General features: G+C 67.7%; 41 protein-coding genes. 21 read left to right on the top strand and 20 right to left on the bottom strand.

Going from position 1 to position 47,863, the window contains the following annotated elements; genetic code table 11:
• Positions 1-126: 126 nt before the first annotated feature.
• Positions 127-291, bottom strand: coding sequence for a hypothetical protein (locus IAE56_RS07325; RefSeq protein WP_200752049.1), 165 nt, complete (start codon positions 289-291; stop codon positions 127-129).
• A 211-nt stretch (positions 292-502) separates the two neighbouring features.
• On the opposite strand from IAE56_RS07325, the gene IAE56_RS07320 reads away from it, so the two are divergent.
• Genes IAE56_RS07320 through cfa form a run of 3 tightly spaced genes read left to right on the top strand, consistent with a single transcriptional unit; the run spans position 503 to position 2,856 of the window.
• Positions 503-805 (top strand): GNAT family N-acetyltransferase, encoded by a 303-nt coding sequence (locus tag IAE56_RS07320; protein WP_079222461.1) that lies wholly within the window; start codon positions 503-505, stop codon positions 803-805.
• A 36-nt stretch (positions 806-841) separates the two neighbouring features.
• Positions 842-1,723 carry a DUF3298 and DUF4163 domain-containing protein gene (locus IAE56_RS07315; protein WP_200752048.1) on the top strand — a complete coding sequence of 294 codons (882 nt, stop codon included), beginning with the start codon at positions 842-844 and terminating at the stop codon, positions 1,721-1,723.
• Positions 1,724-1,740: 17 nt separating this feature from the next.
• Positions 1,741-2,856: a cyclopropane fatty acyl phospholipid synthase gene (cfa, locus tag IAE56_RS07310; RefSeq protein ID WP_200752047.1), complete on the top strand. Its 1,116-nt coding sequence runs from the start codon at positions 1,741-1,743 to the stop codon at positions 2,854-2,856.
• Between the two features lie 124 nt (positions 2,857-2,980).
• Here cfa and IAE56_RS07305 read toward each other — a convergent pair whose 3' ends face one another.
• Positions 2,981-5,149, bottom strand: a complete 2,169-nt coding sequence (locus IAE56_RS07305) for a M3 family metallopeptidase (RefSeq protein WP_200752046.1) — start codon at positions 5,147-5,149, stop codon at positions 2,981-2,983.
• A gap of 140 nt (positions 5,150-5,289) precedes the next feature.
• On the opposite strand from IAE56_RS07305, the gene IAE56_RS07300 reads away from it, so the two are divergent.
• Positions 5,290-5,769, top strand: a complete 480-nt coding sequence (locus tag IAE56_RS07300) for a glutathione peroxidase (protein WP_200752045.1) — start codon at positions 5,290-5,292, stop codon at positions 5,767-5,769.
• 160 nt (positions 5,770-5,929) lie between these two features.
• On the opposite strand, the gene IAE56_RS07295 is transcribed toward IAE56_RS07300, so the two are convergent.
• From IAE56_RS07295 to IAE56_RS07275, 5 genes are all read right to left on the bottom strand, one after another.
• On the bottom strand, positions 5,930-6,709 hold the full coding sequence (locus tag IAE56_RS07295; protein WP_049434844.1) for a ferredoxin--NADP reductase: 780 nt from the start codon (positions 6,707-6,709) through the stop codon (positions 5,930-5,932).
• Between the two features lie 93 nt (positions 6,710-6,802).
• Positions 6,803-8,674, bottom strand: coding sequence for an ABC transporter ATP-binding protein (locus tag IAE56_RS07290; RefSeq protein WP_200752044.1), 1,872 nt, complete (start codon positions 8,672-8,674; stop codon positions 6,803-6,805).
• Positions 8,675-8,723: 49 nt separating this feature from the next.
• On the bottom strand, positions 8,724-9,548 hold the full coding sequence (locus IAE56_RS07285; RefSeq protein WP_200752043.1) for a hypothetical protein: 825 nt from the start codon (positions 9,546-9,548) through the stop codon (positions 8,724-8,726).
• 74 nt (positions 9,549-9,622) lie between these two features.
• A complete protein-coding gene (locus IAE56_RS07280; protein ID WP_200752042.1) occupies positions 9,623-10,072 on the bottom strand; it encodes a carboxymuconolactone decarboxylase family protein in 450 nt (149 codons plus the stop codon).
• Positions 10,073-10,108: 36 nt separating this feature from the next.
• Positions 10,109-11,005, bottom strand: coding sequence for an RNA polymerase sigma-70 factor (locus IAE56_RS07275; RefSeq protein WP_200752041.1), 897 nt, complete (start codon positions 11,003-11,005; stop codon positions 10,109-10,111).
• Positions 11,006-11,159: 154 nt separating this feature from the next.
• Here IAE56_RS07275 and IAE56_RS07270 point away from each other — a divergent pair, with 154 nt between their 5' ends.
• From IAE56_RS07270 to IAE56_RS07260, 3 genes are all read left to right on the top strand, one after another.
• Positions 11,160-12,677, top strand: coding sequence for a fumarate hydratase (locus tag IAE56_RS07270; protein WP_200752040.1), 1,518 nt, complete (start codon positions 11,160-11,162; stop codon positions 12,675-12,677).
• A 118-nt stretch (positions 12,678-12,795) separates the two neighbouring features.
• Entirely contained in the window at positions 12,796-13,128 is a 333-nt protein-coding gene (locus IAE56_RS07265) for a hypothetical protein (protein WP_133249421.1), read from the top strand.
• Between the two features lie 45 nt (positions 13,129-13,173).
• The gene (locus IAE56_RS07260; protein ID WP_200752039.1) at positions 13,174-13,809 is read left to right on the top strand and encodes a glutathione S-transferase family protein; all 636 of its coding nucleotides are present in this window, start codon (positions 13,174-13,176) and stop codon (positions 13,807-13,809) included.
• A gap of 81 nt (positions 13,810-13,890) precedes the next feature.
• On the opposite strand, the gene arsC is transcribed toward IAE56_RS07260, so the two are convergent.
• The 3 genes from arsC to IAE56_RS07245 form a co-directional block, all read right to left on the bottom strand.
• A complete protein-coding gene (gene arsC, locus IAE56_RS07255; protein WP_200752038.1) occupies positions 13,891-14,232 on the bottom strand; it encodes an arsenate reductase (glutaredoxin) in 342 nt (113 codons plus the stop codon).
• Positions 14,232-15,398 (bottom strand): phospholipase A, encoded by a 1,167-nt coding sequence (locus IAE56_RS07250; protein WP_200752037.1) that lies wholly within the window; start codon positions 15,396-15,398, stop codon positions 14,232-14,234. The genes arsC and IAE56_RS07250 overlap by 1 nt, the downstream gene beginning before the upstream one ends.
• 122 nt (positions 15,399-15,520) lie before the next feature.
• Entirely contained in the window at positions 15,521-16,006 is a 486-nt protein-coding gene (locus IAE56_RS07245) for a DUF456 domain-containing protein (protein WP_200752036.1), read from the bottom strand.
• Between the two features lie 234 nt (positions 16,007-16,240).
• Here IAE56_RS07245 and IAE56_RS07240 point away from each other — a divergent pair, with 234 nt between their 5' ends.
• Positions 16,241-16,450, top strand: coding sequence for a cold-shock protein (locus IAE56_RS07240; RefSeq protein WP_108769314.1), 210 nt, complete (start codon positions 16,241-16,243; stop codon positions 16,448-16,450).
• A 76-nt stretch (positions 16,451-16,526) separates the two neighbouring features.
• On the opposite strand, the gene IAE56_RS07235 is transcribed toward IAE56_RS07240, so the two are convergent.
• Positions 16,527-17,024: a glycine zipper 2TM domain-containing protein gene (locus tag IAE56_RS07235; RefSeq protein WP_116864069.1), complete on the bottom strand. Its 498-nt coding sequence runs from the start codon at positions 17,022-17,024 to the stop codon at positions 16,527-16,529.
• Positions 17,025-17,153: 129 nt separating this feature from the next.
• Complete coding sequence (locus IAE56_RS07230; RefSeq protein WP_164073957.1) at positions 17,154-17,588, bottom strand: cytochrome c; 435 nt, start codon at positions 17,586-17,588, stop codon at positions 17,154-17,156.
• 93 nt (positions 17,589-17,681) lie between these two features.
• Between IAE56_RS07230 and IAE56_RS07225 the strand changes: the two genes are divergently transcribed.
• Positions 17,682-18,497 (top strand): tRNA threonylcarbamoyladenosine dehydratase, encoded by an 816-nt coding sequence (locus IAE56_RS07225; RefSeq protein ID WP_108769311.1) that lies wholly within the window; start codon positions 17,682-17,684, stop codon positions 18,495-18,497.
• A gap of 35 nt (positions 18,498-18,532) precedes the next feature.
• Here IAE56_RS07225 and IAE56_RS07220 read toward each other — a convergent pair whose 3' ends face one another.
• Both IAE56_RS07220 and IAE56_RS07215 read right to left on the bottom strand, forming a co-directional pair.
• Positions 18,533-19,306, bottom strand: coding sequence for a TatD family hydrolase (locus tag IAE56_RS07220; protein ID WP_200752050.1), 774 nt, complete (start codon positions 19,304-19,306; stop codon positions 18,533-18,535).
• Positions 19,303-19,518 (bottom strand): DUF6116 family protein, encoded by a 216-nt coding sequence (locus IAE56_RS07215; RefSeq protein WP_108770711.1) that lies wholly within the window; start codon positions 19,516-19,518, stop codon positions 19,303-19,305. The genes IAE56_RS07220 and IAE56_RS07215 overlap by 4 nt, the downstream gene beginning before the upstream one ends.
• A 163-nt stretch (positions 19,519-19,681) precedes the next feature.
• Between IAE56_RS07215 and IAE56_RS07210 the strand changes: the two genes are divergently transcribed.
• The 12 genes from IAE56_RS07210 (at position 19,682) to IAE56_RS07155 (ending at position 39,005) form a co-directional block, all read left to right on the top strand.
• Positions 19,682-20,521, top strand: coding sequence for a glycine zipper 2TM domain-containing protein (locus IAE56_RS07210; protein WP_108769310.1), 840 nt, complete (start codon positions 19,682-19,684; stop codon positions 20,519-20,521).
• Between the two features lie 119 nt (positions 20,522-20,640).
• A complete protein-coding gene (locus IAE56_RS07205; RefSeq protein WP_200752035.1) occupies positions 20,641-21,183 on the top strand; it encodes a GNAT family N-acetyltransferase in 543 nt (180 codons plus the stop codon).
• Positions 21,184-21,267: 84 nt separating this feature from the next.
• Entirely contained in the window at positions 21,268-21,927 is a 660-nt protein-coding gene (locus IAE56_RS07200) for a glutathione S-transferase family protein (protein WP_200752034.1), read from the top strand.
• Positions 21,928-22,033: 106 nt separating this feature from the next.
• Entirely contained in the window at positions 22,034-24,313 is a 2,280-nt protein-coding gene (locus tag IAE56_RS07195; protein WP_200752033.1) for a transketolase C-terminal domain-containing protein, read from the top strand.
• 3 nt (positions 24,314-24,316) lie between these two features.
• Positions 24,317-26,260, top strand: a complete 1,944-nt coding sequence (gene asnB / locus IAE56_RS07190) for an asparagine synthase (glutamine-hydrolyzing) (protein WP_200752032.1) — start codon at positions 24,317-24,319, stop codon at positions 26,258-26,260.
• A 65-nt stretch (positions 26,261-26,325) separates the two neighbouring features.
• Entirely contained in the window at positions 26,326-26,886 is a 561-nt protein-coding gene (locus tag IAE56_RS07185; protein ID WP_200752031.1) for an NADPH-dependent FMN reductase, read from the top strand.
• 250 nt (positions 26,887-27,136) lie between these two features.
• Positions 27,137-28,567: a replicative DNA helicase gene (locus IAE56_RS07180; protein WP_108758252.1), complete on the top strand. Its 1,431-nt coding sequence runs from the start codon at positions 27,137-27,139 to the stop codon at positions 28,565-28,567.
• 201 nt (positions 28,568-28,768) lie between these two features.
• Positions 28,769-31,012 carry a TonB-dependent receptor gene (locus IAE56_RS07175; RefSeq protein WP_200752030.1) on the top strand — a complete coding sequence of 748 codons (2,244 nt, stop codon included), beginning with the start codon at positions 28,769-28,771 and terminating at the stop codon, positions 31,010-31,012.
• A complete protein-coding gene (locus tag IAE56_RS07170; RefSeq protein ID WP_200752029.1) occupies positions 31,012-32,601 on the top strand; it encodes an alkaline phosphatase D family protein in 1,590 nt (529 codons plus the stop codon). Before IAE56_RS07175 ends, IAE56_RS07170 begins: the two co-directional genes overlap by 1 nt.
• 199 nt (positions 32,602-32,800) lie before the next feature.
• Positions 32,801-38,353, top strand: a complete 5,553-nt coding sequence (locus IAE56_RS07165) for an autotransporter domain-containing protein (RefSeq protein ID WP_200752028.1) — start codon at positions 32,801-32,803, stop codon at positions 38,351-38,353.
• Between the two features lie 167 nt (positions 38,354-38,520).
• Positions 38,521-38,733 carry a hypothetical protein gene (locus IAE56_RS07160; RefSeq protein ID WP_200752027.1) on the top strand — a complete coding sequence of 71 codons (213 nt, stop codon included), beginning with the start codon at positions 38,521-38,523 and terminating at the stop codon, positions 38,731-38,733.
• Complete coding sequence (locus IAE56_RS07155) at positions 38,730-39,005, top strand: hypothetical protein (RefSeq protein ID WP_164073967.1); 276 nt, start codon at positions 38,730-38,732, stop codon at positions 39,003-39,005. The genes IAE56_RS07160 and IAE56_RS07155 overlap by 4 nt, the downstream gene beginning before the upstream one ends.
• A 130-nt stretch (positions 39,006-39,135) precedes the next feature.
• Here IAE56_RS07155 and IAE56_RS07150 read toward each other — a convergent pair whose 3' ends face one another.
• The 6 genes from IAE56_RS07150 to IAE56_RS07125 form a co-directional block, all read right to left on the bottom strand.
• A complete protein-coding gene (locus IAE56_RS07150; protein WP_200752026.1) occupies positions 39,136-39,564 on the bottom strand; it encodes a hypothetical protein in 429 nt (142 codons plus the stop codon).
• A 160-nt stretch (positions 39,565-39,724) separates the two neighbouring features.
• Positions 39,725-41,161: a dihydrolipoyl dehydrogenase gene (gene lpdA / locus IAE56_RS07145; RefSeq protein ID WP_079222428.1), complete on the bottom strand. Its 1,437-nt coding sequence runs from the start codon at positions 41,159-41,161 to the stop codon at positions 39,725-39,727.
• 63 nt (positions 41,162-41,224) lie between these two features.
• Positions 41,225-42,427 (bottom strand): dihydrolipoyllysine-residue succinyltransferase, encoded by a 1,203-nt coding sequence (gene sucB / locus IAE56_RS07140; RefSeq protein WP_108769296.1) that lies wholly within the window; start codon positions 42,425-42,427, stop codon positions 41,225-41,227.
• A 41-nt stretch (positions 42,428-42,468) separates the two neighbouring features.
• Entirely contained in the window at positions 42,469-45,300 is a 2,832-nt protein-coding gene (locus IAE56_RS07135) for a 2-oxoglutarate dehydrogenase E1 component (protein WP_200752025.1), read from the bottom strand.
• Positions 45,301-45,486: 186 nt separating this feature from the next.
• Positions 45,487-46,389 carry a GNAT family N-acetyltransferase gene (locus tag IAE56_RS07130; RefSeq protein ID WP_108769294.1) on the bottom strand — a complete coding sequence of 301 codons (903 nt, stop codon included), beginning with the start codon at positions 46,387-46,389 and terminating at the stop codon, positions 45,487-45,489.
• A gap of 3 nt (positions 46,390-46,392) precedes the next feature.
• Positions 46,393-47,802 carry a cupin domain-containing protein gene (locus tag IAE56_RS07125; RefSeq protein WP_200752024.1) on the bottom strand — a complete coding sequence of 470 codons (1,410 nt, stop codon included), beginning with the start codon at positions 47,800-47,802 and terminating at the stop codon, positions 46,393-46,395.
• Between the last annotated feature and the right edge of the window lie 61 nt (positions 47,803-47,863).

The raw sequence follows: 47,863 nt of genomic DNA, 5'->3' as shown, positions 1-47,863 counted from the left end.
GGCATCACCGACTGGCTGTGATTGCCCGCGTCATGGCGGGGTAGTGGGGGGGGGGGGGGGGGGGGGGGGGGGGCGGGGGGTGGGGGGGGGGGGGCGCCCCCCCGGGCCCCCCCCCCGCCTGGCGGCTCAGGCCGCCCGGATGGTCTGGCCGTAGGTGTCGAGCAGGCGCGAGTACACCTCCTCGCCGATCCGCTGGAAGTCCTGGTCGTCGGTCTGACCTTCCACTGCCAGCTGCAGCAGGCCCTCCAGCAGGGCGTGGTCCGTATCGGTGTGGGAATCGCTGGGGTGCATGGCGGGCCTCCAAAGGCATGACACAGGGGCAACAATCGCAAGGGGCGTGCCAATCGGGCCGTATCCCTCCAGAGGGGGTAGCGGCCGCCATCGCTGCAGCTTGAGGGTCCGGATCTGACGCAGACCGTCCAGACCTGCCCCTGTTCAGGCTTCACACGGTCATGGCGCCCGGCTGCGCACCATGCGCGCAGTCGTCGCAGGAGACAGTCCCATGGCTTCGGTCACGCCCCCCGGTCTGGCCTATGAGGTCGAGCACGACCAGGCCAACCACCGTTTCATCGCCCATGTGCGTGGACAGCGGGCGCTGCTGGACTACCAGATCAAGCGGCGGCGCATGGTCATCACCCATACCGAGGTGCCCGAGCCGATCGCCGGCCGCGGCATCGCCGGTGAGCTGACCCGGGTCGCGCTGCGCTTCGCCCGCGAGCACAAGTACAAGGTGGTGCCGGCCTGCGCCTATGCCGAGGCGTTCCTGCAGCGCCACGAGGAGTTTCACGACCTGCTGGTAGGCTGAATGCAGCGGGCCACGCTTCAGCCATCGCAGGCGATGATGTACGAACATGAACAGGGGATCCCGATGAAGACTGGAAACAACCGGCTGCTGCGCGTGAGCGCGCTGGCCGGCGCAATGGGCGTGCTGCTGCTGGCCGGCTGTCAGCGTGGTGAAGAGGCGGCTCCGGCCCCCGACGCGGCACCGGCGGCAGAAGCTGCCGCGACCGGGCCGACGCCTGCCACCGAAGCGCCGCTGGACCTGCGCGACGTGGTGGAGAACAACGAGCGCGAAGTGGTCGGCATCAGCTACCCGGCTGGCATCGACCGCTACCCGGGCCTGGCGCGCGCCCTGCAGGACTACGCGACCACCGCCCGCGGCGACCTGCAGCAGGCGCTGGACGGGCTGGGCAACGACAAGCCGACCATGCCGTACGAGCTGTCGCTGAGCTTCGAGAAGGTGCTGGAGACCCCGCAGCTGGTGGTGGTCAGTGCCGATGGCAGCCGTTACACCGGTGGCGCCCATGGCGAGCCGCTGGTGGCGCGTTTCGTGTGGCTGCCACAACAGCAGCAGATGCTCAGCGCCGGCACGCTGGTGGCCGATGACAAGGGCTGGAAGGCGATCAGTGATTTCGTCGCCGACCAGTTGCGCGAGCGCGTGGCCACCCGCCTCAGCAGTGAGGACATGCAGCCAGCCGACCTGCAGGAATCGCTGCGCAATGCCTCGCGGATGATCGCCGAGGGCACCGGTCCGCAGGCCGAGAACTTCAGCCAGTTCCAGCCGCTGACCGACGACAAGGGCCAGATCACGGCGCTGCGTTTCGTGTTCCCGCCCTACCAGGTGGGCCCGTATTCGGACGGCACGCAGACGGCCGATGTGCCGGCCGCGGTGCTGCTGCCGCACGTGGCCAAGGATTACGTGGCGCTGTTCGCACGCGGGTAACCGCAGACGGAGGACGCGTGGACACAGGGTTGCAGGAGCGGGTTGCCGGCCTGCTCCAGGAAGCCGGGGTCCGCATCGGCGGCACCCAGCCGCAGGACATCCAGGTGCATGACCCGCGTTTCTTCGCGCGGGTCATCGCCCACGGCTCGCTCGGCCTGGGCGAGAGCTACATGGACGGCTGGTGGGATGCCAACGTCCTGGATGAATTCCTGGTCCACCTGATGATGGCGCACCTGGACGAACGCGTGCATGGCTGGCGCGAGCTGGCCGATGCGCTGAAGGCGCGGCTGTTCAACCTGCAGGCCGGGCAGGGCAGCTATGAAGTCGGCCGCCGCCATTACGACCTCGGCAACGACCTGTACCAGGCCATGCTCGGCCAGCGTCTGGTCTACAGCTGCGGCTACTGGCGCAACGCCGTCGATCTGGACGCCGCGCAGGAGGCCAAGCTCGACCTGGTCTGCCGCAAGCTTGGCCTGCGCCCGGGCCAGCGCGTGCTGGACATCGGCTGTGGCTGGGGCGAGGCACTGAAGTATGCCGCCGAGCGTCATGGCGTCAGCGGCGTTGGCGTGACCATCTCGCAGGAGCAGGCGGCCTACGCGCGCGAGCTGTGCGCCGGCCTGCCCATCGAGATCCGCCTGCAGGATTACCGCGAACTGGACGAGCCGTTCGACGCGGTGTTTTCCATCGGCATGTTCGAGCACGTGGGCGACAAGAACTACGACCGCTTCTTCGAGGTGGCGCGGCGCTGCCTGTCACCGCGCGGGCTGCTGTTGTTGCACAGCATCGGCAGCAACGTGTCCCGCCACCGCACCGATCCATGGATCGCGCGCTACATCTTCCCCAATTCGATGCTGCCCTCGGCCGCGCAGATCACCCGCGCTTTCGAGGGGCGCTTCGTGCTGGAGGACTGGCACAACTTCGGCACCGACTACGACCTGACCCTGCAGGCGTGGCGGCGCAACGTGGAGGCGGCGTGGCCGCAGCTGGACGCGCGCTACGACGAGCATTTCCGCCGCATGTGGCGGTTCTACCTGGCCGGGTCGATGGCCACGTTCCGCTGCCGGCATGCGCAGCTGTGGCAGCTGGTGCTGTCGCCGGAAGGCGTGCGCGGCGGGTACGTGGCACCGCGGTGAGGGTGTGGCTGGGGTCAGAGCCCTTTCCGTTGGAAAGGGATCCGACCCCGGGCTCTGACCCCATCCCAACAAAAAACCGCCCGGTTTCCCGGGCGGTTTTCATTTCACGCTATCGCGCGGGCGATCAGTTGCCGGCGCCGGTCAGGCCACGCTTTTCCAGCAGCGGTTCGATCTGCGGCTCGTGGCCGGCGAAATCGCGGAACAGCTGCATGGCATCCACGCTGCCGCCCTTGGACAGCAGGGTGGCGCGGAAGTGGTCGCCGTTCTTGCGGCTCAGGCCACCGTTGTCCTTGAACCACTTCTGGGTGTTGGCGTCCAGCACTTCCGACCAGATGTAGGCGTAGTAACCGGCCGAGTAGCCGCCCATGATGTGGCTGAAGTACGGGGTCTTGTAGCGCGGCGGCACCGGCGCGTAGTAGATGCCGTCCTTCTCCAGCGCGGCGCGCTCGAAGGCCATCACGTCCTTGGCCTCCGGCACCTTGTCGGCGGCCAGCTGGTGCCAGTTCTGGTCCAGCATCGCGGCACCCAGGTACTCGGTGGTGGCGAAGCCCTGGTTGAACTTGGCCGCGGCCAGCACCTTGTCCAGCAGCGCCTGCGGCATCGCCGAACCGTTCTGGTAGTGCTTGGCGTAGTTCTTCAGGATGGCCGGGTTGTCGGCCCACATTTCGTTGACCTGCGAGGGGAACTCGACGAAGTCGCGCGGCACGGCGGTGCCCGAGAAGTACGGATACTTCACGTTGGAGAACATGCCGTGCAGGGCATGGCCGAATTCGTGGAAGGTCGTGCTCACATCATCCCAGGTCAGCAGGGTCGGCTGGCCGGCCGGCGGCTTGGGGATGTTGAGGTGGTTGGCGACCACCGGCTTGAAGCCGGTCAGCTTGGACTGCGAGACGTAGGAGTTCATCCAGGCGCCACCGCGCTTGGACGCACGCGCGTACGGGTCGAAGATGAAGATCGCCAGCTGGCTGCCGTCGGCATCGAACACGTCATAGACGGTGACGTCGTCGTGGTACACCGGCAGGTCGGTGCGCTGCTTGAAGGTCAGGCCGAATTCCTGGTTGGCGGCGAAGAACACGCCGTTCTCCAGCACGTTCTTCATTTCGAAGTACGGCTTGAGCTGGGATTCGTCGAAGTTGTACTTGGCCTGGCGCACCTTCTCGCTGTAGAACGCCCAGTCCCACGGCTCCAGGGCGAAGGCCTTCTTGCCGGCGGCCTTCTGTTCCTTGTCGATCATCGCCTGCAGGTCGGCGGCTTCGCGCTTGGCGTTGGCGACGGCGGCCGGGGCCAGCTTGCCCAGCATCGCGTTGACGGCTTCGGGGTTCTTCGCGGTCTGGTTGGTCAGGTTGTAGGCGGCGAAGTTCGGGAAGCCCATCAGCTTCGCCTTGTCGGCGCGCAGCTGCATGATGCGCGAGACCAGGGCGGTGTTGTCGAACTCACCACCGCGGCTGCCACGGGTGATCGAGGCTTCGTAGATTTTCTGGCGCAGCGCGCGGTTGGCCAGGTTGGTCAGCGGCGGCTGGCCGGTGGTGTTGAGCAGGGTGATCACGTACTTGCCGTCCAGGCCGCGGGCCTTGGCGGCTTCGGCGGCAGCGGCGATCTGTTCCTGGGACAGGCCGTCGAGCTGCTTGACGTCGTCGACGGTGATCGCCGAGGCGTTCACTTCCGACTGCACGTTCTGGCTGAACTTGGTGCCCAGGTTGGCCAGCTCGGCGTTCATGGTCTTCAGCGTGGCCTTGTCGGCCTCGGACAGCTTGGCGCCGGAGCGCACGTAGTTGTCGTAGTACTTCTCGACCAGGCGCACGCCTTCGGCGTCCAGGCCCAGCTGGCTGCGGGTGTCATACAGCGCCTGGATGCGGGCGAACAGCTTGCCGTTCAGCGCGATCGCATCGCTGTGCGCGGCGAACTTCGCCGAGTAGTCGGCCTGCAGCTTCTTGCGTGCATCGTTGGTGTCGGCGCCGACCAGACTGAAGAACACGGTGGTCGCACGGTCCAGCACGTCACCGCTCTTTTCCAGGGCGATGATGGTGTTGTCGAAGGTCGGCTTGGCCTTGGTGTTGGCGATCGCCTCCACTTCCTTCAGCTGCTGCGCCATGCCGGCGTCGAAGGCCGGGGCGAAGTCGCTGTCCTTGATCTTGTCGAACTGCGGGAAGTGCAGCGGCAGCGGGCTGTCGGCGAAGAACGGGTTGGCCTGCTGGGCGTTGGCGGCAGCGGCCGGGGCGGCGGCGCTGGCCGAATAGGCGGGCAGGGCAAGGCCGAGGGTCATGGCCACGGCAAGGGCAAGGCGGGTGGTCAAGGCGGTACTCCGGTAAGACAGACAAGTGCCCGAGGTTAACCCGCCCGGCCCGCGCGCCACTTGTGTCAAAAGGCATGCCCGGCGGCGCAAACCGGCGCGGCCTGCGATTACCATGGGGCTCCCCCTCCGGACGGTACGCCATGCCCAACGCCTTCGACTTCGGTTTCGTGGACCTGGATGGCCAGCCGCAGGCATTGGCGCAGTACCAGGGCCGGCCGCTGCTGCTGGTCAACGTCGCCAGCCGCTGTGGCTTCACCCCGCAGTACACCGGCCTGGAACAGCTGTGGCAGGACTACCGCGACCGTGGCCTGGTGGTGGTCGGCTTCCCCTGCAACCAGTTCGGTGCGCAGGAGCCTGGCGACGCGGCGCAGATCCGCCAGTTCTGTTCGCTCGATTACCCGGTCAGCTTCCCGCTCTCGCAGAAGATCGAGGTCAATGGCGAGGGCGCCGATCCGCTGTGGCACTGGCTGTCGCACGAGAAGCGCGGCCTGCTGGGCATCGCCCGCATCAAATGGAACTTCAGCAAGTTCCTGGTCGATGGCCGGGGCAGGGTGGTGGCGCGCTATGCGCCGACCACCAAGCCGGAACAGCTGCGCAGCGCGATCGAAGCGCTGCTCTGAATGAGGGTAGTGCCGGCCGCTGGCCGGCATTCCCGTAGAGCCGAGCCCACGCTCGGCTGCTATTTGGCGAACGATGCAGGCGTGCTGCGCGCGCAAGCCGAGCGTAGGCTCGGCTCTACCGACTCATCCGCCGGCCAGCGGCCGGCGCTACCGTTGCAGATTATTTTTCGACGAAGGCGCGTTCGAACACGTAGTGGCCGGGCTGGCCGATACGCGGCGATACCTGGAAGCCACGCGCGTCGAGCACGGTGCGCAGGTCGGCCAGCATCTGCGGGCTGCCGCAGATCATCGCGCGGTCGTTCTCCGGGCTCAGTTCCGGCAGGCCCAGGGTGCGCTGCATCTCGCCGCTTTCCATCAGCTGGGTCAGGCGGCCCTGGTTGGCGAACGGCTCGCGGGTGACGGCCGGGTAGTACAGCAGCTTGTCGCCGATCATCTCGCCGAGGAACTCGTGCTCACGCAGTTCCTTCTCGAAGTAATCGCGGTAGGCCAGGTCTTTCTCGTAGCGCACGCCGTGGCAGAGGATCACCTTCTCGAAGCGCTCGTAGGTTTCCGGGTCCTTGATGACCGACAGCCACGGCGCCATGCCGGTGCCGGTACCCAGCAGGTACAGGTTCTTGCCCGGGTGCAGGTCGCTGATCAGCAGGGTGCCGGTGGGCTTCTTGCCGACCAGCACCTTGTCGCCCGGTTTGATGTGCTGCAGGCGCGAGGTCAGCGGGCCGTCCTGCACCTTGATGCTGAAGAACTCCAGGTGTTCTTCCCAGTTGGCGCTGGCGATGGAGTACGCGCGCAGCAGCGGCCGCGCCTCGGTCTCCAGGCCGATCATCACGAACTGGCCGTTCTCGAAACGGAAGCCGCTGTCGCGGGTGAGGGTGAAACTGAAGTAGGCATCGGTCCAGTGGCGGACCTCAAGCACCGTTTCGGCGCCGAAAGCGGAAGACATGGGGGCACATTCAGGCAATGGATTCGTCCCCGCCATTCTACCTCAAATGAGAGGGGTTCTCATTATCCGGAACGAGAGGCGTTCTCAGGGCCCTCAGCGATACCCGGCGGCCTGCAGTTCGAACAGCTCGGCGTAGCGCCCGCCCTGGGCCATCAGCTCCTCGTGGGTGCCGCTGGCCTCCAGCCGGCCCTCGGCCAGCACCAGGATGCGGTCGGCCATTCGCACCGAGGAAAACCGGTGCGAGATCAGCACGGCGGTGCGCTGGTCGGCCAGTTCGCGGAAGCGCTGGAACACCTCGAATTCGGCACGCGCATCGAGCGCGGCGGTCGGCTCGTCGAGGATCATCACCTGCGCATCGCGCATCCACGCGCGGGCGATGGCGATCTTCTGCCACTGCCCGCCGGACAGGTCCACGCCCTGCTTGAAGCGGCGGCCGATCAGCTGCTCGTAGCCGCCGGGCAGGGCATCGATCACCTCTTCGGCCATGCCCCGGCGCGCGGCATCGGCGATACGCGCCTGGTCGGCCATCGCCTCCACCTGGCCGACGCCGATGTTCTCGCCGGCGGTGAGGTTGTAGCGCACGAAGTCCTGGAAGATCACGCCCAGGTTGGCGCGCAGGTCGTCCAGATCGTAGTCGCGCAGGTCGCGGCCATCGAGCAGGATGCGGCCTTCGTCCGGTTCGTACAGGCGCGCCAGCAGCTTCACCAGGGTGGTCTTGCCGGCACCGTTCTCACCCACCAGCGCCAGCACCTCACCGGCCTGCAGCTGGAAATCGAGGTGGCGCACCGCCCACTGCTCGGCATCGGGGTAGCGGAAGCCGACGTTCTCGAACACAAAGCCCTGCTGGATCGGCCGCGGCACGGCCACCGCGCCCTCGCGCGAAAGAATTTCCGGTTCGATCTGGAAGAACGAATACAGGTCGTCCAGGTACAGCGCCTGGCTGGCCACCTGCGAGAAGCCGATCAGCAGGCCTTCCAGCAGCTGGCGCAGGCGCAGGAAACTGCCGGCGAGGAAGGTCAGGTCACCGATCGAGAAATCGCCGCGCACCGTGCGCCAGGCGATATAGGCATAGGCGGTGTAGTAACCGAGCGTGCCCAGAGCGGCCAGCACCGTGCCCCAGAACGCGCGCCGCCGCGCCAGCGCACGGTTGGCCAGGAACAGTGCCGCCGACAGCCGCCGGTAGCGCTCCACCAGGAAGCGGTGCAGGTTGAAGATCTTCACTTCCTTGGCCGTTTCCACGCTGGCGCCGAGCTGGCGCAGGTAGTCCAGCTGGCGCCGCTCGGGCGTCCACAGGAAGTTGAGGCTGTAGCCTGCAGCGTTGAAATGCGATTCGCCGATGAAGGCCGGCACCAGCGCCAGCGCCAGCAGCAGGATCAGCCACGGCGCATAGACCAGCAGGCCGACCGCCAGGCTGGCCACCGTGATCGCATCCTGCACCTGGCCGAACAGCTGGCTCATCAGGTTCATCCGGCCCATGGTCTGGCGGCGCGCGCGGTCCAGCTTGTCCTGCAGGTCGGGGTCTTCGAAGTCCTCCAGGTCCAGCGTGGCGGCGTGTTCCATCAGGCGCACGCTGGTGGCATTGGCGAACAGTTCCGACAGCAGCGCATCGGCATAGCTGACCAGCCGGCCGAGCAGGTCCGAGGCGATGGCCAGGCCGAATTCCAGCGCCAGCAGGCCCAGCAGCGGATTCAACAGGCCACTGGAAAGCGCCTCGCCCAGCGGTGGGAAGCCTGCCCCGTGCTGGCTCAGGTGCAGCGCGGTATCGATGATGAGCTTGCCCACGTACAGCATCGCCACCGGCAGCAGCGCGCGGATCAGGCGCAGGCCGAGGCTGGTGAGGGTCAGCGCAGGGCTGGTCTGCCACACCTGGCGCAGGAACGGCGGCAGGTTGCGCATCGCCTTGAAGCGCTGGCGCAGGCTGGGTTTGGTGGCAGTGACAGTGCCGACGGTGGAGGGAGCGGGCATACCCGTTATTGTGCGCAGCTGCGACGTGGCGGAGCGATGAACGGTGGGGTCAAGGCTCCAGCACCCCCATGACCTCGGGGTAGTCACCGAACCACTGTTTCAGGGCTGCCGCATCGACCCCGTGCCTGCCGGTCCAGAAATCCACCGGGTAGCTCCAGTCGGAGGAATGCGATCTGGATGGCACCAGCCCCACGTTGACAAAGCATTGTGCCAAACCTGGATGCTCGGGCGTCCGCAGCAGGCCGGCATGGCCCAGCACCTCGAGGAGGTGGCCGGCCTGCTCCACCGTCACCTTCAAACCTGGAACGCTGCGCACCCGCTTCAGCACGCGCGCGGGGGTGTCGCCCGGTGCCGCGTCGTGATGCAGCAGCCGCAGCAGCGCGACCAGCGTGCTGGTGGAGGCGGGACGCCGGTGCGCGGTGCGGTTCTGGTGCTCCAGCACGAAGGTGATGAGATCCATGCCGCCACCGATCACCGCCCCGGCTGTGTATGTCACCGCGCTCAGCCAGGTGGGGTCGAAGGTGTCATTGCTCTGGCGCCCGCACACCCGGCACGCATGCGAGGGATGCGGCGCTTCTTCGTGGCGCGGGAAGTGCTGCATGAACGAATATGCGGACAAGCCAGCGCGCAACTCGGGACGATTCTCCTCCACGCCCAGGATGAAGTTGTCCACCACGTGCGACTGGCTGGCCTGTGCGTAAGCGTTGAACATGCGCGCCTGCAGCGTAGCGTGATCGGGCGTCTCCACCGGCCACAACAGTCCCAGCTCCTCCAGCGTGGCCAGCAGGTCGGGGGTCGCGTCGTCCCGATCTGAATACTGCTGCAGGGCCCTCAGGGCCGCTTTGCTGATCGGGGCATCGGTTCCAGGCTGCATCGGCGGTTTCCATCCGCGGGCGGCCAGCAAAGGTGCCGGCCCCCTGTGATGTTGTCAATTCGCGTGTCAGCGGATCACGGCAGTGGCGGCAACAGCCCTGCACCCAGCCGGTTCCAGGCATTGATCACCGCGACGCCCATGCTCAGGTCACTGATGCCCTTGTCATCGAAGTGCGGCGCCAGTGCATCGAATGCCGCCTGCGACGGCGCGCCCTCGGTCAGCCGGGTCAGGGCCTCGGCCCAGCCCAGCGCGGCACGTTCGCGTGCATCGAAGAAACGGCTTTCGTGCCACGCCGGCAGCGTGTCCAGCTTGCGCGGCTCGATGCCGCCCTTGCGCAGCGCGGTGCCGTGCATGTCCATGCAGTAGCCGCAGCCGTTGAGCTGGGACACGCGCAGGAACAGCAGTTCCATCAGCGTCGGGTCGATCGAACTGTCATGCACTGCCTTGCTGGTGGCCAGCAGGCCCTTGAACGCATCGGCGGCCAGGCGGGTGTAGGGAACGCGGGGAGAGGCATGGTCGGACATTTTCAGCTCCATGACGGCCACGGTGGCCGTCTTTCACTACAAGGACGCCGGGCCGTCCGCGTTCGTGACACGGCCGCGCAGTTTTTCCGGATTGAGCACGCTGTACACGTTGGCGATGCGGCCCTCGGCCACTTCGATGGTGGTCACCGAGTGCAGCTGGTCGCCGTGGAAGCGCAGGATGGCCGGTTCGCCATTGACCCAGCCCAGCTGCGCGGTGTGGCCCAGGCCACGGCGCGCGATGGCCCAGAACAGGCGGCCGATGCGTTCGGCGCCCAGCAGCGGGCGCACCGCCGCGGTGACCACGCCGCCGCCATCGGACACCAGCCGTGCGTTGGCATGCAGCAGCGCCTGGATGGCCTCGCTGTCGCCACGCTGGGTGGCGTCCATGAAGCGCGCCAGCAGCTGCCGGTGCTGGCCGGTATCGGCGTTGAAGCGCGGCCGGCCGGCCTGCAGGCGCTGTTTCGCCCGGTGCACCAGCTGGCGGCAGTTGGCTTCGGTCAGGCCGAGCAGCGCGGCGATCTGCCGGTAGTCGTGGTCGAAGGCCTCCTTCAGCAGGAAGGCGGCGCGCTCCTCAGGGCCCAGCTGCTCCAGCAGGGTCAGGAAGGCCACCGATACCTCGTCGGCGCGGGCATGGGCCACGGCCGGGTCGCTGGCCGGTTCTGCCGCCAGGCTGATCTCCAGCGGTTCAGCCAGCCACGGGCCGACGTAGTGGACCCGCTCGCGCCGGGCCGCGCGCAGCCGGTCCAGCCCCAGCCGGGTGGTGGTGGTGACCAGCCAGGCCTCGGGGTCGCGCACGGCGGCCGGATCGGCGCCGGACCAGCGCAGCCAGGCATCCTGGACCACGTCCTCGGCATCGCTGCGGCTGCCCAGCAGGCGGTAGGCCAGCGCCATCAGGCGCGGGCGGTGGGTCTGGAAGGCGGATTCAGTGTTCATGTCGACCAGGACGCCGGGGAGGGGGCAAGCGTGACAGGTGGGTGGGGTCAGAGCCCCCTGCAGGGGATCCGACCCCATGATTGTGATCCTGCGGGCGGGGGAGGGGGTAAAATGGGGGATTACCCCCCGCCAGCCTCGAGCAAGCGAGCAAGCCGTGACATCGATCAAGCAGGAAGACCTCATCCAGTCCATCGCCGACGCGCTGCAGTACATCTCGTACTACCACCCGGTCGACTACATCAAGAACCTCGCCGCCGCCTACGAGCGCGAGGAGTCGCCGGCCGCGAAGGAAGCGATGGCCCAGATCCTGATCAATTCGCGGATGTGCGCCGAAGGCCACCGTCCGATCTGCCAGGACACCGGCATCGTCACCGTGTTCCTGGAAATCGGCATGGACGTGCGCTGGGACGACGCGACCATGGGCGTGGAAGACATGGCCAACGAAGGCGTGCGCCGCGCCTACCTGCACCCGGACAACAAGCTGCGCGCCTCGGTGCTGGCCGATCCGGCCGGCAAGCGCGTCAACACCAAGGACAACACCCCGGGCGTGGTCAACGTCAAGGTGGTGCCGGGCAACACCGTCGACGTCATCGTCGCCGCCAAGGGCGGTGGTTCGGAAGCCAAGACCAAGTTCGCCATGCTCAACCCGTCCGACTCGATCGTCGACTGGGTGCTGAAGACCGTGCCGACCATGGGCGCCGGCTGGTGCCCGCCGGGCATGCTCGGCATCGGCATCGGCGGTACCGCTGAAAAGGCGATGCTGCTGGCCAAGGAAGCGCTGATGGAGCCGATCGACATCACCGATCTGCAGGCCCGTGGTGCATCCAACCGCATCGAAGAGCTGCGCCTGGAGCTGTACGAGAAGGTCAACGCGCTGGGCATCGGCGCGCAGGGCCTGGGTGGCCTGACCACCGTGCTCGACATCAAGATCAACGATTACCCGACCCACGCGGCCAACCTGCCGGTGGCGATGATCCCGAACTGCGCGGCGACCCGCCATGCGCACTTCACCCTGGATGGCAGCGGCCCGGTGATGCTGGACCCGCCGTCGCTGGAAGACTGGCCGAAGCTGACCTACGACTCGTCCAAGGGCACCCGCGTGGACCTGGACACGATCACGCCGGAAGACGTGGCCAACTGGAAGCCGGGCCAGACCCTGCTGCTCAACGGCAAGCTGCTGACCGGCCGCGACGCCGGGCACAAGCGCATGGTCGACATGCTCAACAGGGGCGAGGAACTGCCCGTCGACCTGAAGGGTCGCTTCATCTACTACGTCGGCCCGGTCGATCCGGTGCGCGACGAAGTGGTGGGCCCGGCCGGTCCGACCACCGCCACCCGCATGGACAAGTTCACCGAGCAGGTGCTGGCTCAGACCGGCCTGCTGGGCATGGTCGGCAAGGCCGAGCGTGGCCCGGCCGCCATCGAGGCGATCAAGAAGCACAAGTCGGCCTACCTGATGGCTGTCGGTGGTTCGGCCTACCTGGTGTCCAAGGCGATCAAGGCGGCCAAGGTGGTCGGCTTCGCCGACCTGGGCATGGAAGCGATCTACGAGTTCACCGTGCAGGACATGCCGGTGACCGTGGCGGTCGATTCCACCGGCGAATCGGTGCACAAGACCGGTCCGCGCGAATGGCAGGCCCGCATCGGCAAGATTCCGGTGGTGGTGGAGTAAGCCCCACCGGTTGCAGGAAAACGGCGCCGCAGGGCGCCGTTTTTCGTTTGACGCCGCACGAAGGTCGGCACTGCTAGGCTTCGCTGGGTTTTCCGATGTATTGAACAGGGAGTGTCCAATGTCATTGTTTCGATGCCTTGCGCTGTTGTGTGTTGTTTCCCTCGCCGCCTGCAGCAGCAGCGGCGATCTGTACGACGGCGCACCCGGCAACAACGCCAGCGCGCAGTGCGTGATGGCATGCCAGCAGTACCGCAATGCCTGCCTGGCCCGCTCGGATTCGGACCGTCGTTCGACCTGCGATGCGCAGGCGGCGAGCAAGTGCGACCGGATCAAGGATGACGAGATGCGCCGCTCCTGCATGTCGCAGGCGCAGGCCTGCATGGACCAGTCGCCGTTGATCAGCTGCAGCCAGGACGCCGACAGCTGCATGGCCTCCTGCGGCGGTGGCTGAGCCGTTGGGCGCATAATCGGCGCTTCCCGCAACCGGAGTCGTCGCATGCGCACTACGCTGTATGGGTCTGTCAGCACCGCCTCGCTGGTGGTGCACTGGCTGCTGATCGAGCTGGGCATCGAGCATGAGTTGGTGCTGCTTGATTTCGACAAGCGCGAGCACAAGGCCGCGCCGTACCTGGCGCTGAACCCGGCTGGCGTGGTGCCGACGCTGATGATCGATGGCCAGGCGCTGACCGAAGCGGCCGCCATCGCCCTGTACCTGGCCGACCGCCATCCTGAAGCAGGCCTGCTGCCGGCACCGGGTACGCCAGCACGCGGCGAGGCGTATCGCTGGATGTTCTGGTGTGCCAACACCCTGCAGCCCGCCTACCGCGCGTGGTTCTACCCGCATGAAGCGGCCGGCGAAGCGAACGTCGCCGCTACCCAGGCGATGGCCCGGCAACGCCTGGAGGCCGCCTGGCAGCAGATGGCCGCACACCTGCAGACGCAGGGACCGTATGTGCTGGGCGAGGCGCCCAGCGTGGTCGATTTCATGCTGGTGATGCTGATGCGGTGGTCGCGCAACATGCCCACGCCCACCGACAGCCTGCCGGTGCTGAAGATCTACGCGCAGCGGATGAAGGCACGCCCATCGTTCGCAGAGACCTACCGCCGCGAAGGCATCACCGACTGGCTGTGATTGCCCGCGTCATGGCGGGGTAGAGTCGACCGTTGGTCGACTCCGCCCTGCGTGCGACAGTCGACCAACGGTCGACTCTACCTACAGCAGGTCGAGGACCTGCTCCGGCGGGCGGCACAGGCGCGTGCCCTTGGGGGTGCGCACGATCGGGCGGTTGATCAGGCGCGGGTGCTCGGCCATCGCAGCCAGCAGGGTGGCTTCATCGGCACCGGCCAGGCCCAGTTCGGCGAACTGCGGCTCCTTGCTGCGCACCAGGTCGGTGGCGGCAAGGCTGGATTCGGCCAGCACCTGGCGCAGCGTGGCCACGTCAGGCGGGGTGCCAAGGTAGTCGACCACCACCGGCTCGATTCCGGCTTCGCGGATCAGCGCCAGCGCGCCGCGCGAATTGCTGCAGGCCGGGTTGTGCCAGATCGTCACCGTCATCAGAACCACTCCAGCAGCGATACGCCCACGCCCACGTAGGTGGCCTTGTGGTTGTAGTCGATCATGCTCTCGCCGTAGCCGTCGAACACCTGGATGTGGCCGCGCAGCAGGTTGCTGATCGGGAAGCCGTAATCGAGCTGCAGCGCGCCGTGCGAGCGGTCGCCGGTGCGCAGCGAATGGCGCGCCATCAGCGCGATCTCATGGCCGTTGCGGTTCCAGATCAGGGTCGCGTCGCCGCGGCCCATGTAGTCCTCGATGTCCGGATTGTTGTCATCGCTGCGGGTCTCCGGGATGCGGTACCAGGGGCGCAGCACCAGCGCCCAGTTCTCGCGGTCCAGGCCGATGTTGAGCATCACCCGGTTCCAGCTGCGCGACAGCGGGTCAGGGCGGCCGTTGGACTGGTGGTTGAGGCTGATCCCGGTCATGCGCCCACGCCAGCCACCGATCGAGTAGCCGTTGCGGAACACCATCATCACTTCCGGCTCGTAATTGGTTTCGCGGAACGGACGCGAGTTCTCGGCGTTGTAGGCCTGCCAGCGCGAGCTCTGGGTGTAGCCGGCCCAGATGTCACCGTTGTCGCCGAACAGGTTCTCGGCGATCTTGGTCTTGAAGCTGATCTGGAACTTCAGCTCGGTGCTGTCCAGCACCTGCGGCGTGGTCACGCTGTTGGCCGGGTTCGGCGACTGCGGCATCTGGTTCTTGTCGCTGGTCCAGAACGCCGGCAGCAGGTAGACCGGCTTGTAGGCGCGAAGCTGGAACGGGCCCAGCTTGGAGTCCTCTGCCAGCTCCCAGCGACTGTCCAGCAGCGAGCCGCGGCCGGCATTGGCCAGGGCGCTGTCGTCCGGTGCCGGGCGGAAGATGTCGCCTACGCGTGCGCGCAGGTTCTCTTCGCCCTGGCTGAGGCGAGTGGCGCGACGCTGGTCGCGCAGGCTCTGCGCGGCCTGCTGGGCGGCGGCGTCGGCCTCGGCGGTGGCCGGGGCGTTGCGGCCGAACAGGCGGTCATAGCAGGCCAGGCGAGCGGCGTCACTGTCGACGGCGGCGCAGCCAGCCGGCGTAGCGGTGGGAGTGGGCGCGATTTCCTGCGCGGCCAGCGGCGCACTGGCCAGGGCCAGGGCCAGGGCCAGCGCCAGCGGCGCGAAGCGGGGGAGCAGCGTGGGGAGGGTCATTGCAGCAGGCCCTTCAGAGGATGAATACGGGAAGACGCACAGTGTGGCGGCTGCCCGCAGCAACGGCCAGCCCCTTGGTTTATGCCCGGCGCGGGCGTGCGCATGGCGTGAAGGCGGCGGCCTCACAGGAACCAGGCGAAGGCGAACAGGCCCAGCATGGCGATCACTACGGCCAGCTTCAGGGCAAGGCCGAGCAGGATGCCCAGCCACGTGGCCAGGCCGACCTTGGTCGAGCGCCCCAGCTCGCGGGTATGCCAGTACTCGCCCAGCAACGCACCCAGCAGTGGGCCGGCGAACAGCCCGATGGGCATGAAGAACAGGCCGACGATGCTGCCGATGAAGGTGCCCCAGAGGGCCTTGCGACTGGCCCCGACCCGCTGCGCGCCTACCACCGTGGACAGCACGTCGGCCACCAGGGACAGCGCGGTGAGGACCCCGAGAGCCACCAGCGTGGGCCAGCCGACATGGGCAAAGCCGTCAGCCCATGCCGCGAGCAGCAGGCCGACGAAGACCAGCGGCACCCCAGGCAGGGCCGGCAGGATCACCCCGGCGATGCCGACCAGGACGAGAATGACCGCTAGCAGATACAAGATGAATGAGAGGTCCATGCTGTCCCGTATGGTTGTCTTTTTGGGGTTGACACTTTGAGATTTTGGCAGTTGCTTTTTCGTTTTGCTCGGGTTAAGTTGCAGTCGCTGAGCTTGGCAAGGTCACCGTGGATCGTGGCCTGATGAAGCAAGATCTAACCGATCCGCTGCATCGTTGCACCTCGCTTCCCCCTTGCTTGTCAGCCGCCCAACAGGCGTTTCCAACAACAAGAGAGTCACCAGGGAGTGAGTGAGATGGCTGATCGCGAGACCGGTACCGTAAAGTGGTTCAACGATGCAAAGGGCTTCGGCTTCATCAGCCGTGAAAACGGCGAAGACGTGTTCGTGCATTTCCGTGCCATCCAGACCCAGGGCTTCAAGAGCCTGAAGGAAGGCCAGAAGGTCACCTTCACCGTGGTGCAGGGCCAGAAGGGCCTGCAGGCTGATGCCGTAGAGCCGGTCTGACGACCCGCCTGCAATGCATCGCACGAAAAAGGCCCGCGCAAGCGGGCCTTTTTCGTTGCCACCGTCGCCTGCTGGATCAGCGCAGGACGACGCGGCCGTTGACGACGCGGACGTAGGTGTTTTCGCGGATACCGGCCAGATCGCGCTGGTTGACCACGATGGTGCGGCCATCGTCCATGCGCACGGTGATGTCGTAGGTATCGCTGGTCACGTTCTTCTGGATCTGGTTGCCGGCGAGGGCACCACCGACCGCGCCTGCAGCGGCGGCGACGTTCTTGTTGCCGCGGCTGCCGCCGGTGTGGTCGGAGATCTCATGGCCGGCCACGGCGCCGACGATGCCGCCGAGGATGGCGCCGGTCGCGCTGGGCGCGGTACGGCCCGAGGCCACGGTGTTGATGCGGGTCACGATGCCGCAGTCGGCGCAACGGTTCTGGTTGTAGCCGTTGTTGTTGCCGTAGCCACCATTGTTGTAGCCACCGTTGTTGTAACCACCGCCGCCGTAACCGGGCGAGGTGGCGCAGCCGGCCAGGGCGAGCGTAGCAATGACACTGGCGGCGATGAGCTGGATCTTCATGGGGCGTCTCCTGGCCGTGAAGGCGGGTGGAAGGGTGGTACTGCGTCATGCAGCAGGGTGATCGAATCGTCCACTTTCCAACGTGAACAAGGTGCCAATCACGCCAGCCTTCCCCGGCTGGAAGATGAATCAGCGGAAGTCCTGGTGGCAGGCCCGGCAGTCGTCCTGCACGGTCTGCACCACCTTGGCCAGCGCGGCACAGTCACTGGGCGGGGCGGCCAGTGCCGCATTGAGGTCCGCCCGGTACTGGCTGGCATGCTGCTGGAAGCGCGCGTCGTCCTTCAGCTTGGGAAACGCCAGGTCCAGGTCGTTGGAAAGCAGCCGCAGTGACTGCAGGCGCGGCTGGCTGTCGGCCAGGCTGCAGCGGTTCTGCTGCTGGGCCTGCTGCAGCAGCTCCGCCTGCCGCTGCATCACGTGCATCAGGCTGTGCGGGAAGGGGTCGCGACCGGCCTGCAGGGCGCGGCCGACCATGACCGTGGCGACCAGACCGATCAGCAGGCCGAGCACGAGCACGAACAGATAGCGCTGGGCGCTGGAAGGACGACGGGACGGGCTGGCGTTCATGCGGGCTCCTCCATGGGTGATGCGCGAGCGTGCAACGGTGGGTTCGATGGCGGCCCGCTATGGCCGCCGCTGCCTGCACGTTAAAATAGCCGCATGAACGAACAGGTCAAACAACGCTTCGCCGGCATCGAACGGCTGTATGGCGTAGGTGCGCTCGAGCGCCTGCAGGGCAGCCGCGTGGCGGTGGTGGGCATGGGCGGCGTCGGCTCGTGGGTGGTGGAGGCGCTGGCCCGTTCGGCGGTCGGCCACCTGACCCTGATCGACGCCGATGACATCTGCGTGTCCAACACCAACCGGCAGCTGCCGGCGATGGAGGGCAACTACGGCCGCAACAAGTCCGAGGCGATGGCCGAGCGCTGCCGCGCGATCAACCCGCAGATCGACGTCGATGCCGTGCAGGCGTTCCTGACCACCGCCAACATGGCCGAACTGCTGGACCGTGGCTTCGACCTGGTCATCGATGCCTGCGACAGCTTCCGGGTGAAGGTGGAGACCATCGCCTGGTGCCGCCGCCGCAAGCTGCCGCTGCTGACCGTGGGCGCTGCCGGCGGCCGTACCGACCCGACCCTGGTGCGCATCCGCGACGTCTCGCGTACCGAGCACGACGCGATGCTGGCGCTGATCCGCAAGAAGCTGCGCAGCGAGTTCAACTTCCCGAAGAACGCCAAGCGCTATTTCGGCGTACCGGCGGTGTATTCGCTGGAAAACGTGAAGTACCCGCAGGCCGATGGCAGCGTCTGCGGCCTGCGCCCGAACCTGGGCGCCGATGCCGCGTTGAAGCTGGATTGCGGCGCCGGGCTGGGCGCGGCCACGCACATCACCGGCGCGTTCGCGTTCGCTGCGGTCGGCAAGGCGCTGGAAATGCTGCTGGAGCCGAAGAAGGTCAAGGCCGAAGCCGCCGAGGTTTGACCGGTAGCGCCGGGCCATGCCCGGCGAAACGGCGATCAGGCGGCCGGCAGCGCGAACAGCCGCCGGGCGTTCTCGCTTGTCACCCGTGCCACGGTCTCCACGTCGGTACCGCGCAGCGCGGCCACGTGGCGGGCGATCACCGACAGCCGCGCCGGTTCATTGCGCTGGCCGCGGATGCCCGCGTCGGGCTGGTCCGGCGCGTCGGTTTCCAGCAGCAGCTGCTCCAGCGGCATCTCGCGCACCAGGCGCTGCAGGCGCTGCGCTCGTTGGTAGGTCAGCGGTCCACCCAGGCCGAGCAGGAAGCCCAGCTTGTGCAGCTGCGCGGCCTGTTCCGGGCTGCCGGGAAAGCTGTGGACCACGCCGCGCAGGCCGCCGATGCGGCGGATCGCGGCGATCACCGCGTCCACCGCGCGGCGCGCATGCACGATCACCGGCAGGTCGAAGTCGCGTGCCAGCTTCAGCTGGCCAATGAAATAGTCCTGCTGCGCCTCGGCATCCAGTCCTTCGACGAAGAAATCCAGGCCGCACTCGCCGATCGCGCAGGGACGCTCGCGCTCGACCCACTCGCGCAGCTGGCCCAAGTGTTCGGGACGATGGTCGGCCAGGAACATCGGGTGCAGGCCATAGGCCGGGTACAGCCCCGGTGCCTGCTGGCAGACCTCGCGCAGCTTCGGCCAGCTGGCGGCGGTCACCGCCGGTACCACCTGGGCCTGCACGCCGGCCGCACGGGCGCGCTCGATCACCGCCGTGCGGTCGGGGTCGAACTCGCTGGCATCCAGGTGGCAATGGCTGTCGATCAGCATGTTCAGCGCTGCTCCAGGGGGGGGGGCGTCGCCGCGCTGCGGTTCTTCCAGTTGGCCAGCAGCAGGGTGCCCAGGCCCAGCATCAGTTCGTCCACGAACGGGATCGGGTCGGGGATGAACAGCGTCAGCGCGAACAGGCCGGCGGTCAGCTTGAACAGGGTGGGGTAGCGCAGCCGGCGTGCCCATTGCAGGACCGGCAGCAGCATCGGGTTGGCCATGGCGGGGCTCCTCGTGGGCGTGCTGCAAACGCTACCACGGGCCCTGCATTTCCCGATGCTGAATGGGTTACGGCCATGAGTACGAAATGTGGAGATTCCGTTCAGGCAGCGCATGCTGCAATCTGCATCGAGAACGTTGCGGACGGTCCGCAGGGAGCAGGTCATGAAAAGCACAACTACAACTGTCCTGGTCGCAGCAGGCGCGCTGCTGGTGGGTGGCATCGCAACCGCCGCCTTCATGAAGAGTGGTGACAAGGCCCCGGATGCACTGGGCGCCGCGAATCCTTCCGAGTCGCGCCTGGTCGATGGCAGCGCTGCCGATGACGGCGCGCGCGGCGACGCGGTCGATGCCTCGGCACCGCGCGGCCTGGAATACGCTGACGTGCTGAAGGTCGACCCGCTGACCGAGAAGCAGAAGGCCTATGCGACCGTCATCGGCACCGAGCCGGTGCGCGAGACCTCCACCACCCAGACCCCGCATGAAGTCTGCGAGGACGTCGTGGTGCAGGAGCGCCTGCCCGAGCGTGATGGCAACGTCGGCGGTACCGTGGTCGGCGCCGTGGTCGGTGGCCTGCTCGGCAACCAGGTGGGCGGCGGCAACGGCAAGAAGGCTGCCACCGCAGCCGGCGCCGTCGCCGGTGGCTTCATCGGCAACCAGGTGGACAAGCGCCACGTGGGTGGCCGCGTGGTCAACCGCACCGAGCGCCAGTGCCACACTGAAACGGCGACCTCCGAGTCGAGCCGCGTGACCGGTTACAACGTGACCTACCGCAACGAGGACGGCACCACCGGCACCATGCGCATGGCCAGCAAGCCGGGCACGCGCATCGCCATGGGCACCAACGATGTGGTCAAGGGCTACAACGTGACCTACCGCTATGACGGCGCCGAGAAGACCGTGCGCATGGACAACAAGCCGGCCAGCGACCGCCTGCCGGTGGTGGATGGCCAGCTGGTGACCCAGACCGCCGCGGCCGGCGACGCAGCGGCCAACCGCCAGTAACGCGGCAACGGAATGCTGTATCGGACGGGCCGGCCTTTGCCGGCCCGTTTCGTTTGCGTGCTGGATCCGATGGCGGGATCGGCGATGATGAGCGGCCACGGTACCCGGCGGGAGCCTGCATGAGCATCTTCGACCTGCGCATCGAAACCGAGCGCCTGATCCTGCGCCCACCGCAGGCGCAGGACCTGGAGCCCTACCTGGCGTTCTGCGCCGATGAAGAAGTGATGCGCAGCCTGGGCGGCGTGCAGCTGCCTTCGGTGGCCTGGCGCAGCTTCTGCAGCCTGGCCGGAGGCTGGCAGCTGTTCGGCTATTCGATGTTCAGCGTCATCGAGAAAGCCACCGGCGAATGGGTCGGCCGCATGGGCCCGTGGCAGCCGCTCGGCTGGCCCGGCCCCGAGGTCGGCTGGAGCATCTGCCGCGCGCGCTGGGGCCGTGGCTACGCCCCCGAAGCGGCGGTGGCCGCCATCGACTGGGCGTTCGACACGCTGGGCTGGGACGAGGTGATCCACACCATTGCCGATGACAACGAGAAGTCCAGGGCGGTGGCGCGCAAGCTGGGCAGCAGCCTGCTGCGCATGGGCCAGTTGCCGCCCCCCTACGAGGGGCCGCCGCTGCAGATCTGGGGGCAGTCGCGCGCGCAATGGCAGCAACGCCGGCGGTGATGCTGCACCCGCGCTTGGCATCGGCCGATGTGCTTGCCAGACTGCGTGCAGCCGGCCGTCGGCCGGGATGTCCTGGAGCAGGCAATGGTGGAAGAGCGCGTTCCGTTGACGGTGCATGGCATGTCGGTGTCGGGCAACTGCCACAAGGTGCGGATGCTGCTGGAACAGCTCGGCAGCCGCTACCGCTGGGTGGAAGTGGACAGTGCGCATGGGCAGACTCATTCGCCTGAGTTCCTGGCCCTCAACCCGAATGCGAAAGTGCCGCTGATCGTGCGCGACGATGGCCGCGTGCTGACCGAATCCAACGCGATCCTGTTCTGGCTGGCCGAAGGCACGCCGTACCTGCCCACCGATGGCTGGGAACGCGCGCAGGCACTGAGCTGGATGTTCTTCGAGCAGTACAGCCACGAACCCTGCGTGGCCGTGGCGCGCTTCATCCGTGGCTGGACCGATGCCGATTCGCCGCGCCGGGCCGAGCTGCCGCGCCTGCATGAGCGCGCCGCGACCGCGCTGGCGGTGATGGAGCAGCACCTGCGGCAGGCGCAGTGGTTCACCGGCAGCGGGTACGGCATCGCCGACATCGCGCTGTTTGCCTACACCGATGTTGCCGCCGATGGTGGCATCGACCTGCAGCCGTTCGTGGAAGTGCGTGCGTGGCTGCAGCGGGTGCGCGAGCAGCCACGGTTCGTGGCGATGCCGGCGGTTACGCCCGAGGTCCGCGCACGGTTGGATTCGCGCGGGTAGAGTCGAGCTTGCTCGACTGGCTTCCAGGGCAGTCGAGCAAGCTCGACTCTACGAAAGCAGGGCCGCGACGCCCGGCGGAATGCAACAACGACACGGAGGGTGTTCGATGTTTGCTGTGGTTCCCGATCCGATCCCCGCACGCATGCGCGTGCTCAACCGCGCCGAAGTGTGCGACGTCAATTTCCTCGAGGCGGTGCGCGGCTGGCGTGGGCTGCCGCGCCCGAAGCCGGCGCCGGATGCGCCGATCCTGCCGGGCAGCACGCTGACCGCAGCGGCATTCGCCGAGCTGTTCGATTCGCAGCTGGCCAGCCGCCAGCTGGACCTGATGGCGCGCGTGCTGCGCGTACAGAACAAGGTCTTCTACACCATCGGGTCGTCCGGCCACGAAGGCAACGCGCTGCTGGCACGGGCCTGCCGGCATACCGATCCGGCGTTCCTGCATTACCGCTCCGGCGCCTTCATGGCCGAGCGCGCGCGGCAGGTGCCGGGCCTGGATCCGTTGCGTGACGCGGCACTGTCCTTCGCCGCCAGCGCCGACGACCCGGCCAGCGGTGGCCGCCACAAGGTGTGGGGCAGCCGCCCGCTGTGGGTGCTGCCGCAGACCTCGACCATCGCCTCGCACCTGCCCAAGGCGCTGGGTACCGCGCTGGCCATCGAAAGCGGCAAGCGCCTGGGCCAGCCGCTGCCGATCCCTGCCGACAGCATCGTGCTGTGCTCCTTCGGCGATGCCTCGGCCAACCACGCTACCGCGCAGACCGCCTTCAATACCGCGATGTGGTCGGCCTACCAGAAGCTGCCCGCGCCGATCCTGTTCGTCTGCGAGGACAACGGCCTGGGTATTTCGGTGAAGACGCCGGAAGGCTGGATCGCCGAGCGCTTCAGCCGCCAGCCGGGGCTGGACTACTACTACGCCGATGGCCTGGACCTGGCGGCGGGGCATGCGCAGGTGCAGGCCGCGGTGGAGCATTGCCGGCGCACCCGTCGGCCGACCTTCCTGCACCTGCGTACCACGCGGCTGATGGGCCACGCCGGCACCGATTTCGAAGTGGAATGGCGCGCGCTGGCCGACCTGTGCGCGGCCGAAGCCCAGGATCCCTTGCTGCGGTCGGCGCAGATCGCGCTGGAATCGGGCTGGATGGATGCTGCCGGCATCGAGGCTGCGTACGAGACCCTGCGCGTGCGCTGCCTGTCGGCGGCGGCCGACGCCGAAGCGCGGCCCAAGCTGCAGTCGCTGGATGAAGTGGTCGCGCCGCTGGCGCCGTACACGCCGGCGGCGGTGATGGCCGAAGCGCAGCGCCCGGTACCGGCCGAAGCACGCGAGGCCCTGTACGGCGGTGCCGACGCGCTGCCCGAGCGGCAGCCGCCGCGGCACCTGGCCGTGCAGATCAACCACGGCCTGCAGGAACTGCTGTGCAAGTATCCGCAGGCGCTGCTGTTCGGCGAGGACGTGGCGCAGAAGGGCGGCGTCTACACCGTCACCAAGGACCTGCTGCGCCGCTTCGGGCCGCGCCGGGTGTTCAACACCCTGCTGGACGAGACGATGATCCTCGGCATGGCCCAGGGCCTGGCCAACATGGGCCTGCTGCCGATCCCGGAGATCCAGTACCTGGCTTACCTGCACAACGCGATCGACCAGCTGCGTGGCGAGGCCTGTTCGCTGCAGTTCTTCTCCAACGACCAGTTCCGCAACCCGATGCTGGTGCGGGTGGCCGGCCTGGGTTACCAGAAGGGCTTCGGCGGCCACTTCCACAACGACAACTCGATCACCGCGCTGCGCGACATTCCCGGACTGGTGGTGGGCTGCCCGTCGCGCGGCGACGATGCGGTGATGATGCTGCGCACGCTGGCGGCGCTGGCCCGGGTGGACGGCCGGGTGGCGGTGTTCCTGGAACCGATCGCGCTGTACATGAGCAAGGACCTGCACGCGCCCGGCGATGGACAGTGGCTGTTCGACTACCCGGCGGCGGGGCAGGCGCTGGTGCTGGGCGAGGGCCGGGTCTATGCGCCCGACGCCGATGATCTGGTGGTGTTCACCTACGGCAACGGCGTGCCGATGGCGCTGCGCGCGGTGCCGGCCATCCAGGCGCAGACCGGCTGGCAGGTGCGGGTGGTGGACCTGCGCTGGCTGGTGCCGCTGGATGCCGGTTTCATCGCCGCCCAGGCCGCCACGGCGCGGCGGGTGCTGGTGCTGGACGAGGGCCGTCACAGCGGCGGGGTGGGCGAGGGCGTGGTCACCGCCCTGGTCGAGGCCGGCCATGGCCACTTGCCGCTGCGGCGGGTCTGCGGCGCCGATACCTACACGCCGCTGGCGGGGGCAGCAATGTTCGGGCTTCCAAGCGACAATGCGGTGATTGGCGCCGCCCTCGACCTGGCGCAGGAACCCTGATGCATGTGTGGATTGGCGGGAATGTTGTTGCCGGCGCCGCAGTCGCCGAACGAGGTGCTGCAGGCGCAGGCGCTGGCCATGGGGCAGGCGCTGCACCACCGCGGGCCGGATGACGGCGGCACCTGGGTCGACGCCAGCGCCGGCATCGCCCTGGCGCACCGCCGCCTGAGCATTCTCGACCTGTCACCGCTGGGCCACCAGCCGATGGCCTCGGCCGACGGCCGTTACGTGATGGCCTACAACGGCGAGGTCTACAACTTCGCCGCGCTGCGCGCCGAGCTGGAGCCGCTGGGCCATGCCTTCCGCGGCCATTCGGATACCGAGGTGCTGCTGGCCGCGATCCTGCAGTGGGGCGTCGAGGACACCCTGCAGCGCGCCAACGGCATGTTCGCCATCGCCCTCTGGGACCGCCACGAGCAGTGCCTGTACCTGGCCCGCGACCGGGTGGGCAAGAAGCCGCTGTACTACGGCTGGGCCGGCGACACCCTGGTGTTCGGTTCGGAGCTGAAGGCGCTGTGGCAGCACCCGGACTTCGACAACGACATCGACCGCGATGCGCTGACCCTGCTGCTGCGCCTGGATTACATCCCGGCCCCGCACAGCATCCACCAGCGCTGCTACAAGCTGATGCCGGGCCGCGTGCTGCGCCTGGATGCGGCAACGGTGGCCGCCGGTGCCGCCGCGCACCGCCCCGAGCAGGCACAGCGCCCGTACTGGGATGCGCGTGCGCGCATGCAGGCGGCGCTGGCCGCACCGTTCCAGGGCCGCATCGAGGAGGCCGAGGAACAGCTGGACGACCTGCTGCGCGATGCCGTGGCGCTGCGCATGGTGGCCGACGTGCCGGTGGGCGTGTTCCTGTCCGGTGGCACCGATTCGTCGCTGGTGGCCGCGCTGATGCAGGCGCAGAGCACGCAGCCGGTGCACAGTTTCAGCATCGGCTTCAGCGGCTCGCACCATGACGAGGCGCCGCTGGCGAAAGAGCTGGCCGGCCACCTGGGTTGTGACCACACCGAGCTGTACGTGAGTGGCGCCGATGCACTGGCGGTGGTGCCGCAGCTGCCGGCGATGTTCGATGAGCCCTTCGCCGATGCCTCGCAGGTGCCGACCGCCCTGGTCGCGCGGCTGGCGCGGCAGGGCGTGACCGTGGCCCTGTCCGGTGATGGTGGCGACGAACTGTTCTTCGGCTACACCCGCTATGTGCGCGCGCTGCGCAACTGGCAGATGCTGGGCCGCGTGCCGGCGCCGCTGCGGCGCTGGATGGGCGCGCGTGCGCACCAGCAGGGCGAGGCGTCGCGCACCGGCGGCCTGGCCGCACTGCTGGCCGAGACCGGTGCGCGCGGCATCGGTGATGTCTACCGCAACCGCATCTCGCGCTGGCGCGACCCGGCGGCGGCGGTGATCGGTGCGCGCGAGGCCGGCAGCTTCTACGACATGGCCGACCCGCTGCACGGTGCCGGCACCCCGGCCGACGCGATGATGCTGGCCGACTTCGTCAGCTACCTGCCGGACGACCTGCTGTGCAAGGTCGACCGCACCTCGATGGCGGTCAGCCTGGAGGCACGGGCGCCGCTGCTGGACTGGCGCGTGGCTGAATTTGCCTGGTCGCTGCCGCTGGACTTCAAGCGCAGCGAGGACACCAGCAAGGTGCTGCTCAAGCGCGTGCTCGGCCGCTATGTGCCGCAGTCGATGGTGCACCGGCCCAAGCGCGGTTTCGGCGCGCCGGTGAGTGAATGGCTGAAGGGCGACCTGCGGCCGTGGGCCGATGACCTGCTGCAGCCGGCGCGGCTGGAACGCGAAGGCGTGCTGTCGGCGGCCGCCGTGCAGCCGCTGTGGCAGCAGTTCCTGGGCGGCCAGCGCAAGTGGCATACCCACCTGTGGAACGTGCTGATGTTCCAGGCCTGGCAGGACCACTGGCGGCAGGTGCGGGCGGGCGTGGCACGCGGCTGATCTTCACCGGGGCGCATCGGGCCGGCCGCTAGGCTGGCGCTTTCCCCCGTCAGGAGTGTGTCGCCATGCCTGTTCCCACCATCGCGGTCTTCGTTGGCAGCCTGCGCAAGGAATCCTGCAACCGCAGGCTCGCGCTGGCCCTGGAAAAGCTGGCCGGCGATCGTGCGCGTTTCACGTACGTGCGCATCGACGATCTGCCGCTGTACAACCAGGATTTCGACGGCAGCTACCCGGCCCAGGGCACCCGCCTGAAGGACGAGGTACGCGGTGCCGACGCGGTGCTGTTCGTCACCCCGGAATACAACCGCTCGGTGCCCGGCGTGCTGAAGAACGCCATCGACATCGGCTCGCGGCCCTATGGCGACAGCGCCTTCGGCGGCAAGCCGGCGGCGGTGATCGGTGCCTCCATCGGCCAGATCGGCACGGCCGTGGCCCAGCAGCACCTGCGCAACAGCCTGGCCTTCCTGGACATGCACGTGCTCGGCCAGCCGGAGGCGTTCATCCACTTCAAGGATGAGCTGATCGGCGCCGACGGCACGATCCACAACGAGGGCACGCACAAGTTCCTGCAGGGCTATGTGGATCGCTTCCTGAAGCTGATCGCGGTGCACGCCAAAGGGGACTGACGCTGCATTCGGGGTCAGAGCCCTCTGCTGCGCAGAGGGATCCGACCCCTCTCTGCCGGGGTCGGATCCCGTCGCGCAGCGGCGGGCTCTGACCCCATGCGATAATGGGTCTCCATAGGCCGGGCAGGCACGTCGCACAGCGGCGGATATCCCCCGTTCGTCCACGGCTTATCCACAGGCTTGTCCATGGCCGCCGGGGTCGGCGCATGCCTACACTCGCCTGGCCCACTTTCGCAGGAAACACCGCAGCATGTCCGCCCGTTCCGGCTTCCGTTCCAACCGCAAAGAGCGCGGCGATGGCTTCGACCGCGATCGCGACGAATCGCGCATCGACCAGCTGCGCGTGCCGCCGCACTCGGTGGAAGCCGAACAGGCGGTGCTGGGTGGCCTGATGCTGGCCCCGGAAGCCTACGACCGGGTCAACGACCAGCTGACCGAGACCGATTTCTATCGCCGCGACCACCAGATGATCTACCGGGCGATCCGCGAGTTGTCCGAGCGCGAGCGTCCGTTCGATGCGGTGACCCTGGGCGAGTGGTTCGAATCGCAGGGCAAGATGGAGCTGGTCGGCGATGGCGCCTACCTGATCGAGCTGGCCAGCACCACGCCGTCGGCGGCCAACATCGTCGCCTACGCCGAGATCGTGCGTGACAAGGCGGTGCTGCGGCAGCTGATCCAGGTCGGCACCGACATCGTCAACGACGGCTTCCAGCCCGAAGGGCGCGACAGCAGCGAGCTGCTGGCCTCGGCTGAAAAGAGCGTGTTCGCCATCGCCGAGCAGGGCGCGCGCGGCCGCACCGACTTCGTGGCCATGCCCGGCGCGCTGAAGGATGCGTTCGAGGAACTGCGCAACCGCTTCGAGAACGGCGGCAACATCACCGGCCTGCCGACCGGTTACACCGACTTCGATGCGATGACCGCCGGCCTGCAGCCGACCGACCTGATCATCCTTGCCGCGCGTCCGGCAATGGGCAAGACCACCTTCGCGCTGAACATCGCCGAGTACGCGGCGATCAAGTCGAAGAAGGGCGTGGCCGTGTTCTCGATGGAAATGTCCGCATCGCAGCTGGCGATGCGCTTGATTTCCTCCAACGGCCGCATCAACGCGTCGCGCCTGCGTACCGGCCAGCTGGAAGACGAGGACTGGAGCCGCGTCACCAGCGCGATCAAGATGCTGAAGGAAACCAAGATCTTCATCGACGATACGCCGGGCGTGTCGCCGGAGATCCTGCGTTCCAAGTGCCGCCGCCTGAAGCGCGAGCACGACCTGGGCCTGATCGTGATCGACTACCTGCAGCTGATGAGCGTGCCGGGCAACAGCGAAAACCGCGCGACCGAAATCTCGGAGATCTCGCGATCGCTGAAGGGTCTGGCCAAGGAACTGAACGTGCCGGTGATCGCGCTTTCGCAGCTCAACCGATCGCTGGAAACGCGTACCGACAAGCGCCCGGTGATGGCCGACCTTCGCGAATCGGGCGCAATCGAGCAGGACGCGGACATGATCGTCTTCATCTACCGCGACGATTACTACAACAAGGAAAATTCGCCGGACAAGGGCCTGGCCGAGATCATCATCGGCAAGCACCGTGGTGGCCCCACCGGTTCGTGCAAGCTGAAGTTCTTCGGCGAATACACCCGCTTTGACAACCTGTCGCACGATTCGGTCGGCTCGTTCGAGTAACGCCCGCGGCGTTACGGTAGCGCCGGGCCATGCCCGGCGGCACGGTAGTCAACAGGTGGCAGACGCCGCTGCCTTCGTCGCTCGCAACACCCCGCGCATGCTGCGTGTAAATGACATGTAACGCGCCGCTTTTACGATTCCGCCGCTGCTGCTCTTCGACGCCGCCTTTCGGTGTCCAGCGTGCCCAAGGAATCCGCCTCCATGTCGTCCCATGCTCCGCTCCGCCGCAACCTGCTTGCCCTGCTGGTCTGTGCATCGCTGCCGTCGCTTGCTTCGGCTGAAACCGCGCCTGACACCGAAGCACCGTCGGCCACGACCCTCGATTCGGTCTCGGTGATCGGCCGGGGCGAGGCCCGCCAGGTGCAGCGTGTCACCGCGGAGGACATGAAGGTGCTGCCGCCGGGCGCCAACCCGCTGAAGCTGCTGGCCAGCAAGCCGGGCGTGCATTTCGAATCGGCCGATGCCACCGGCGCCTATGAGTGGTCCACCAGCATCAGCCTGCGCGGCTTCAACCAGAACCGTCTCGGCTACACCCTCGATGGCATCCCGCTGGGCAACATGTCCTACGGCAACAGCAATGGCCTGCACATCAGCCGCGCCGTGATCAGCGAGAACCTGGGCGGCGCGGAAGTGTCCACCGGCATCGGCGCACTGGGTACGCCGTCCACCAGCAACCTGGGTGGCGTGTTCCAGTTCTATTCGATCGATCCGTCCACCGAGTACGGCGTGGTGCTGGCGCAGGGCTTCGGCAGTGACGGTGCGCGCCGCAGCTATGCGCGACTGGAGACGGGCGAGCACCAGGGCTTTGCCGCCTATCTGTCCGGCGCGTACTCCGAGGGCGACAAGTGGAAGGGCAAGGGATCGCAGGAGTCGAAGCAGTTCAATGGCAAGGCCACCTACCACTTCGGCGAGGACAGCCGGATCACCGCGCTGTTCAACGGATCGCGCCGGGTCGAGGCCGATTACCAGGATCTGTCGCTGGAGATGATCGATCGCCTCGGCTGGAACTGGGACAACTACGCGCCGGACTGGGATCGCGCGGTCGCGGCGGCGAACGGCCAGTACAGTGGCGGCGTCAACAGCCCATGGGACGCGTACTACTCCGGCCATGGCCTGCGCAATGACGACCTGTCCAGCATCGCTGGCGACTTCGGCCTCAACGAATCGATGCGGCTGAAGGTCAACGTCTACAACCACAGCAATCGCGGCCAGGGCCATTGGTTCAGCCCGTCCAATCCCTCCAACCCGGGTACCAGCCGGGAGATTCCGATCTCGATCCGCACCACCGAGTACGCGATCGACCGTACCGGCGTGACCTCTGCGTTCACCTGGAACGTCGGTGGCCATGAACTGGAAGCCGGCCTCTGGTACGAGGACAACGGCCATAGCGTGCAGCGCAACTTCTACTACATCGACGGCCCCATCACCGATGACTTCTTCCTGCGCAATCCCGACCAGCGCGTGTGGAACCAGCAGTACACCACCATCACCCGCCAGTTCTACGTGCAGGACCGCTTCCGCCTGTTCGATGATCGCCTGACCATCGACATCGGCGCCAAGTCGCCGCACACCCGCACCAGCGTGCGTACGCCGCTGGGCAACTACGCGAACAAGAGCAGCCTGACCGCGAAGAAGGGCCTCCTGCCGCAGGCCGGCTTCAACTTCAAGCTCAACGAAGGCAACGAGGTCTTCGGTTCGTTCGCAAAGAATGTCGCTGCCTATGCACTGGGCGTCGGCAGCCCGTTCAACGTGCCGCAGGCCGACTTCGATGCCAGCGCAGGCAACCTGAAGCCGGAACAGTCGCGCACGATCGAGCTGGGCTGGCGCGGCTACGGCCGCGGCTATGAAGCCTCGGTCGCGGTGTATGACGTAAAGTTCGACAACCGCCTGCTGGCGATCGCCCAGTGCGTGGGCATCCTTGGCTGCCCGGCACTGTTCTCCAACGTCGGCTCGGTCACCAGCCGCGGTGCTGAAGCCATGCTGCAGTTGAAGCCGATGCAGGACCTGGCCTGGTCCAATGCGCTGTCGTGGAATGACAGCACCTACGACAACGATTACGTGAACAACGAGGTGGTGCCGACCCGCGGCAGGAAGACCGTCGACACGCCGGAATGGATGTTCGCCAGCACGCTCGCCTGGACCCCGGGCCCGTGGGACATGCGCCTGTCGGCCAACCACGTCGGCAAGCGTTACGTGACTTACACCAATGATCTCTCGGTCCCCAGCTACTGGCTGGTCAATGCGTCGGTGGCCTACGACTTCGGTGCGATGGGTCCGGCGCAGAACCTGACGGTCGCACTGAACCTGACCAACCTGACCGACAAGCGCTACCTGTCGTCGATCAACACCAATGGCACCTACGCCAGTGACCCGACCCGCAGCCTGGCCACCATGCAGGTTGGCGCGCCGCGTCAGGTGATGGCAACCGCGACCGTCCGCTTCTGATGCGCTCACCTGTCGATCCGGAAACCCGTCGCCGTCTGCTGCGCCTGGCGTGGCAGGGCACGGGGGCGGCGATCGCACTGGCCGCGATGCCGGGGCTGGCTGCGGCCGGTCCGCGGCCGCGGCTGGGGCGTGATCCGTTCACGCTGGGCGTCGCTGCGGGCGATCCGGATCCGCAGGGCGCGGTGCTGTGGACGCGGCTGGCACCGGACCCGCTCAATGGCGGTGGCATGCCCGCGCGGGCGGTGCCGGTGCGCTGGTACGTGGCCGAAGACCCCGGCATGCGCCGGCTGGTGCAGCGTGGCGTTGCGGCTGCCGTACCGGAGCTGGCGCACTCGGTGCACGTGGAAGTCAACGGCCTGCGCCCGGGCCGTGACTACTACTACCGGTTCGCCTGCGATGGTGACGAGGAAAGCGCGGTCGGTCATTTCCGCACCGCGCCGCTGCCGGACACGCAGCTGCAGCAGCTGCGACTGGCACTGTGCACCTGCCAGGCCTGGAACAGCGGCTACTACCCGGTACTGCGCGACATCGCGCGCAGTGATGTGGATCTTGTGCTGCACGCCGGCGACTACCTGTACGAATACAGCCCGCTGCAGAATGCACGCGGTCGCACGCTGGATGCGGAGCGCTTCAGCGGCGAGACCGTCAGCCTGGAGCGGTACCGCGACCAGTACGCGCTGTACAAGCTCGATCCGGACCTGCAGGCGGCCCATGCCGCGCATGCCTTCGCAGTGATCTGGGATGACCACGAGGTGCAGAACGACTACTCCGGCATCCATCCGGAGAAGCCCGGCGTATCGACCGAGGCGTTCATCGTGCGGCGTGCGGCGGCCTACCGCGCGTTCTACGAACACCTGCCCATGCGCAGCACGCCGGCAGGCAATGGTGGCCTGCGCGTGCACCGGCGGCTGCGTTACGGTGATCTCGCACAGCTCAGCCTGCTCGATTGCCGCCAGTTCCGTCCCGCAAATCCCTGCGGGGTGGGCGAATCGGCGCGCTGCGATGCCGCGCTGGACCCGCGCATGAGCATGCTCGGTGCCGGCCAGGAAGCCTGGTTCGCCCAGTCGATGGTGGCGGCACAGGGGCTGCGCTGGAACGTGGTGGTGCAGCAGTTGCTGATGGCCCAGCTGCAACTGGATGCGGGCACCCCGCGCGAGCGCTTCTGGAACGACGCCTGGGACGGCTATCCGCTTGCGCGCAACCGGCTGCTGCAGGCCCTGCAGACAGGCGGCACGGGCAACGCGATCGTGCTCGGCGGCGACTGGCACTCCACCTTTGTCAACGACCTGAAGCTGGATTTCAACGCGGCCAGCTCGCCGGTGGTCGCCACTGAATTCATCGCCCCGGCGATCAGCAGTGGTGGCGACGATACGCCGTATGGACCGTACTACGGACCGTCGATTCCGCAGAACCCGCACATCCGCTATTTCGACGGCGACCGCCGCGGCTGGTGGAAGCTGCAGCTGAACCGGCAGACCGTGGACGCCGAACTGCGCTTTGCCGACAGCGTGCTGCGTGCCGATGCCGAGGTGCGCACCGCAGCGCGCTTCCAGGTCATCCACGGCCGGCCGGGGGCCGTGCCGGTGTAGGAGCCGGCCGGCGCTCAAGTTCCCCCGTGACCTGCCGTTACCGCACCGGTACCAGGGGGAAACATCACCGTCCATGACTCATTGCTGCACGCGCGGCGATGGACCGGCGCGTGCGCCCCCTTCATTCATGGGGAACGGATCGATGTCGGCGGTAGCAGGGAAGAGTGGGGTAGGGCGCGCTGTCGTCTGGATGTGCGTGGTGCTGTTGCAGTTGCTGGCAGGTACGGGTGTTGCGCAGGCGGCGTCGGCGGCCTGCGAGGCCATCAAACTGATAGGGACCACGACCAACGAGACCCGGACGTTCGCACAGGGGGCCTTCCTGCCGGGCGAGTCGCTGACGGTCAGTTTCAGTGACAGCGGCGAGAACATCGGCAATCTGCCGACATCGGCCGACGCCATCATTTTCCGCAGCTCGAATTTCGCCCAGGTAGGCTACGACTACCGCAGCAATACCGGGTCAGCGGGAGCGCACACCGCAACGATTGCCAGCAGCTTCCTGGCGGCCAACGGCCTGTTCATGAGCATCAAGACCGGAAGGTACATCAGCCCGGTCCAGATCAACTGCATCTCCACCGCCACGCAACCGCTGCAGCTGGCTGCCCCTGCGATGCAGCAGTTCACCGTCGGCTCGCCGGTTGATGTCAACCTGACCGCCAGCGGCGGCACCCTGCCTTACAGCTTCGGCATCAACATTGGCACCTTGCCCGCCGGGCTTGTGCTTGAACCCTCGGGTCGCCTGCATGGCACGCCGCAGGTCGCGGGTACGTTCAGTGTCAGCGTGGAGGTCACCGATGCCGCGGCTGCCAGCGCGCACCAACCGCTGACAGGCAGCATCGCAGCCATCGCGCCCGATGCCCCCGGCCAGGTCGTGGCCGTCGCCGGCGATGGCGAGGCCGTGGTCAGCTTCACCGCACCGGCGCAGACCGGCGGCGCGCCCATTGTCGAGTACGCCGTTATGGCGTCCACGGGCGAGTGGGCGCTTGGCACGCAGTCGCCGATCACGGTGACCGGACTTGCCAATGGCATGCCCGTGCAGTTCCAGGTGATCGCCAACAACGGCAGCCAGGCCAGCCAGCCGTCGCTGGCAAGCGCCGCGGTCACGCCGATGACTGGGCAGACGATCCAGTTCGATGCGCCTGGTGACCGGCCGTTGGGTTCACTGCTGGCATTGCAGGCCACCGCGAGCAGCGGCCTGGCCGTCGAGTACGAGAGCCTGACTCCGCTGGTCTGCGCGCTGGAAAGTGCAGGCAACCTGCGCCTGTCCGCGCTCGGCATGTGCACGGTGCGCGCACTGCAGCCCGGCAACGCCGGCACACGCGCGGCGCAGCCGGTGGAGCGCAGTTTCAGCGTCGTGGCCGCCCAGGCGTCGGCGCCGACCCTGCTTCGCGTCCAACGCATCGGCGCGACCAGCGTCGATGTCTACTTCGATGCGCCCGCCAGTGATGGCGGCAGCAGCATCACCAGCTACGAAGTGCTGACACTGCCGACGCGCGCGGTGGTCACGGGTGGATCCAGTCCGGTGCGGGTGAACCGCCTGCGTGCCGGCGAGACCTACACCTTCGCCGTGCGTGCACGCACCGCGACGGGACCGGGGGCGTTCTCCGCCGGCTCCGACCCGGTGACGATGCCGGCCGTGCCGCGCGTGACCAGCCTGCTGCTACCGGCCGACGGCCGCTACCTGGCCGGTGCGAGCCTCGACTTCCTGCTGGTCCTGGACCAGCCGGTCACGGTGCAGGGCGTGCCCGCGCTGCAGCTGTCGATCGGCGGCCAGCAGGTGGCCGCGCGCTATCGCTCCGGCTCGGGCAGCAACCAGCTGGCTTTCAGCTACACCGTGGTGCCGGGCCAGTCCGACGAGGATGGCATCGGCATCGACGGCGTGCAGCTGGCCGGTGGCAGCATCCGCAGCAGCGATGACATCGATGCGGTGCTGACGCTGTCGGGCGTCGGCGCCACCGCCGGCATCCTGGTCGGCGCGCAGCCGGCCGGTGCACCGTCCATCACCGATGTGGTCGCAGGCGATGGCACGGCGACTCTGCAGTTCGCAGCGCCCGCGCAGGATGGCGGCAGCCCGGTGCTGGATTACCTGGTGACCGCGCAGCCGGGTGGCCTGCAGCAGCAGGCCACCGGTTCACCGGTGGCGTTCACCGGCCTGCGCAACGGCGTCGCCTACCGCTTCACGGTCACCGCGCGTACCGCGGCCGGGCTGGGCGTGGTGTCCACGGCATCGGCCGACGTGGTGCCGATGGCGCAGCAGCAGATCCAGTTCGACGCGCTCGATGCACAGCCGTTCGGCAGCACGCCGCAGGTGCGGGCCATTGCCAGCAGTGGCCTGCCGGTCGCGCTGTCCAGCAGCACGCCCCGGGTCTGCAGCGTCGCCGCCGATGGCCGGGTGACCCTGCTTGCGGCAGGCACCTGCAGCATTGATGCCGACCAGGCGGGTGACACCGCGACCCATGCCGCAGCACGCGTCAGCCGCTCGTTCGCGGTGCTCGCCGTTGTGCCGGGCGCGCCGCGCATCACCGCGGTCGTGCTTGCCGCGGGCAGCGTGGACGTGAGTTTCCAGGCGCCGGCGTTCGATGGCGGCAGCGCGGTCGACAGCTATCTGCTGCAGGCGTTGCCGGGTGGGCAGAGCGTGCGCGGCAGTGGCAGTCCGCTGCGCATCGACGGGCTGCCGGCCGGCATCGCGCATCGCTTCGTGGTCACCGCCTTCAATGCGGCGGGTGCCGGCGCGGCATCGCTGCCGTCCGACCCGCTCACCGTGCAGGGTGCACCGGCGGTGACCGCCGTGCAGGTGCCGTCGGTCGGCCGCTACCTCGCCGGCCAGGTGCTGGCCTTTGCGGTGCAGTTCGACCAGGCCCTGCAGGTGGGCGCTGCGCCGCAGCTGCTGCTGCGCATCGGCAGCCAGCGTCGGGTGGCCACGCTTTCGACGGTGGAGACGGATGCGCAGGGCAGCGTGCTGCGCTTCCAGTACACGCTGCAGGCCGACGACCGCGACGAAGATGGCATCGAGGTGGAATCGCTGCAGGCCGCCGCCGGCAGCCTGCGCAATGCACAGGGCACCGAAGCGCGTGCGGCACTGGCCAATGTGGGGGCGACCACGGGCGTACGCGTGGGCGCCGACCTGCCGTCGGCCGTCGCCAACGTGCGCGGCGTGGCCGGTGATGGACAGGTGCAGGTGTATTTCGATGCGGCGTCGGCCGGCAGTGGCGCCATCGTCGATTACACGGTGACCGCGCAGCCGGGTGGCATCAGCACAACCGGTACTAGCTCGCCGATCACCGTGCGTGGCCTGGCCAACGGCAGCGCTTACCGTTTCGTGGTGGTTGCACGCAGCGAGTACGGCAGCGGCGTGGCGTCGGCTGCCTCGGCAGCGGTGGTGCCGTTGCCGGATCTGGCCGTGGCCGATTCCAGCATCGCCGTGCCTTACGGGGCTGCCGCCGTCGTGCTGCCGCTGTCGGTCGCCGGTGTGGCCGAGCAGGTGCAGGTGGCCGTGGGCCCGCAGCATGGTCAGGTTGACGTGCAGGGCATGACGCTGCGTTACACGCCGGCCGCAGGCTATGCCGGCACCGACAGCATCACCTACACCGTCAGCGATGGCTTCCGCACGTCGGCGCCGGCCAGCATCACGATCACCATTGGCACGCCGACCGTGGTCCTGCAGTCCGCCGTGTTGCCGCAGGCCGTGGCCGGTACGGCGCTGGACGCGCAGCTGTCCAGCAGCGGTGGCGCAGCGCCTTACACCTACGCGATTGTTGGCGGCAGTCTGCCGACGGGCCTCAGCCTGGATCGCAGCGGGCACCTGGCGGGTACGCCGGTCGCGGCGGGTCGTTTCGAGATCGAGGTCGAGGCGACCGACAGCAGTTCCGGCACCGGTCCCTTCCGCGCGCGCCGCGCCTTCGTGCTGGACGTGGCGGCGCCGCAGATCGAGGAAGTGGAAGCGCCGCTGCCGCCGGCAACCCAGGCCGGCCCGGTCAGCCTGCGCCTGCAGGCGCGTGGCGGTACCGCGCCGTATGCGTTCCGCCTGATGTCGGGCGCGCTGCCGCCCGGCGTGCTGCTGTCCAGCGACGGCCAGCTGCAGGGCGTGGCCACCCTGGCCGGCGTGTTCGATTTCGACGTGGAAGTCAGCGATACCTACGGCTTCACCGGTGTGGCGCGCTATCAGCTGAAGATCGTGCAGGCCACGCAGGCGATCACCGGCTTCAGCGTGGACCCGGCAACGCCGGTCTACAGCGAGGGCGGCAGCTTCGAGGTCTCGGCACAGGGCGGCGCGTCGGGCCAGCCGCTGCGTTTCGGCAGCAGCAGCCCCGCGGTCTGCAGTGTCAGCGGCACCCGCGTCGCGATGCTGGCGGCGGGGCGTTGCGTGTTGACCGTGGACCAGGACGGCGATGCCAACCATGAAGCGGCGCCGCAGCTGCAAGGCATCGTCGAGATCGCGCTGGCCGTGCCGGTGCTGGCGTGGAGTGCCGACCTGCAGCGCCTGCTGGAACAGGGCAGCTTCGAGCTGCCGCTGCCGACCAGCGCCAGCCCCGGTGCCTTCGGCTTCCACAGCAGCGACACCGCGGTGGCCAGCATCGAGGGCCGCACCGTGCACGTGCACGGCGAAGGTCGTGCGGTGATCACTGCCGAACAGGCCGCTGCGGGCAGCTATGCCGCCGCCAGTGTCGAGCTGGTGCTGGTGGTGAACGTGCGCCCGGACCCGACCCGTGACCCGGGCGTGACCGGGCTGCTGCAGGCGCAGGTGGACGCCAGCGTGCGCTTCGCCAACGCGCAGCAGGCCAACATCCGCGAGCGCCTACGCCAGGTGCGTGCCGGCGGTAACGCGGACAGCAATACGTTGTCGGTGTCGACCGGCGCGCGTGGACCGGATGCGGCGTCGCTGCCGCTGGGCCAGGTGATGGATAACGAGCGTCCGCTGCTGCCCGCCGGCTGGGGCACCTGGGCCTCGGGTTCGGCCACCTATGGCCGGGGTGGGCCGACCGGGGCAGGGCGGTACGACCTGCGCAGCGACGGCCTGACCGTGGGCGTGGATCGTCGCCTCGGCGACAGCGCGCTGTGGGGCGTGGCCGGCAGTATCGGCCGCAACGACAGCGAGCAGGATGATGCGCGCACGCGTCTGCAGGCCGACCAGCGTTCGCTGGCGTTGTATGGCCTGTGGCGCGGCAACGAACACGTGTTCGTCGATGCGGTGCTGGCCACCGGCGACCTGCGCTTCGACCTGCAGCGCTGGAGTCGCGATGCCGGTGCGATCGCGGTGGCCCGTCGCGAGGGCTCGCAGTGGTTCGGTTCGCTGGCGCTGGGCTATGAGCAGGTGCTGTCGGGTATGCGCATGAGTGGCTACGCACGGGTGGATGGCAGCCGCAGCACGCTGGATGCCTACCGCGAGCATGGGCTGGGTGAACTGGATCTGGCCTACGGCCGCCATGTCATCGACAGCCGCGCGCTGGCGTTCGGCCTGGAAGGCAGCGCGGTCGAAACGGCCGAGGCGCGCCTGCGCCCGTTCTGGAGCATCGAGTACCGGCAGGCGCTGCAGGACCGCGGTGAGGCGACGTTGAACTACGCCGAGTGGGCGCGTCCGCAGGACTACCGCCTTGCGATGCGCAGCTACAACGACGATCTGCTGTCGCTGTCGGCCGGCGTGGACGTGTCCATCGCGCGCGGCTGGATCCTGTCGCTGCTGCTGGGCCATGAACAGGCCCGGGGCAGTGATCGTTCCAGCAGCGTCGGCCTGCGCCTGAGCAGCGGCAGCCGCTGAGGCCGCCAGCGCGGTAAAGCCTTCGGTGGCGCCGGGTCCTGCCCGGCGACCACCGCTGCACCGGGTTTCATCGCCCCCAGCCCGGTTTCGTCGCAATCCGTTTGCGGCGGCTGCGGGCGGGCGGCACGGTGGTCACAGGCGGCAGGGTGCCGCCCAAGGAGACCGTCATGAAGAGCCTGTTCGCGTTGGGCGTGTGGTGCCTGCTGTTCGTGCTGTGCTGGCCGTTGGCGCTGCTGGCGCTGGTTGCCTGGCCGTTCGTCTGGCTGCTGAGCCTGCCGTTCCGCCTTGTCGGCATCACGTTCTCCGCCGTGTTCGCCTTCCTGCGCGCGCTGTTCATGCTGCCCGCACGACTGCTGGGTGGCCGGGCGGTGACGGCATGAAGGCGCTGCTGACGGTTGCGCTGGCCGTGCTGGCGGGACCGGCACTGGCGCAGTCGCCGGCGCCCACCTCGGCGTGGCTGGAGCGCCAGCAGTCGGCCGCTGCCGATGAAGCGGATGCGGCCGGTGCCCGAGCTTCGAAAGCGCCCGCGGTGAAGGAGAACTGTCGCGTCGTGAAGCAATGGAAGGTGGGTGACACCGTGGTCAAGCACCGCGTGTGTGACGACGCGCCAAAGCCGGCGCTCGACGCTGCATCAGGCGGCCATCCCCGGTAGAGCCGAGCCCATGCTCGGCTGCATTGTGCAACGGCCAGCCGAGCACGGGCTCGGCTCTACAACAGGGCGACCATTTCCGATCGCAACGGCCAGCCGAGCATGGGCTCGGCTCTACAACGGCGCGGCCGGATCAGCGTGAACCCGTTGCCGGCGGCGCAGGCACGACCTGCTGCTGGCCATCGCTGTACATCATCATGATCTTCTCGCCGCGGTAGGGCAGCACGACCACCGGCCGCCACGGATCGTCCTTGGGCGAGGTGGCCTTGGCCGTGACAGTACAGCCGCTGTCCTTGATGCCGCAGCGGCGGATGGCGACCTGCAGGGTGCCATCGGTGGAGCGGTAGTCGACGCCGGGGGAGTGGAACAGGGTTTCGGCCGGCGTGCTGTAGCGGATTTTGATCTGGTTGGCGCCGAGCGGGCTAACTTCGACCGGCTGCACCGAGGCCCTGCGGTAATCGCCTTCCAGCGGTTCGGCTGCGAAGGCCAGCAGCGGAACCAGGGTTGCCATCAACATCACCGCAGCGGTGCGCGACGTGCGGGCGAGGGGAGTCGAGCGCATGGTCGTTCCTTCCTTGGTCAGATGCCCCGATCATTGAACCGCAGCATTGCAGGGTCAAGACACGCGGTGCTGTTGCAGCCAACAAAAAAACCCCGCCGAAGCGGGGTTTTTCGTTAGCAGGCGAGTGCCGACCAACGGTCGGCACCTACCGTGATGCAGATCAGTTCGCCTTGTGGATGGCGCGCTTGCTGACCGCCATCGCCGCGTCGTGGATCACTTCCGACAGCGACGGGTGGGCGTGGCAGATGCGGGCCAGGTCATCGGCCGAACCGCTGAACTCCATGGTCAGCACACCTTCGTGCACCAGCTCGGAGACGTTGGCGCCGACCAGGTGCATGCCGAGGATGCGATCGGTTTCGGCGTGGGCCAGGATCTTCACGAAGCCTGCCGGCTCGATCATCGCCACCGCGCGACCGTTGGCGGCGAACGGGAAGCTGCCGGCCTTGTACGGGATGCCTTCGGCCTTCAGCTGGGCTTCGGTCTTGCCGACCCATGCCAGTTCCGGCTCGGTGTAGATGACCCACGGGATGGTGTCGAAGTTGACGTGGCCCGGCAGGCCGGCGATCAGTTCGGCAACTGCGATGCCTTCCTCGAAGCCCTTGTGCGCCAGCATCGGGCCGCGCACGCAGTCACCGACCGCCCAGACGCCGTTGACGCCGGTGTGGCAGTGCGCGTCGACTTCGATCTGGCCACGCTCGTTGACCTTGACGCCGGTGCCTTCGGCCAGCAGGCCCTTGGTGGCGGCGCGACGGCCGACGGCCACCAGCAGCTTGTCCACGGTCAGGGTCTTCTCGCCTTCGCTGTCGGTGTAGGTGACAACGACTTCCTTCTTCTTGCCCTTGCCGGTGATCTCGGTCTTGGAGACCTTGGCGCCGAGGCGGATGTCCAGGCCCTGCTTCTTGAATTCCTTGGCAGCGGTCTTGGCCACTTCGGCGTCGGCCACGGCCAGGAACTCCGGCAGTGCTTCCAGGATGGTGACTTCAGCGCCCAGGCGCTTCCACACGCTGCCCAGTTCCAGGCCGATGACGCCGGCGCCGATCACGGCCAGGCGGTTCGGCACTTCGGTGAAGTCCAGGCCGCCGACGTTGTCGACGATGACGTCGCCGTCGAACTTGGCGAACGGCAGTTCGATCGAATCCGAACCGGCGGCGATGATGACGTTGGTGCCCTTCAGCTCGACTTCCGAGCCGTCGTGCTGCTTCACCTTGACCACGTTGCCCGGCTGCAGTTCACCGAAACCGTAGTAGGTGGCGACCTTGTTGGCCTTGAACAGCATGGCGATGCCGCCGGTGAACTGCTTGACGATCTTGTCCTTGCGGCCAACCATCGCTTCGACGTCGATCTTGGCATCCTTGAAGCTGATGCCGTGGTCGCCAAAGATGTGGCCCATGTTCCAGAACTGGCGCGAGGAATCCAGCAGCGCCTTGGACGGGATGCAGCCCACGCGCAGGCAGGTGCCGCCCAGGGCCGGCTTGCCGTCCTTGCCCAGCGCTGCGTCGATGCAGGCGGTCTTCAGGCCCAGCTGTGCCGCGCGGATGGCAGCGTGGTAACCGGCCGGGCCGGCACCGATGACGACGACGTCGAATTGTTCAGCCATTGAAATAGTCCTTGTTGCTATACCAGAACCCCTCCGCGCAGGCGCGGAGGGGCGGGAGGTCTCTTACAGGCCGAACAGCATGCGGCCCGGGTTTTCCAGCTGGTTCTTGATGTCCACCAGGAACTGCACCGAGTCCTTGCCATCGATGATGCGATGGTCGTAGGACAGGGCCAGGTACATCATCGGCGCGATCACGACCTGGCCGTTCTGGGCGATCGGACGCTCCTTGATGGCGTGCATGCCCAGGATGGCGCTCTGCGGCGGGTTGATGATCGGGGTCGACAGCAGCGAACCGAAGGTGCCGCCGTTGGTCACGGTGAAGGTGCCGCCCTGCAGTTCGTCAAGGCCCAGCTTGCCGTCACGCGCCTTCTTGGCGTAGTCGGCGATGGTCTTTTCGATGTCGGCGAACGACATGCGCTCGACGTTGCGCAGGACCGGGGTGACCAGGCCCTTCTCGGTGGACACGGCGATCGAGATGTCCGAGTAGCCGTGGTAGATGATGTCGTCGCCGTCGATCGAGGCGTTGACCAGCGGGAAGCGCTGCAGGGCATTGGCAGCGGCCTTCACGAAGAAGCTCATGAAGCCCAGCTTGATGCCGTGTGCCTTGACGAACTCGTCCTGCAGGTCCTTGCGCGCCGCCGACACCTTGGACAGGTCGACTTCGTTGAAGGTGGTCAGCATGGCGGTGGAGTTCTTCGACTCCATCAGGCGCTCGGCGATGCGCTTGCGGATGCGGGTCATCGGCACGCGTTCTTCCGGACGTGCGCCACCGGCCTTGCCGGCGCCGCCGTTGCGGGCGAAGTTGACGATGTCTTCCTTGGTGACCGCACCGCGGCGGCCGGTGCCGTCGACGTCGGACGGGTTCACGCCTTCGGTAATGGCGGTGAAGCGGGCGCCCGGCGGCAGCGCGTCGGCGGCCGACTTGGCGGCCGGGGCCGGAGCGGCGGCAGCGGCCGGAGCAGCAGCGGCCGGGGCAGCGGCAGCAGCCGGAGCAGCTTCAGCGGCCGGAGCCGGGGCAGCAGCCACGGCGCCTTCTTCGATGATCGCCACGACCTGGCTGGAGGTCACGGTGTCGCCTTCCTTGAACTTGATCTCCTTGATCACGCCGTCGACCGGCGACGGCACTTCCAGGACGACCTTGTCGGTTTCCAGGTCAAGCAGGTTTTCGTCGCGCTTGACGGCGTCGCCCACCTTCTTGTGCCAGGTGGCGATGGTGCCGTCGGCGACGGATTCGGGCAGTACCGGGGCTTTGACTTCGGTGGCCATTGCGGGAGCTTCCTGGTTTGTCTTCTAAATAGGGGGAGGAATTATTCAGCGAACGTGTCGTTGAACGGGTTGACCAGCGCATCGGCGACCAGCTGCTGCTGTTCGCGGACGTGGTCAGCCATGTGACCGGCAGCCGGCGAAGCCGAACGTGCGCGACCGGCGTAGTGCAGGTTCTGGCCATCGGCCAGGCAGAACTGCAGGTGGTGGCGGATCTGGTACCACGCACCCTGGTTCTGCGGTTCTTCCTGCGTCCACACCACGTCGGTGGCCTTGCCGTACTTCTTCAGTTCGGCAGCCAGCAGCGCACGCGGGAACGGGTACAGCTGTTCCACGCGGATGATCGCCACGTCGTCCTGGCCACGCTTGGTCTGGTCTTCCAGCAGGTCGTAGTAGACCTTGCCCGAACACAGCACCACGCGCTTGACCTTCTTGGCATCGGCATTGGCGTCGCCGATCAGGTGCTGGAACTCGCCGTTGGCCAGCTCGTCCAGGGTCGACACGGCCAGCTTGTGGCGCAGCAGCGACTTGGGCGACATCACCACCAGCGGCTTGCGGGTGGTCAGGTGCAGCTGGCGGCGCAGCATGTGGAAGGCCTGTGCCGGGGTGGACGGAACCACGACCAGCATGTTTTCCAGCGCGCACAGCTGCAGGAAGCGCTCCAGGCGCGCCGAGCTGTGTTCCGGACCCTGGCCTTCATAACCGTGCGGCAGCAGCAGGGTCAGGCCGGTGATACGGCCCCACTTCGCTTCGCCGGCGGCGATGAACTGGTCGATCACCACCTGGGCGCCGTTGGCGAAGTCGCCGAACTGGCCTTCCCAGATGCACAGGGTGTTGGGATCGGTGGTCGAGAAACCGTACTCGTAGGCCATCACGGCTTCTTCGCTCAGCAGCGAATCGATGATGGTGGCCTTCTCCGGCGAATCCACCAGCTGCCGCAGCGGCAGGTAGTAGTTGTCGGTCTTCTGGTCGTGCAGGATCGCGTGGCGGTGGGTGAAGGTGCCGCGGCCGACGTCCTGGCCGACCAGGCGCAGCGCATTGCCCTCGTCCAGCAGGGTGGCGTAGGCCAGATTCTCGGCAAAGCCCCAGTCGCCCGGGATCTCGCCGGCGGCCATCTTGCGGCGGTCGTCGTAGACCTTCGACACGCGCGAGTGCAGCTGCACTTCTTCCGGCACGGTGTTGATCAGCTTGGCCAGCTCGACCAGCTTGTCCTTGTCCACCTTGGTGGAGATCTCATCGGACAGCTTGCCTTCCAGCAGCTTCGGCCAATCGACGAACAGCGGGCTGGTCGGCGGGGTCTTCTCGACCTTGGCCAGTTCGGTGGTCACTTCGCCACCGTCCAGCTTGTCGCGGTACGCATCGACCATCGCCTTGCCGGCGCCGGCGGCGATCACGCCTGCCTTTTCCAGCTGCTCGGCGTACAACTCGCGGGTGGTCGGGTGCTTGCGGATCACCTGGTACATCAGCGGCTGGGTGATCGCCGGTTCGTCGGCCTCGTTGTGGCCCCAACGGCGGTAGCACATCAGGTCGATGACCACGTCCTTGGCGAACTTCTGGCGGAACTCGAAGGCCAGCTGCGCGGCGAACACGACCGCTTCCGGATCATCGCCGTTCACGTGCAGCACCGGAGCGGCGATCATCTTCGCCACGTCGGTGGCATAGCGCGTGGAACGCGTATCCAGCGGGTTGGAGGTGGTGAAGCCGACCTGGTTGTTGACCACGATGTGCACGGTGCCGCCGACGGCGAAGCCGCGGGCCTGCGACATCTGGAACAGCTCCATGACCACGCCCTGGCCGGAGAAGGCCGCGTCGCCGTGGATGAGGATCGGCATGACCTGCTTGCGGGCGGTGTCCTTGCGGCGCTCCTGGCGCGAACGCACGGAACCGGCAACGACCGGATCGGCGATTTCCAGGTGCGACGGGTTGAACGCCAGCGCCAGGTGCACCGGGCCACCGTCGGTGGCCACGTCGGCCGAGAAGCCCATGTGGTACTTCACGTCACCGGCCGAGGCGTGCTCGTCGTGCTCGAACTTGCCTTCGAACTCGTCGAACAGCTTGCGCGGGTTCTTGCCGAGGGTGTTGACCAGCACGTTCAGGCGGCCACGGTGGGCCATGCCGACGACCACGTCCTTGACGCCATCCTTGCCGGCGCTGCGGATGATGGTGTCCATCATCGGGATCAGCGAGTCGCCGCCTTCCAGCGAGAAGCGCTTCTGGCCGACGTACTTGGTGTGCAGGTAACGCTCGAGGCCTTCGGCGGCGGTCAGGCGCTCCAGCGTGCGGCGCTGGGTGTCAGCGTCCAGCTGGTAGTTGCCACCGGCCAGTTCCAGCTTCTTGTAGATCCACTGGCGCTGCTCGACTTCGGCGATGTGCATGAACTCTGCACCGATCGAGCCGGTGTAGGTCGCCTTCAGGCGCGCGAGCAGGTCGCGCAGCTTCATGCGCGGCTGGCCGCCGACGCCGCCGGTGCTGAACTCGCTGTTGAGATCGCCGTCGGACAGGCTGTGGAACGGCAGGCCCAGGTCCGGGGTGTTGACCGGCGTGGTCAGGCCCAGCGGGTCCAGGCGCGCATCGAGATGGCCGCGCGAGCGGTAGGCAGTGATCAGACGACCGACATTGCGCTCACGCTCGTCGCCTGCACCCGTGCCGGTGCCGGCTTTCAGCGCATCCTTGGCCGCGTCCGCGATGTGGGAGATGACGGCCGAGTGCGGAATGTCGCCTGCTTCGCGGCCCTTGAAGCCGTCGAAGTAGGTTTTCCATTTGGGATCGACACTATCCGGGGAGACCAGGTACTGCTCGTACAGGTCCTCGACATAGGAGGCGTTGCCGCCGGCGAGTTGCGAAGATTGCGCAAACTGCTTCAGTTGATTGTCCACGATGGAGGGTGCTGATTCGCTTTGTGGGGTATGGCTTCAGAAGGACCCTGCAGGAAAATGAATAGCCCTGCACGGGCGCGTTCAAACGGCCAAATTGTACCCCCATCCGGACACGAAGGGGCACCGCCAGCGGCATTGCGCGTCCCCTGGTGTCGCTCCCAGACAGGTTTGTCCGGGACAGCGCGCTCAGATGCCGAGCGCGCGCAGTTCGCTGCAATCGCGCGAACGGTCCCAGACACGCTGCAATTGCTGCTCGAACGGCTGCGAACGTGCCGGCAGCGAGATCCCGGCTTCGCCGTCCAGGCGATGGCCGATAAGACGAAAGTAGAAGTCGCCCGCGTCATTGACCAGACAGGCCGAGGCCAGCGCACGGTCGATCGGATCGCTGACCTCGCGGAACTGGATCACGCTGGGCAGGCGCTGGGCCAGGGCCAGCAGCGGTGCGCCGGCAGCCGCAATCGCGGCCGCATCGTGCACGATCACCCGCAGCTGCTTGTCGTGGCGGGCGGTCACGAAGCGGCGCAGGGCCGCCTGCACCGGCGGCGCATCGAGCAGGCCGGGGTCGAGCTGGCGGCTGTGCAGCCACAGCTGGCGACGGGCGCGGTGGATGATGGCCGTGGTGATGGCCACCGCCTCGGCGCGGCTGTCGATGGCGCTGGCCACGCCCAGCCGGCGGCGCATCTGCTGGTGGCCGATGCCGGCCTCCTCGAACACCTCGCCTTCGGGCAGGAAGCCCTGGCGGGCGTAGAAATCACGCGCCGGCAGCTGCGCGTGCAGGTGCACCTCGGCCAGGCCGAGCTGGCGGCCGGCCTGCACCAGCGCCTCCAGCAGGGCCTCGCCGACGCCCTGGTTGCGCAGGCTGGCCAGCACCGCCATGCGGCCGATGCGGCCATCGGGGGCCAGGCGGCCGGTGCCGACGGGCTGGCCGTCGGCGTCCAGGGCCAGCACGTGGGCACAGACCGGGTCCAGCGCATCACGCTCCAGTTCGGCGGCGATGCCCTGTTCCTGCACGAACACCCGCTGCCGCACGTCGTGGATGGCGACGTGGGCGTCGGCGTGGCTGACCTGCTGGACCCGGATCGTGGCCATGGCTCAGGCGCGACCGGCGTCGCTGTCGTCTTCGTCGTGGTCTTCGAAGTTGACGATGACCTCGATGCCGTCGTCGTGGACGGTCACGGTGTGCACGTCGTCGGAGACCACTTCGTCGTCGAGCTCGGCCACCTGGTCGTGGCCTTCGACCACTTCGCCCAGCACCGCGGCGTCCTCGCCTTCGTCCTCGTCCTCAAACACCTCGTTCGGGTCGATCAGCTGGAACACGCCACCGACCAGCAGCTGCTGCAGCACCGCGCGGCCCTTGTCGGACAGGCCACGGTAGGCCGCCGCGTCGAGCTGCTCGGCACCGGCCAGGCGCTGCGCGTCCTTCACCGGCAGGGCGAAATCCTGGCCGCTGACATAGAGGCTGGCGCCGCGCTTGGCCCGGCGCCAGGCCAGGCGCGCCCACGGGTGGCGCTGCAGCAGCAGGCCCGAGGCCAGGGCCTGGACCACTTCCTCCGGGGCCGGGGCGGCCTGGTGGGCCATCACTTCGCCCGCCGCGCGGTAGGTGGTGATGAAGCGGCCGAACCAGTCACCCAGCTTGTCCGGATCGTTCATGCGGATGGCGTTGAGCGCGGTGATCACCCGTGCCATCGCCACCGTATCGATTTCGTTCGGGTCGGCCGGCACCTTCAGGTCGGGGTCCTGGTAGCGGATGTTCTCATCGGCATCGGCGATGAGGGTGTCCAGGTAGTCGCTGATCAGCTCGGCCGAGGCCGGCGCGCGCATGCCGAAGGAGAAGGTCAGGCAGGGATCCTCGGCCACGCCGTGGTGCGGCACGTTCGGCGGCAGGTACAGCATGTCGCCCGGCGCCAGCACCCAGTCGTGGGTGGGCTTGAACACCTGCAGCAGCTTCAGTTCCACGTCCGGGCGGAAGCCCAGCGGCGGGCGCTTGCCCTTGATCGATTCGCTGGCGTCGATCTGCCAGCGGCGGTGGCCGTGGGCCTGCAGCAGGAACACGTCGTACTGGTCGACATGGGCACCGACCGAGCCACCGGTGGCGGCGAAGCTGATCATCACGTCATCCATGCGCCAGCGCGGCAGGAAGTTGAAGTATTCGATCAGCGCGCGCACGTCCGGGTCCCACTTGTCGACGTCCTGCACCAGCAGGGTCCAGTCGTGGTCGGGCAGGGCGGGGAACACGTCTTCCTGGAACGGGCCGCTGCGCACGCGCCAGCCGTCCTGGGCCTTGTCGTGCTGGATCAGGCGCGCCAGCACGCCTTCCTCGCAGGCCAGCCCGGCCAGGTCTTCCGGCTGCACCGGGGTCTGGAAATCGGGGAAGGCGTTGCGGATCAGCAGCGGGCGCTTCTGCCAGAAGTCGCGCAGGAAGGTGGCCGGGGCCATGCCCAGCGGCTTGCCGGGGCGGGCGGTGACTTCGATGAGGGGGGCGGTGGACTTGCGGGCGGCCATGGGGGATTCCTTGCAGCGGAAAGCGGGAGGGGCGGCGTGGCGGGCCGCCTGAGATCTCCAT

This window comes from Stenotrophomonas sp. S41 (assembly GCF_016624625.1).
GTDB lineage: Bacteria > Pseudomonadota > Gammaproteobacteria > Xanthomonadales > Xanthomonadaceae > Stenotrophomonas.
Note: the sequence above shows the minus strand (reverse complement) of the source record. Positions and strands in the feature narration are given on the sequence as shown.

Bases quoted from the DNA above. Each gene is read 5' to 3' on its own strand.
- asnB (WP_200752032.1), top strand. From the start codon at position 24,317: ATGTGTGGATTGGCGGGAATGTTGTTGCCGGCGCCGCAGTCGCCGAAC.
- sucB (WP_108769296.1), bottom strand. From the start codon at position 42,427: ATGGCCACCGAAGTCAAAGCCCCGGTACTGCCCGAATCCGTCGCCGAC.
- IAE56_RS07150 (WP_200752026.1), bottom strand. From the start codon at position 39,564: ATGCGCTCGACTCCCCTCGCCCGCACGTCGCGCACCGCTGCGGTGATG.
- IAE56_RS07235 (WP_116864069.1), bottom strand. From the start codon at position 17,024: ATGAAGATCCAGCTCATCGCCGCCAGTGTCATTGCTACGCTCGCCCTG.
- IAE56_RS07230 (WP_164073957.1), bottom strand. From the start codon at position 17,588: ATGAACGCCAGCCCGTCCCGTCGTCCTTCCAGCGCCCAGCGCTATCTG.
- IAE56_RS07180 (WP_108758252.1), top strand. From the start codon at position 27,137: ATGTCCGCCCGTTCCGGCTTCCGTTCCAACCGCAAAGAGCGCGGCGAT.
- IAE56_RS07320 (WP_079222461.1), top strand. From the start codon at position 503: ATGGCTTCGGTCACGCCCCCCGGTCTGGCCTATGAGGTCGAGCACGAC.
- IAE56_RS07300 (WP_200752045.1), top strand. From the start codon at position 5,290: ATGCCCAACGCCTTCGACTTCGGTTTCGTGGACCTGGATGGCCAGCCG.
- IAE56_RS07125 (WP_200752024.1), bottom strand. From the start codon at position 47,802: ATGGCCGCCCGCAAGTCCACCGCCCCCCTCATCGAAGTCACCGCCCGC.
- arsC (WP_200752038.1), bottom strand. From the start codon at position 14,232: ATGACGGTGACGATCTGGCACAACCCGGCCTGCAGCAATTCGCGCGGC.
- IAE56_RS07195 (WP_200752033.1), top strand. From the start codon at position 22,034: ATGTTTGCTGTGGTTCCCGATCCGATCCCCGCACGCATGCGCGTGCTC.
- IAE56_RS07290 (WP_200752044.1), bottom strand. From the start codon at position 8,674: ATGCCCGCTCCCTCCACCGTCGGCACTGTCACTGCCACCAAACCCAGC.
- IAE56_RS07285 (WP_200752043.1), bottom strand. From the start codon at position 9,548: ATGCAGCCTGGAACCGATGCCCCGATCAGCAAAGCGGCCCTGAGGGCC.
- IAE56_RS07130 (WP_108769294.1), bottom strand. From the start codon at position 46,389: ATGGCCACGATCCGGGTCCAGCAGGTCAGCCACGCCGACGCCCACGTC.
- IAE56_RS07260 (WP_200752039.1), top strand. From the start codon at position 13,174: ATGCGCACTACGCTGTATGGGTCTGTCAGCACCGCCTCGCTGGTGGTG.
- IAE56_RS07175 (WP_200752030.1), top strand. From the start codon at position 28,769: ATGTCGTCCCATGCTCCGCTCCGCCGCAACCTGCTTGCCCTGCTGGTC.
- IAE56_RS07160 (WP_200752027.1), top strand. From the start codon at position 38,521: ATGAAGAGCCTGTTCGCGTTGGGCGTGTGGTGCCTGCTGTTCGTGCTG.
- IAE56_RS07205 (WP_200752035.1), top strand. From the start codon at position 20,641: ATGAGCATCTTCGACCTGCGCATCGAAACCGAGCGCCTGATCCTGCGC.
- IAE56_RS07245 (WP_200752036.1), bottom strand. From the start codon at position 16,006: ATGGACCTCTCATTCATCTTGTATCTGCTAGCGGTCATTCTCGTCCTG.
- IAE56_RS07215 (WP_108770711.1), bottom strand. From the start codon at position 19,518: ATGGCCAACCCGATGCTGCTGCCGGTCCTGCAATGGGCACGCCGGCTG.
- IAE56_RS07225 (WP_108769311.1), top strand. From the start codon at position 17,682: ATGAACGAACAGGTCAAACAACGCTTCGCCGGCATCGAACGGCTGTAT.
- IAE56_RS07200 (WP_200752034.1), top strand. From the start codon at position 21,268: ATGGTGGAAGAGCGCGTTCCGTTGACGGTGCATGGCATGTCGGTGTCG.
- IAE56_RS07240 (WP_108769314.1), top strand. From the start codon at position 16,241: ATGGCTGATCGCGAGACCGGTACCGTAAAGTGGTTCAACGATGCAAAG.
- IAE56_RS07210 (WP_108769310.1), top strand. From the start codon at position 19,682: ATGAAAAGCACAACTACAACTGTCCTGGTCGCAGCAGGCGCGCTGCTG.
- IAE56_RS07315 (WP_200752048.1), top strand. From the start codon at position 842: ATGTACGAACATGAACAGGGGATCCCGATGAAGACTGGAAACAACCGG.
- IAE56_RS07250 (WP_200752037.1), bottom strand. From the start codon at position 15,398: ATGACCCTCCCCACGCTGCTCCCCCGCTTCGCGCCGCTGGCGCTGGCC.
- IAE56_RS07155 (WP_164073967.1), top strand. From the start codon at position 38,730: ATGAAGGCGCTGCTGACGGTTGCGCTGGCCGTGCTGGCGGGACCGGCA.
- IAE56_RS07295 (WP_049434844.1), bottom strand. From the start codon at position 6,709: ATGTCTTCCGCTTTCGGCGCCGAAACGGTGCTTGAGGTCCGCCACTGG.
- IAE56_RS07185 (WP_200752031.1), top strand. From the start codon at position 26,326: ATGCCTGTTCCCACCATCGCGGTCTTCGTTGGCAGCCTGCGCAAGGAA.
- IAE56_RS07170 (WP_200752029.1), top strand. From the start codon at position 31,012: ATGCGCTCACCTGTCGATCCGGAAACCCGTCGCCGTCTGCTGCGCCTG.
- IAE56_RS07275 (WP_200752041.1), bottom strand. From the start codon at position 11,005: ATGAACACTGAATCCGCCTTCCAGACCCACCGCCCGCGCCTGATGGCG.
- lpdA (WP_079222428.1), bottom strand. From the start codon at position 41,161: ATGGCTGAACAATTCGACGTCGTCGTCATCGGTGCCGGCCCGGCCGGT.
- IAE56_RS07325 (WP_200752049.1), bottom strand. From the start codon at position 291: ATGCACCCCAGCGATTCCCACACCGATACGGACCACGCCCTGCTGGAG.
- IAE56_RS07280 (WP_200752042.1), bottom strand. From the start codon at position 10,072: ATGTCCGACCATGCCTCTCCCCGCGTTCCCTACACCCGCCTGGCCGCC.
- IAE56_RS07265 (WP_133249421.1), top strand. From the start codon at position 12,796: ATGTCATTGTTTCGATGCCTTGCGCTGTTGTGTGTTGTTTCCCTCGCC.